The sequence below is a fragment of the Cohnella cholangitidis genome (assembly GCF_014107495.1).
Taxonomy (GTDB): Bacteria; Bacillota; Bacilli; order Paenibacillales; family Paenibacillaceae; genus Cohnella; species Cohnella cholangitidis.
On the sequence record NZ_CP041969.1, the window covers coordinates 5,275,219 to 5,332,889 of the forward strand.

Below are 57,671 nucleotides of genomic sequence, written 5' to 3' on the forward strand. Positions count from 1 at the left end.
GGCGATTATCCGACAACGGTAATCGATGCAACGGGTAACCCGCAGTCCATGATGAATGCCTTCAGTTATGCGGCTCATGGAGGAAAGGTCGTTTACGTGAGTTTGGTGCAAGCGGATATTTCGTTCAACGATCCCGAGTTCCACAAGAAGGAGCTGACGTTGATGGGAAGCCGTGCGGCAAGCTTGGACGAATTCGAGTATGTGATCGCCAACATGAAAGCCGGACATATCGATGCGGATGCATTCATCTCGCATCGCGCTCCGTTCGAGGATACGATAGCGGCATTCCAGACTTGGTTGAAGCGGGATAGCGGCGTCATTAAAGCGATTATTGAATTTTAGGCGGGTCACGGCGAATCAAATATATGGCTCTAATAGGGGGATAATAAATTGAAAATTCAAAGTATTCAGGCAAATGCTTATCGTATGCCGCCATCATCTCCTTGGGAAGATGCCACGAACAAGGTTGACGGTTTGGAATTCATTATCGTAGAAGTGACTACCGATAACGGGTTGGTTGGAACCGGCATTAGCTATACGGTCGATATCGGCGGAACGGTGATTAAAACTCTCATCGAAGATTATTTGGCCCCTCTGGTTCTCGGCATGAATCCGCTCCACTACGAGCAGGTTTGGTATCATATGCAACGCCAATCCAGACGGCTTGGCCTAGGCGTCAATTCGATGGCGATCGCGGCGATCGATATCGCCATCTGGGATCTGATGGGCAAGCATTATCATCAACCGCTGTACAAGTTGCTTGGCGGAGCGCGAGATTCGATTCCTTCCTATATTAGCGAGATCAATCTTAGCAGCAATGACACCGTCGAGAATCTGCTGGATCGCGTGGATGGATATATCGCGCAAGGCTACAGAACGGTCAAGATGAAGATCGGCAAACCGGATTTCGAAGAGGATATCGAAAGAATCGCGAAGGTTCAGGAGCGACTAGGCAAGGGAGGCACGCTGCTCGTCGATTTGAATCAGAAGTGGAGCGCGGCCGAAGCGATTCAGAAGGGCGCTCGTCTCGATGCGTTGAATCTGGGCTGGATCGAGGAGCCGATGCTGTATCAGGATATCCATGGACACTCCCAGCTTAAGAAGGCTATCCGGACTCCTATCGCATTAGGAGAAAGCATGTACAGCAAGCAGCAATTCTTGGAGTACTTAAAAGCCGACGCCGTTGATATCGTGCAAGCGGATGTCGCTTTTGTCGGAGGAATCACGGAATGGCTGAAGATCGCCCATCTCGCTAACGCTTTCGGTAAACCCGTTGCCCCGCATTATATGATGGAGCTTTCGCTTCAGATGCTGTGCGGCGTAACGAACAGTTATATGCTCGAAAATGTAGTCGGCGGATCGTTCACCGAGCTCGGCTTGCTGGAACATCCGATTACGGTGGAGAACGGAATGGGAGCCCCGTCTTCTCTGCCGGGTCATGGAATCGTGTTTAATCAATCCGCGTTAAAACCGCATCTGCTCGATTCTTCCAAGCTTCGCGGCAACTTCGTCGGAGGCAGCAAATAGGACGAGCAAACAGGAGGTTATTATGAAGATCGTTAAATTCGAAACCTGGTGGGTACGGCGAGACAATTGCTTATTCGACGAGAAAAGGCAAGGAAAGAGCAACATGCCTTGGGATGTCGTCGTCATCAAGATCACGACGGATAACGGCATTGAAGGTTTGTCCGTTGCCATGGCGGCGAGATCGGGGGCGGTTACGGAAGCTTATTTAAATGACAACATTGCGCCTATTCTGATGGGACGAGATCCCTATGATCGAGAAGCGATCTGGCATGAGCTATGGAACATCGATCGGCATCTCGGGTTTTTCCCGGTATACTTGCCGGGACCCGTCGATGTCGCCTTATGGGATATCGCGGCCAAAGCTGCGGGTTTGCCGTTATACAAATACATCGGAGCCTACCGGAACAAGCTTCCGGTGTATGCTAGCGGACTTTTCCATGAAACGGTCGATCAATATGTCGAAGAAGCGCTGTACTACAAGTCATTGGGCATCAATGCTTATAAGGCGCATCCTCCGGGCCCGGTAGAGATGGACATGAAGATTCACCAAGCGTTAAGAGACGCGGTAGGCGATGATCACGTTCTTCTGACCGATCCCGTCGCGGAGTACAGCCTGGATGAAGCGATTAAAGTAGGCAGACACTTGGAGCAATTGAACTATAGATGGTTTGAAGAGCCTTTCAGGGATTTCGAAGTCAATAAGTACAAGCAGCTTTGCGCGGCGCTCGATATTCCTATCGCGGCAACGGAGACGACGAGAGGCTGCCATTGGGGCGTTGCCCAATCTATCATTAACAATGCGGCGGATATCGTTAGAGCCGACGTATCTTGGAAGAACGGGATAACGGGCACTTTGAAAATCGCCCACATGGCGGAAGCGTTCGGTTTGCGCTGCGAGATTCATACGACAACGATTAATTACATGGATATCGTAAACTTGCATGTTTCTTGCGCGATTCGAAACTGCGAGTACTATGAATATTTCGTGCCGGAAGATCAATTTCAATTTCCGACGAAAGGGAAGCTGCCGATCGATTCGCAAGGCATGATTACGGTTCCGGAAAGCCCCGGAGTCGGAGCGGAGCTGGACTGGGAGCTAATCGAGAAGCAATGCGTCTCCTATAAAATAATCGAAGCTTGAACAAAGGCGGGAAAATAAACATGACGAATCCGTTTAGTCTTTCAGGGAAGCTTGCGTTAATAACGGGTGGAGGCACCGGGCTTGGCTTGGGAATGGCTCGTGCGATTATCCAAGCGGGCGGGAAAGTCGTGATTACGGGGAGAAGGGCGGATAAGCTGAAGGCAGCTTGCGAAGAGTTAGGCTCTAGTTCTTCTTACATTCAACACGATATTAACGAGCTGGATTCGTTGCCCGGTTTGGTCGATGAAGTGGAGAGCCGCTTCGGCCCGATTGAAATTCTGATCAACAACGCGGGAAACCACCTCAAGAACAACGCTTTGGAAACAAGCGACGACGGCTTTGCCGAAGTGCTTCAAACCCATGTGCAAGGAGGCTTCGGCTTAGCGCGCGAATGCGCTAAGCGCATGATACCGCGCAAGTCCGGTTCGATCTTGTTCATCTCTTCGATGTCGGCGATCATGGGGATTCCCAACGTCGTTGCTTATTCCGCGGCCAAAACCGCCGTTGCCGGAATGGTGCGGGCGTTGGCGAGCGAGTGGTCCCCGCACGGGGTGAGAGTGAATTCCATCACTCCCGGTTGGATCAAGAGCGACATGACCGAGAAGGCGCTCGACAGCGATCCGCCGCGAAAGCAGAAAATCATGTCCAGAATTTTCATGGGCCATATGGGAAGTTCCGAAGATATCGGTTGGGCTGCCGTATATTTAAGTTCGCCGGCCTCTCGTTACGTAACGGGATTGGATTTGCGAATCGACGGCGGAGCGGGCTACGCTTTCTAGCGACCCCGATTTTTCGGCCGATAGCAGAAACGCATAACTTACAATCCCGAGAAGCCTTGCTGAGCAAGGCTTCTTGTAGCGCGCCAATCTCTAGGGGGAAGTCCCGGAATGGGGAAGGCAGCAGGACTAAGCGCTTGCGGACTTCTGCCGGATTTTCCCTACGATCAGCAGCAGCAGCGGCAAAGCGAACATATTTACGGGCAAGGCGAAGGGAATCCAGTAATTGAGCAAATAGTTGGTGGCCGCTTGTTCGACGTTTCTCGGAATAAAAGCAAGCCCGAGGATAACCGGTGCATTGATCCACACCATGGTCTTCCATTTTTTAATTCCCAGAAATTCGGCCGTACCGTATGAGATTAAGAACAAGTAAATCGCAAGCTTGATGAATACGCTCGCCACCCAAATGACGATCGTGACCGGGTCGATGTTCTCGATGAAACCGAACAACGAGATTTTTCGCGCCAACTCGAAATACGGATACCACATTTTCGTGGACAGCTCGACTCCGAGCGTCGCCATCGTTACCGTGAAGGAAATCAGAACGAGGAAAGAAGCAACCGCGACAGCCCCGTATATGTACGGTGCGCCTTTCTTCGGCTGCCGCAGAAACGACGAGAGCATTAGAAATTCGACCGCGTGACCGAGGTAGGAAGCCGGGGGCAGCGCCCCTTTAACGATATTGATCGCCCCGTTGTCGGCGTAAACGGGCAGCAGGTGAAAGAAGTTAGCTTGTAAGAGGCTGGCGGCGATGACAAGGACGACCATCAGCACGATAACGGGACCAAGCACCTCGCTGCACCTCGCAATATTGACGATCCCTCCAGTAACTGTCGCGTATGCTATGAGCAGCACCATAATCAGCATCACCGCCAGCTTGGGCGTCGTGGGTAAGATCATGACATGCAGCACATCGTTGAATTGGCGCAACACGATCGGGGTGATCGTGTACCATTGAACGAAATAGACGAAGATGACGACCGTTCCGATCCATCTGCCCATTACCGTCCGGCATAATTGAATGAGATTTTGGCCTGGATGCAGGAGAGTCACGTTGTGTACGACTACGGATATGAGCAGAATAGCCAACCCGGCTAACAGAATAGATATCCATACGTCTTGTCGAGCGAATTGCGCGCTTGGCGAGAGCGTCATGATCAACGTCATGCCGAGATCCATCGATAGGATCATCCAGAAGATCTGCCGTCCCGTAACGTTCATTATGGACATTTTCCCTCCGCTTATTAATGAGTTTCCGCGCTTTCGATCGGACCGGGAGCTTCCGTTCTGCCCATCCGTTCGATTGTGATCCGAGCTTTCACGTCGACCTGGACTCCAGGATAGATTTCGTTCCATTGGCGCTTCAAATGTTTCCATTGCTGCGGGTACTGTCTGTGAAAGGTTGTGCCGAAACCGAGCGCGTCCGATTTGAACTCGCGTTGAAGCTTACGCAGCATGCGTTCGATCGCGCTTCGGATCATGTCCGACAGCTCCGATTCCAGTTGAAGCAATTTTCGGGGTCTGCTGAAATCCAGCGTGGAATCGTTATTCGTCATTCGGGCCGTCGCGTAATAGAACACTTCGTAGTGCGGCGTTCCGTTCCGCATGCTCGCTCGCAACCGCGCTTTTCCCTTCAGAATTTCCACTGTGGCGGTTCCTTTCGTCTTCAAGCGCTTCGCTTCGACTTTTTGCGTGATCGTGATGTTTTTGGACCCGTCCTTAATCATTTTAAAGGCCTTCAAATCCGTTCCGGACAAGTACCCGACCAGCATCGTGTTCCGGTATACGGCTACCTTATCGATCTGGAAAGCGGTCTCGTTCCCCGAAGGAACGAGGCTGATCGCTCCCGTGACGGGCATCTTTCCTTCAATTGCCAGATCGGCTATGAATTCGTCGATTTTGACGTCCAAGGAAAAGTCGCCGGATTGGATGTTTTTCATCCCGATAGCGGGTATCGATTCCATACTGTAAGGGGTATTTAATATCTCTTTCGCCGTTGTGCCCTGAGTGGTCAGAATGTAGCAGTTGTGACGGCTGTCGGGCAAGCGGATGAGTGCGTCCAAGGTTTGATCGACGCTCTGCCTCGCAAAGGCTTCCCCAATGACGAATACGGCCCGGTGACCGAAAAAGAGCCTCCGAGACAACCGCTGCTGCAGGATACTAATAATTTCGAACGCGTTGGCGCCCTTCGCCGAAATGACGTCGACGGGTTTCTTTTTTCCTCCCGATTGCAGGGTCCCCGGAATGCCGGTCGGAACGGCAATCTGGAGCGTCACTTCAATTTGTCCGTCCTCCGCGAGATCCACGCCGCTGGCCATCACAAGCGCTAGCTCATCCATTTCCTGACGGTCCCAGCAGCCGGACAAGCCTAGACAGGCTGCAAATAGGGCGGCGATGAGCGCTTTCCTGCTTGGTTTCATGGATTTGGCACCTCCGAATCCCGCTGCGCAAGCTGGCGCCGCTTGTACATCAAGCGCCATGGCGCTCGAAACAGGACATCCATGACTCCGGCCCGGTTATACGGAGTGACCGGCCAGAGGTAGGGAAATCCGAAGGATTGCAGATTCGACAAGTGGATCAATATGGCGATCATGCCGGCGCTTACTCCGTAAAGCCCGAATGTACCCGCGCAAATGACCATCGGAAAGCGAAAAATACTGATGGCTTGACTCATGCCCGGTTGAGGGATGAGGAACGAAGCGATTCCCGTCAGCGAAACGACGATAATAATGGGAGCGGAAATAATTCCTGCCTGAACCGCGGCTTGTCCGATGACGAGCGCGCCGACTATGCTGATCGTTTGCCCGACGGCCCGGGGCAGACGTACACCCGCTTCGCGAAGCGCTTCGAACGTAACTTCCATGATCAGCGTCTCGACCATCGTCGGAAACGGAACGATCTCTCGCGCGGTAACCAAGCTGAGTGCCAGGCTGGTCGGTATCATTTCCTGGTGAAAGGTCGTAACCGCGACATATAGGGAGGGGGCCGCTACGGCCAGAAAAGCAAACAGAAATCGCAGCCATCGAAGCATGGTCGCAAAAATAAAATTCATGTAATAATCTTCTGCCGACTGAAAGCCGAACCAGAAGGTGACGGGCATAATCATGACCAACGGCGTCCCGTTAACGAGCACCGCCACTTTTCCCTCCAAGAGAGAGCCCGCCGCGGAATCCGGCCTCTCGGTCGTATTGATGATCGGAAACGGCGAGTAGGGATGATCGCTGATCATTTCTTCGATATAGCCCGTCCCCAGCACGCTGTCCATCTGAATTCGGGACAGTCGGCTCTTGACTTCCCGTATGACGTCGGATGGAGCAAGCTTGTCCAAATAGACGACCGCTACTTCGGTACCGGTGACCGTTCCAACCGTCATTCGCTCGATTTTGAGCTGCGGAGATTGGATATGCTGGCGAAGCAGCGTAAGATTGATTTCGATTTTCTCGATGAACCCGATGCGGGGACCGCGGATGACCGCCTCCGTTTTCGGTTCTTCTAAAGCGCGATGAAGCTGGTTCCGTATCTTAACGGTCAAGGCAAACGAATAGGATTCGAAAAATAAAGCAACGCCGCCGCTGACGATGCTTCTCACGACCTCGTTGAGCGTTTCGGCAGCATGCGGCTGTATGGTCGAATCGATGCGCGTTCTCAGCCATTCCAGCAGCTTGGAACGATCCTCGAGCTGGTCTGTCTTCAGGGTCATCAACGGCTTCAGCAGACCATCGCTCCATTGGGCGTCGTCGACTAGCGCGTTCAAATAAACGGCCATGCAAGTTACGGAACCGGGGAGCAGAAGCCTGCGGACGACCAAATCAGAGCATCTGTCGAAAATGCTTCGAACGATGGCCTCGTTATCGTCGAGCTTGTCGCGCAGCTTCTGTTCCCGCGGTATCGAGCTGGATCCCGAATGTGAATCGCCGAGCGGCGGAAATCTCGTTTTTTTTCGCAAGGAATCACCGCCGATAGAATAGTTGTACGAAATAGGATTCCCTGCTTTTACCAACCATATGCGCGACAATAGCCAGCCTAGAGGACGGGTATAAGAAGAGCGTTTAACGTGCCGTTCGGTCGAGAATACTGGGCGATATCAGGGAAAGCGCGAAAGGGGATCGAACTTGATTGAAGCTGATTTGGAAATCGCTCGCTTTGCTGCTTATCGTCGCGTTGTCGGGTGCGGTGCTCTATTGGTCCGTATCTATGCCCTCAGGCTAAGAAAAATATAGACTAGCGAGCTTCTCGGAAGTGCGGGTGGCTAGCGCCTGCGTCGTCAACGTCGGATTCGGGCCGCCGATCCCGTTGAAGTGAACGCTGTTGTCCGCGATAAACAGCCGCTTTACTTGATAAGCCTCGCAGTTCGTGTCGACGACATACCCCATTCTCATGGTGCTTTCCATGTGCAGCATGAAGCTGAAGGGCGTATCCGAACGAATGATCGTTTTGGCGCCGGCCGCCTTCAACGATTCGCTGGAATATCGGGCCAAGAGATCCCGCCGCTGCAACGTCTTTGGGCTGGGGGTGTAATAGACGACGGGAATCGGACCGTTCTCGTCTCTCAGAATCGGGTCGACTTCCACCCGGTTGCGAAACAGCGTTTCGTCATCCGTCAAGAGAAGGTAGGTCATCGTCCGAGCGTAGTTCATCATCAGTTCCTTTAGCGCCGGACCGACTACCCGGCCCCGAATGTTCCACGGCTCGCCCGGCGCGGGGGGGTTCAATGCGTCGTATCCCGCTTCGCTGAAGCCGTAAGTCAAGAAAGACATCAAGCCCGGACTGAGACACGACACCTGGAAAACTCCGGTCCCCGGGATGTCGACCCTTGCTCCTGAAGTATGGCCGACGTATGGATAGACGGAGGGCTGGCCCATAATCCGCATGAGCTCCCGCTCGTCGAACACCCCGCCGATCCAGTCGAAGCAGTGATTCGTAAGCCCTCTCCCGACCCAGGAATTCGAAGGCAGGCCGGAATTGAGCCATAGCCGCGGAGACTCGATGCAGCCGCCGGACAGGACGACGGCTTTGGCCGTCAGCTCGTGAATTTCTCCGGTCCACGTATCGCGAAATTGGACTCCGGAAGCGCACAGCCCTTCTCCCGCCTTTTGCTCGGTCAGAATCTTGATGGCGAAGGAATTGGGCCGGATCGCCACATTGCCTGTTTTGAGCGCAAGCGGGACATAACTGACCAACGTGCTTCGCTTAGCGATTTTGTCTACGGACGGTCCGGCCGAACATCCGTTGACGCAATGCCCCTGCAAGGTGCAGCCTTCCATATTCCACAATTGGTCGATGGAGTAGCGGGAATCCATCAAGCGAGGGTTAACCGGCAGGATAGCATTCGGGTTCGGCCGATAGCCGGGCGTGGTCACGTTCAACGTAGGGATTAGCTTCCAGCCTGCTTTTTTGACGCCGTAGTAGAACAGTTCCTCCTTGGGCGTCGTTGGGGAGAATTGCACGGGCAAAGTAGCTTCCACTTTCTCGTAATACGGGATCAGTTCGTCGTAACTGATCGGCCAAATGCCGTCGATCGCGGAGGGGAAAGCCCGCGGCGATTGCGACCAGTAATGCTGCGTCGTTCCCCCGACTCCCGCAGCCTGCCAAATATCGCCCTTCTGCCGCATTACCCGATGCCATGGCGTTCGTCGCCTATCCGCAGGTCCGAATCGAAATGTGCCCGATACGACGTCGTTCATATTGTTCTCGTACATGTTGAAAATTCGTTTATATATGCCAACGTCCAGATCGGCATAGTCGGAACTCCACTCTCCGCCCCGCTCGCCGTTCGGATTTTGCCATTGCTTGTTCCCGTAGAAAGGACCGGCTTCCAGCACCAGAACTTTCAGCCCAGCCTCTCCAAGCTCCTTGGCCGCGGCGGCGCCTCCGCCGCCGGAGCCGATAACGATCACGTCTGCGTCATACAATGCGGGACTCGCCTCCTTCTCTGACTATCGTCAGCAAATTGCCGCGAAACGCGCGATATCCTTTGGATACTCCCGGATAACCGGTTTGGCGCCAACCGATCGGAAAATATTCCAGCCTTCGTTCGGTCGGCGTTGCGAGCCGGGTCGTCCCGTACGCGGACCATTCCGAGTAATTTCCGAACATCGTCTGCCGATTGAGGAAGTCAACGACGAATTTGACCAGTCCGCCGTCGTTGCGGTAGGGAGGCGGCAAAGCTCCGAGATCGACTTGGAGATTCTCGAGAAGCGCCAAAGTTCGGATACGGTTTTCCGGCGAGAGGGAGGCGAACGGCACAGAGCCCGGTACGGCGTAATTCGCTTTGCCGGAGGCCGCGAGCTGTATCGCTCCCGCGTTCAGCAATCCGGCTGTAGGGGCAGCCAAAGGCATCACTTCAGGATAACGGCCGAGATCGAGCGTCAGGCTATGATCCATCTCCCAGATCATGTATTCGTGAATGGCAAGCTGAACGCCCCCGATCGCCAAATCCGCTCCGAAGACGGATAGTTCGGGCGTACACGGTACGATTGCATCGACAAGAGCGCGAAAAGTAACATAAGTGTAGGAATTCGATTCTGCCGGTTGCATCGGGCAATCTCCTCCTTATTCAAGAGCTTTAGATCATAGGAACGTATTCGAGAGAAGCTGTCCATTATGCGGATCTCCGTTGCAATTAAATAAAATCGACTCCTTCCCAAAACTCGGAAAGACTTGTTTTTATGCGGTTTTAGGAGTTTTTACGTTGTTTTTTTTCATTATTCTTTTATTCTCGTTCCTTATACTGTTTCACAAGAAGCGTCAGACAAGGAGAGGATTTTCGTGCCGAAAGCGATCAAAGTTCGCAAAGAAGAAGAAGGAGCGACTCGCGGACGTTCCCCTTCGCGGGAAGACGTTGAACAGGAGGAGCAATCGGAGGAGTCCGAGCAGAGTCCCGACAAAGCCTCTATCATCCAGAAGCTGAAAGCTCAAGGAGCGGTACGCGTGTTTCCGGGCATGGACGCGGGTTCGGAGGCGGAAGCTCCGGGGAAAGTGCCGGAAGCGGCCGTCGAAGCGCCGAAGGAGCCGGAAGCTCCGGCGTCGGCGCCGATTGCGAGCGGACCGTCGAGCGAGTCGGAATCGTCGGCAAGCGAATCCGAGGAATCCGGAGGGATAAGCAAAGAGTTTCACGAACGGGTGCAAAAGGAGACGGATGCGGCCAACAATCCCAATTGGTACGATCTTCCCCAGCATATCGAGAATGCGCGCTACGGTAAATGGGATTTGTCGCAAAGCCGCGAACGCAGCGGCAACCGGAGGCAGGACGTGAATCTGGAAGAGGACGTGCGGACGAATAAGATCGAGAACCGAATGATGCCGGGGAAATTCGATGTCAAGCAAAAGGTGAAAAACGCGGTAAACGACGCCGTGCAAAACCCGGGCCAGACGGCCGCGGGCATGATTCCGATTGTCGGGAAAGGCATTCAGCAGAAGATGGCCGAGAAGTTCGACGTGAAGGAACGGGATTTGCTCAAAGGAATCTCGGCAACGACGACTAACGAAGCGATCAAGACAAGCACGGCATCCCAAGCCCAAGCGGTCGGCACCAAAATTACCGCCGGCCGGATCAAGGCGGGAATCGGAACCGTGACGGGAATCGCGGGCAACATCGTTCCGGGGGCGGGTCAGGTCGCCGGCGCGGTAGGTTCGGCCGCCGGAATGATCGGCGATATCGCGACATCGAGCCAACAGACTCAGGTGAAGAAGGCGCGGGCGCGCGAAGAAGCCCGCAAAGCGATGGGCAAAAAGGAGTTTGCGGGTTACGAGAATATCGACGAGTTTATCGGTCTGGAAAAACAAAGGCATGCTTTAGTCGCGGCAGGCAAAGGAAAAGAAGGCGCGGGAGCGCCGATCGTGGACAGCGATGATCAGGTCAAGCGTCTGACGGCGCATGCGCGGGGAGAAACGGAGCATCACAAATACTACAAACAGCGCGCGAAAGAAGTAGAAAAAGAGAGAGCCGAAGCCGCCAAGCCGAAAAGCGAAGGCGAAGGCGTCATGTCCAGAATCAAGAAATTTTTCGGCCGATAGCCTTTTCGCGATTGAAGTCGCGGTTAAACTGACATAGGGAGGGGTAACGGATGGAACAAGTCGTTCCGCTGCGGAGATCGAAGACGGAAACCTCGGAAAGTCCTTATGCCGACGGACTTGAATACGTGAGAGAGTGGCTTCGGTGGCTGGATGCGGGCATCGAACTGCGCATGTGTTCGGAGGAAGGCAATCGGTCAAAGCTGGAGGATCGTTGGGAAAGCGCGCGTCAGAGGGCGGAGCTGCGCATGAGCTTAAGCGAAGAGGCGAACGTTTTCCTGCCACTTTCTTATTTGAGGCGCATATTCGGAATGACGGAGATGGAAGAGAAGATCGTCTTCGTCTGTCTCGCCGTCGAGGTCGATCGCAAATACGAAGCCGCGTTCGAGTTGCTGCAGGACGAACGCGGCGCGACTTACCCCCGGCGGGATTTAATCGCTTCCTTGGTCGGAAGAGACGAAGAGCAACGGTTTCAAGCGGTGCGGGCGCTAAGGGCCGACGGCTTGCTTCGCCGATTTTTCCTCCGCGAGCCGGCGGTCAATCGCAAATACGAAACGACGATTAACCGGTATTGCCGCTTGGACGAGAGAATCGTCCGATTCGTGCTGGATTCGGCCGAATTGCCGGCTTCCATGGTACGATATATGAGCCTGTTGCCGCCGTCGGCGGAGCCGGCGCCGCTTCTCGGGCATGCCGATATTCAAGACAACCTTCGACAGTGGATCGCAAGCCGCGCTTCCGAATCGGAGATTTCGAATAAATCGGCCTTGATCGTTTCTTTATGGGGCGACGAAGGGGCAGGCAAGAAAACGCAAATGTCTCATTTGGGCCGTTACTTCAACGAGCCCGTGCTGTTCATAGATATGGCTAAGCTCCCTGAAGAAGAGTCGGACGGACGGGATGCGTTGGACAATGTTTTTCGCGAGGCGGCTATTCAACAAGCGTTGCCGGTTCTGTGCGGCTTTCTTCTGAAGGAAGACTCGGAGACGGATCGGAAGATCAAGAGGGACAGGCTCGATCGGCTGAACGAGATGTCCGGCGTCGTATTCCTGCTCTCGGAAGAGGCTTGCCGGCCGATCGACCATCGCAACCGGATCGATCTGGAGATCGAAATCCCTTTGCTCGATGATGAGCAGAGAGCGGGGGCGTGGCGAACGCTTGCGGCAGCCTACAATGTAGAAAATTCGCTGGACTGGGATGCGATCGCTTCCCGTTTTCTATTCAATCCGGGCCAAATAGCGAACGCCTTGCGGACGGCTCGGGCGTTATCCGAATGGAAGCGGGACAGCGGCGATCACGGCTATATTCGTTGGAATGAAATCATAGAAGCGTGTTACAAACAGCTGAATCACCGTCTCGGAACGAAGTCCAAGCGCCTGTCGCCGAAAAAACGGTGGGAAGACCTCGTGCTTCCCGAAACCCAAATCCGCAAGCTGCGTCACGCCTGCAATCATATCAAATATAAGCATACCGTTTACGGAAGTTGGGGATTCGACCGGAAGCTCTCTTACGGCACGGGCGTCAGCCTGCTGTTCTCCGGTCCGCCCGGCACGGGGAAAACGATGGCCGCCGAAGTCGTAGCCAAAGAGCTGGATATGGAAATCTACAAAATCGACCTCTCGCAGATCATAAGCAAATACATAGGCGAAACGGAGAAAAACTTGCGCGAAATATTCGACGAGGCGGAATCGAGCTATGCCATTCTGTTCTTCGACGAAGCCGATGCGTTGTTCGGCAAACGTTCGGAGGTTAAAGATTCGCACGATAAGAACGCGAATACGGAAGTCGCATTTCTGCTGCAGAAAATAGAGGAATACCGCGGAATAAGCATTATGGCGACTAACTATTTACAGAATATGGACGAAGCTTTTTGCGGAGAATCAATTACGTGATCCGGTTTTCATTTCCCGACGAAGACCAGCGCGAAGCGATTTGGCGGGGGATTTTTCCTCAGCAAACACCGCTTGACCACGAGCTCGACTACGGTTTTCTTGCGCGAAAACTGCCCATGGCCGGAGGCAGCATCAAAAATATCGCGCTGACCTCCGCCTTTCTCGCCAGCGGCAACGGGGAAGCCGTAGGGATGAAACATATTCTCAAGGCCTATCAATACGAGCTCGACAAAACGAACCGTACGATAACCAGAGACGAACTCGCGGAATATGCTTATTGTTTTGAAGAAATCCACCGTCTATAGCTAATCCTTTCATTCAGGAAGCCTTCTCTAGCGAGGCTTCTTTTTATTGAATTGCCATAATTCGAGTGATTTCGTCAATTCGACAATTTTTCGGGACTTAGGACCCTATTTAAAAGACGAGTATTGACAACGGATTTCAGCTCATGCTAATTTTTACTTAGGAAACCGGTTTCCTCAAAAGTGCTCTGATCAGGCGCTTCTCAAGATTAGCTTATTTCGCATTCAGTATTCCGGGCATGCATAATTAGCTAACGACTTTACTCAAGATTATGTAAGCGCTTTACTAAAACGGTACAGGAGGGAAATAATAGTGTCCATGATTAGAAGATGGTTTTCTCCGTTACTCATCGCCGCTCTTTTGTTGTCCGTTTGCGCAAACGTTTTCATCGCATCTCCTAAGACGGTTCATGCGGCAAGTATCGGAACAGTGGACGAGAACGATACGATCTACCAGATCATGGTCGACCGGTTTCACGATGGCGATCCTAGCAACAACGCGACGGGATCGGCCATTCGTTACGGCGAGACCTCGGAGGAAGATTTCCGCCATATGAAAGGCGGAGACTGGCAAGGCGTCATCGATAAGCTGGGCTATATTAAAAATATGGGCTACACGGCTATCTGGATTTCGCCCGTTGCCGAGCCTCAAATGACGAATCGCGAAAATAACGGGTCGGGCAGAAACACCGCTTATCACGGTTACAACGTCAAGGATCCGAACAAGGCGAATCCCTTTTTCGGAACGAAGGAAAAGCTGAAAGAACTCGTAGACTCGGCGCATGCGCTCGGAATCAAAGTCGTGATCGACGTCGTTCCGAATCACGTCGGAGACTATATGCTGGGTACGCAGGCATTTTACGATATTCCGAGCTTGCAGCCTGCCGCGCCGTTTAACAACCCGGCTTGGTATCATCACAATGGGGATATCAATTTCGGTTCTGTCGATGGCGTCTACACTCAAGCGGCGCAAGATTACCTTGAGAATCATGACCTAGGCGGACTGGACGACATCGACTTCGACGTTCCGGCCGCAAGGCAAGCGATGTTCGATTCGATCAAAGGCTGGTTCGATTACACGGGAGCGGACGGAGCTCGCGTAGATGCGGCTAAGCTAATGAAGCCGACGGATATCGGAGCGCTGCAAAATTATCTAGGCGTCAATACGTTCGGGGAGAACTTCGACGGCAACGCCGAATTCGTCTCGCGCTGGGTAGGCGCGAACAAAGAATGGGGAATGCTGGACTTCCCGTTATTCTTCCAAGTGCTTAATAGCTTCGCATACGGCCAGTCGTTCGATGCGAACGTCAAAGCTGCCTTAGACCAGGATTATCGCTATAACGGCAACGAGAATCATATGGTTACGTTCATCGATAACCATGACCGTAACCGGTTCCTCCAAGTAGCCGGCGGCGACGTGCAGAAGCTGCAAAACGCGTTGTCGTTCATCTTTACCGTCCGCGGTTTGCCGGTCGTATTCCAAGGGACCGAGCAAAACAAAGGGAACGGCAACAACCAAGTTCTGAGCGACGGAATCGCGGATACGTGGAACCGTTGGTCGATGGTCAAACGCGACGCGAACGGCAACGTCATTCAGGACTATTTTAACGAGAACACGAACACTTACCAGCACGTCGCCAAGCTGAACCAAATTCGCAAGAAGTACGAAGCGCTCCGCAAAGGGAAACAACGCGAAATGTGGTCCGCTCAAAATCTGTACGCCTTCTCCCGCCGCGTAGATAGCGGCACGAACGTCGGACAAGAGGTCGTATCGGTATTCAGCAACGCTTCGGGCGGCACGCAAACCGTGACGATTCCGCTTCGGGCGGAAAGCACGATGACGGTCGGAACGATATTGGTCAACCAGTTGAACACGTCCGATACCGTTACCGTGCAATCCGGCGGAGTAACGGGCAAGCAGATTACGGTTAGCATCGGAGGAAACTCCGCGAAAATCTATGCCAAGGAGATAACCGATACGCAAGCGCCGACGGTTCCAACGAACGTAAGCGCCAACGCGGTTAGCTCGACTAGCGTTCAAGTGACGTGGACGGCTTCCGCGGATAACATCGGCGTGACGGGATATGAAGTATACCGCAACGGTTCGCTCGTCGGAACGACGGCGGGAACTTCTTACACGGACAACGGTTTAACGGCTTCAACGACTTATTCGTACACCGTTAAAGCATACGACGCGGCCAATAATAAATCCGCGTTAAGTTCGCCGCCGGCTTCGGCGACGACGAATCCGATCGATACGCAAGCCCCTACCGTACCGCAGAACGTAACGGCAACCGCCGTGTCGTCCTCGTCGATCAACGTCGCATGGACGGCTTCTACGGATAACATTGGCGTTACGGGATACGAAGTGTTCCGGAACGGCACGCTTGTCGGCCAAACCGCGACCGCATCGTTCACGGATGTAGGATTGGCGGCAACGACCGCATACGCTTATACGGTCAAAGCTCTCGATGCGGCGTCCAACCGTTCGGCAGCCAGCTCGCCTCCGGCGGAAGCTACGACGCTTGCCGGCAATAACGTGACGATCTACTACAAGCAAGGATTCACGACGCCTTATATCCATTACCGACCTGCAGGCGGTACTTGGACGACTTCTCCGGGCGTCGCCATTCCGGCATCCGAAGTGCCCGGATATAACAAGATTACGATCAACATCGGCACCGCAAGCCAGCTTGAAGCTTGCTTCAATAACGGAAGCGGAACATGGGATAGCAACAACCAGCAGAACTACCTCTTCGGAGTAGGAACTTGGACGTATACCCCGACGGGCAATATCGTGTCGGGAGCTCCGGCTCTTCCGGAGAACGAGCCGCCTTCTGTTCCTCAGAACGTAGCGGCGACCGCTCTTTCGGCTACTTCGGCAAGCGTCACCTGGAACGCTTCTACCGACAATGTCGGAGTTACCGGTTACGAGGTGTTCCGGAACGGTACGCTAGTCGGAACGTCAACGACGACGTCCTTTACGAGCACGGGATTGGCAGCAGCTACTACCTATACCTTTACGGTGAAAGCTTACGATGCGGCCGGCAATCGCTCCGCGGAGAGCTCGCCTCCGGCATCGGTCACGACTCCGGCCGGCAACCAAGCGACGATCTATTACAAAAATACGGCTTTTACGAACTCTTACATTCATTATAAGCTCGACAATTCGTCGACTTGGACGACGTTGCCGGGAAGCCAGATGCAAAGCTCTACGTATCCGGGATATGCAAGCATCACGATCGAGCTTGGCAGCGCTACGGGTTTAACCGCAGCCTTCAATAACGGCAGCGGAACCTGGGACAATAACGGAGGCAATAATTATACGTTCGCTTCGGGAACTTGGAGCTTAGTGAACGGCAACAAAACTTCCGGAACGCCTCAAGCGGACAGCGTAACGTTCAGGGTTACAGTGCCGGCTTCAACGCCTGCGAACGGCCCAGTCTATTTAGCGGGCTCGTTCAACAGCTGGAATACCGCGGATTCCGCTTATCAGTTGACGAAAGGAACGGACGGCGTCTATTCTATTACGCTTAGCTTGCCGGCCGGGACCGCAGTCCAATATAAACTGACGCGGGGAACGTGGGCTTCGGTAGAGGCGAACTCGAACGGCAGCGATATTTCCAACCGCACGTTGACTCCGTCAGGGGGCGCGCAAACGGTTAATGTAACGGTACAGCGCTGGAAAGATCAATAAGGGAAGACAGAGGGTTGTTGAACTATCAACAACCCTCTCTTTTTCGAAAAGGGAGATGAAAGGGGATAAATGAAAACTATGTTTAAGATGAAATGGCTTTCTAAAACGATGGCCGTTCTATTAGGGGCAACCTGGTTATTGCAAGCGAACGCGTCCGGCGTATCCGCCGAAATCGCCGCCGCTCACGTCTATCATAACCACATGCCGAATTTCTGGGCGTATTACGACGTCAATCAATACGGCTCCACTCCCGTCGGGAGTCCGATCCGGTACGCGTACGACGGCGACGTCATTGCGCTCAAGCAAAATCCTCCGCAGGGCTATCCTTATTATTTGCCTAACGGAGCGATCATGCCGCACGACGATCTGGTATCCTACTATTCACATCATGCGAAGAAAGGAGCTTATCTGTCTTGGCCATGGAACGTAGCGACAGATTTGCGCAACAATCATTCTCAAGCGCAGATGCACGTGACGATGTCGGGCGCGGTCGTCAATAACGTGAACAGCATCATTCAACGCGGCAACGTGTCCGACTATAACAACCCGAATTGGGGGCAGCCATGGCGGAATGCCTACAACAACCTCCTAACGACGAACGGGAAAAAAACGCTGGACCTGATCCATTTTACGGGTCATCACACGATGGGTCCTCTGGCAGGCAACGATTATATGTTGAAGGATTTGATCTACCAAGGCGCTACGCTCGCTCAGCCTTATTTTATGGGCAACAGCTATAAGTCGTCGAAAGGATTTTTCCCCACGGAGCTCGGTTTCTCGGAACGCATCATTCCGGTGCTGCAGAAGCTTGGCATTCAATGGTCGGTTATCGGGAACAACCATTTCTCCCGTACGCTGCGGGACTATCCGCTATTGAACAGTCCGGGTACCGATACGATGGTATCGCCTCCTAACCGCGCGGATTTGCAGAACACAAGCAACGTCGGTTCTTGGGTAAGCCAAAATATGTTTAACGAGCAGCAGGTCGTTCATAACAAATATCCGTTCGCGTCCACGCCGCATTGGGTTCGTTACGTAGACCCGGCTACGGGACAGGAATCGAAGGTCGTCGGCATCCCCGTCGCTCAAGCCGAGTCTTGGGAGGAGGGCTACAACGGAAGCACGAAAGCCACCGCGCTCAAGCCCTTCGAAGGAATATCGTCCCAGAAGCAGTTCTTCGTTGTCGCTCATGACGGGGACAACAACATGGGACGCGCCGGCTCGGAAGAAACTTGGCGCAACGCGGGCAACGTTACGTATACCGATACCGGGGTAAAAGGAATGGGAATAGACGAGTATCTTCGCACGAATCTTCCGGCGGCGAACGACGTCGTTCACGTGCAAGACGGATCTTGGATCGATACGAGAGATTCTTCTTCCGATCCGACTTGGTACCACTGGCATTTGCCTTTCGGCATATGGAAATCGCAATTCTCAAGCTTCAACCAGGTAAATCAGACGTCTTTCGCGCCAAAGAAAAACCTATCCGGAATCGACGACGGTATGACGGTATCGTTCGAATACGGATATCACTACCTGGAGCGTAATTTCGCCTTGCTGCAAGCCGCATTGAACTATGCGAAGACGGCGGAGCAAATTTGGCTGGAGGAGCATCCGAACTATTGGCAGCCGACTACCGCGTTGGATAATGAAGTTACGTATCCCGGGAACCAGTTAAATCCTTGGATGCTATCGTTCCCGGTCAAAGGGAACGCCGCCAACGATTACGCGGGAGGCGCCAATCCGGCGGAGCTGGCGTGGTATTTCCTGTTGCCGGCGATGGATTCGGGCTTCGGTTATTATGACGAGAACGTGGACGATAACGTTAAACCGACTCTGTCGTTTAATCAGTCTTTGTTTTTCTCCAAACCTTACGTTCAGGCTAAGCTAGCCAAAGATAAGGTCGGTCCTTCCGTCTGGTGGCCGCAAAGATATCCGTATAACCCGGGCAGCGCGAACATAAGCAAAGCGGAAGGATGGACGCTTCATCACTTCAACAATTCATTCGCCATCTATACGTATGCTTATGACACGAGCGGAATTCAGGATATCAAAGTCAAAGTGAGAGCGCATACAAGCAAGGTTGCCGACGCTTCGGACAACACGTTCAAGGTGTACGATCCGGCGGCGCTTCAGGCGGCGGGCGTGCCAGGGATCGATACGTCCAAGGTTGGCGCTTGGACGGAATATCCGATGAACGCGCGCGACCTGACGCCGGACATCAACGGAGTGGATTGGCAGCCGAGCGGCAAGGCCGTCATGGCGAAGGTGCCGGCACAGGAAATCGGCAATCTGTACTACTCGTATATCAATGATTACCGCGATCAATTGTTGGATTATTATATCGAAGCAACCGACTCTAAAGGAAACGTTACCCGAAGCGAGATCCAGCAAGTATACGTCGGGGCTGGCAAGTACAATCTCGTAGGCGGCAAATACGTCGAAGACGTGCAAGGGTCGATCACGGGCACGCATCCGTTCATCACCGATCAACCCGTTATTCCGGACGACGAAGCGCCAAGCGTACCGACCCAGGTAAGCGCGCAAACGATTAACGCTTCGTCCATTCAAGTGTCTTGGAGTCCGTCTACGGATAACGTGGGGGTTACGGGTTACGAAGTGTACCGTAACGGAACGAAGGTAGGTACGACGGCGAATGCCTCGTATACGGATAACGGCCTAGCGGGAAGCACGACTTATTCCTATACCGTTAAAGCTTATGACGCGAAAGGCAACCGTTCGGATTTCAGCACCCCGCCCGCAACGGCCACGACGCCTCAAGGAAATAACGTCACCATTTATTACAAACAAGGCTTCACAACGCCATATATTCACTATCGGCCGGTCGGAGGGACTTGGACGACTTCTCCGGGAGCCGCCATCCCGGCTTCGGAGCTGCCAGGGTACCATAAGATCACGATTAACATCGGTGCCGCTACGCAACTTGAAGCATGTTTCAACAACGGCAGCGGTACATGGGATAGCAATAATTCGCAGAACTATCTGTTCGGCACGGGAACTTGGACGTACACGCCAACGGGGAATATCGTAGCGGGTGCGCCGATCGTGGATACGGAAGCTCCTTCCGTTCCGCAGAACGTGACGGCTCAAGCTTCGTCGGCAAGCAGCGCAAGCGTCTCTTGGAGCGCTTCTACCGATAATGTCGGGGTCACGGGTTATGAAGTGTTCAGGAACGGCGCCAAAGTCGGCTCGACGACAGGCGCGACCGCTTATTCCGACAGCGGACTTACGGGGGGAACAACGTACTCTTATACCGTGAAGGCGTTCGATGCCGCGGGTAACCGCTCCGCGATCAGCGATCCGCCTGCGACAGTAACGACGCCTGCCGGAAATAGCGTCACGATCTATTACAAGAAAGGGTTCACGACTCCGTACATTCATTATCGTCCGGCAGGAGGCGTCTGGACGACCTCTCCGGGAGTCGCCATTCCGGCATCGGAAGTACCGGGATATAACAAGATCACGATCAATATCGGTTCGGCGAGCCAGCTGGAAGCCTGCTTCAACAATGGAAGCGGGACATGGGATAGCAATAATTCGCAGAACTATCTGTTCGGTACGGGTACATGGACGTATACGCCGACGGGTAACATCGTTTCGGGCCCTCCTTCTCTTCCGGAGAACGAACCGCCGACCGTTCCGCAGAACGTGGCGGCGACAGCGTTGTCGGCTACCTCGGCTAACGTCACTTGGAGCGCTTCGACCGATAACGTCGGGGTAACGGGTTATGAAGTGTTCCGTGACGGAACGCTAGTAGGGACGACAGCCGCAACGACTTACACGAATACGGGACTTGCGCCTTCTACGACCTATAACTATACCGTGAAAGCTTATGATGCGGTTGGCAATAAGTCGGCGGCAAGCACGCCGGCGGCATCCGTAACGACGCTCGCCGGCGGAGGGAATAACGTCACGATTTACTACAAGAACTCTTCGTTCGCGAACTCTTATATTCATTACAAGCTGGACAACGCGACGACATGGACGGCGTTGCCGGGAAGCCAGATGCAAACCTCCGCTTATCCGGGATACGCAAGCATCACGATCGATCTCGGCAGCGCAACGGGATTAACCGCGGCGTTCAATAACGGAAGCGGTGCCTGGGATAGCAATGGAGGCAACAATTACTCTTTTGCTTCGGGAACTTGGAGCTTAGTCAATGGCAACAAAACATCCGGCACGCCGCAAGCGGACGGAGTTACCTTCCGTGTAACCGTGCCTTCCTCGACCCCCGCGAACGGTCCGGTTTATTTGACGGGCTCGTTCAACAGCTGGAATGCGGCGGATTCCGCTTATCAATTAACGAAAGGAACGGACGGCGTCTATTCGATCACGTTAAGCTTACCGGCAGGGACGGCCGTTCAATACAAGCTGACCAGGGGAACGTGGGCGTCGGTGGAAGCGAACTCGAACGGCAGCGATATCGCCAACCGTACGTTAACACCGGCCGGCGGTGCTCAAACCGTTAACTTAACCGTTCAGCGCTGGAAGGATCAATAGACTTATAGAAGGAGTCTCGGGCTGGAAATCCCGAGACTCCTTTACAAACCTAGTCATTCGTGATATATTATTATTCTGACTTGGTTGCCAATGTGGTCAGAAACGTGCGGTCGTGGCGGAATTGGCAGACGCGCTAGATTCAGGTTCTAGTGGTGTAACAGCCGTGGAGGTTCGAGTCCTCTCGACCGCACCAACCTATACGATGAACGAGCTCTGGATGTATCCAGAGCTTTTTTGCGTTTAAGAACATGGGTAATAATGCCTCCGGGTTACTTTCTATCCGTACGTTTGAATGGATTAACGGAAAATTAGACGTGGAAATGGTTAAATGGACAAACCTTATTTCCTCCTCCTCCATAGATTGAATTATCAAACATAAAGGAGGAAATCAAATTTGATCAGAAGAACGACAAGGAAATATGCAGCCAAGCCTAGACTCGTCAAAAGAACAAGAAAACTCGCGGCAAAACCTAAACCCTATCTTAAACCAAGACGCGTAGGCGCAAGGCTGCTCGATCCGCAGCTTCAAGTGTTTACGGGTCCGAACTTAACCGGACTCAGCAGAACCTACAGGGGTAATCTCGGAATTCGGAATTTGTCTAGGGTCGGTTTGAACGACAATATCGAGAGCTTGCGACTAACGAATGCGCCCGGATCCGCCGTTTTGTTCAGGGAATCCAATTACCAAGGGGATTTCGAAATCTTCACGGCCAATACGACGGTGAACGATCTTACCGATCTCAACTTCGACAACGAAGCATCGTCGCTAGTCGTCACTTCTACGCCTCTAACAATCGCCGATGTCCAAACGATTCAAGCTCAAGGCCTGACTGGCAATAACTTTGGTGAAATTCTTAGAGCCGTAAGGATCGCAAGAATTCGCCGCGCGGCAAAACGCAGACGCAAATAAAAAAGCAGGCATAAGACAAATGGGACGAGCCTTCCCGGGCAGTCCCGTTTGTCTTGGCGCGGTTGTGGCATAATGGATTCATACGGTAGATGGAAGGGGTTAGCCACATTGCTGCAATTCTCAAGAACTCCGTTAGCCGATCAAATAGCGGACTTGATAGCTACGGCGCGCGGAGATAAGAAAGCGACGCTGGTCATTACGAACGGGACGTTAGTAAACGTTTGTTCAGGCGAAATCCTCAAAGGCATGAGCGCTAAGAATTTCCGATAAAGGCCTCGTGCGAATCTCCTCCGAGGGCATTCAACTCGTGCCTTTGTTTAGCGAATAGAATAAAAATAACCGAGTGTACGATATAGAGACGGAATGGAGAAGGCATGGCGCCAAACTCCACTCCGTTTTTTTTTAGTCGCGCAATCACGGTTTCAATTCGTATCCTATCCCACCGAAATGATCCTTCCATACAATAAAGTGCGTACTTTTCAAAAGAAAAGGGGGTTGATAATCTAGTTGAAAAAGGAGTTGAGGCGCAATCATGTCGCAATATCGTTTATCACTGGGAGATCTCGGCATTAACTGGGGAACGGCTATCGATATCGAAGAACGGGTAGGCTACCCTTCCAACGTTTCCGTAAAACGCTCTGATTCGGACGGGGTGTGGGATTGGGATTTGCCCGATGGAATCTATCGCGCCAAAGACATCGTTCGGGAGTTAGGGACGCTTCTTGAGGCCATACATGTTCAGCTTGGAGCGGCTGCGGATGCCGAGGCCTTGTTAAGCAATATTCAAGCGACTTTGGCCGTTGCCGGCAGAGAAACTTCCTTACCCGTCGGATCGCTCATTATTGAGGATAAAGCTAGAAACGAGCTCTCCCGGCAAGCGGACCGCATCGGGACTATCCTTACGGGCTGGGCACGGGAATTCAATTCGCGGCAATTGGCGTTAAAGAAGTACGGAGAAACGGTTCTAGGCAGCTTGGTATTTAGGAGTCGGTGCGATCATCACCTATGGACGCATAAAGTCACGGACCTGTTGACCGGACCTTCGGGAGGACCGGCGGTCATGCAGTTATTTAACGAGTATTTGCATCAAATCGTACTCCTGAGGGATGCGCTTATCCCGTTCGATAATTGGGGAGAAGTGCCGATCGAGCTCCGCGATAGAAGGGTGAAAGGATTGCGCGAAATGGAGCAAGCCCATTCGGGATTTATCGCCGAAATCATGGTCAGGCCGATATCTCATCAAACCCTCGTGCGTTATGCCCAAAGCGTGCTAGGTACAAGTTTGACTACGGCAGGTTACGGATTTCAATACCGTCTTGGCACGATCATTCCGGCTAGCTTGGCTGTACCCCTAGCGGAAGCTCCGGCTTATCTGCTCCGTTGGTATCCGGTACGGACGGTTGAGGCCGATTCGAATGACGGTCAAGCCGAATTCGCATTCGATTATGCTTACCCGGATTACTATTCAGCGCCTCGAAGCCATGCGGGTTCAGGAACGCCTGTCGTTCGTCTCGGGGGAAGAACGAGGCGGGAGTCCGGATCCATTGGCGAAGCGTATCTCAGGATTGCCGGCAGGGAAGCAGACCGAGTTGTGCTGGATTACGGGTTTCGTATCGATTCAACCGACTATTCCGTAGACCTAGGGCAGGCATTGCGGGGACATCGGTTCAAATATCGCCCGCAGAAAGGCGAAAGCGACTTAACGCGTATCAACAACTCGGACATTTTCAGCCATGATGCAACGGATATACTGAGGTTGACGGATCTTGTCACCTGCGACTCGGGCATTCATCTGATTGACACGGGCGGCAATGAACTCGTAAGATGGGCGCTTCTAGGCAAGCTCTATCCCGAGAACGTCATCGTGCTTGATCGCGGAGATTCAGAGGAGATCGCGTTATCCGAGCGGGCAGGCAAAGGATTCGGCGCGAAGTTTCTCATTCATTAAGGAAGAGGAATCGGCCTGGCAGAGGCATAGCGCAGAATTAGGCATGTTTATTTTCCGAATCCAACGGCGAACCGTTGATGCTATCGATATACTCAGCGCCGTAAGTACAGAGCATTTGCAGCATAGGAACTAGCCGAAGTCCTTGTTCGGACAGATAATATTCGACTTTAGGAGGAATGACCGCATACGCTTTACGGACGATCAAGCCGTCGTTTTCCAAATCCCTAAGCTGCATCGTTAACATTTTTTGGGTTGCCCCGGGCATTAGCTTCTGCAATTCGTTAAAACGGAACGTATTATCGGACAAATAACTTAAAATGAGGATTTTCCACTTGCCGCTAATTAAGTCCAGCATCACTTCGGATGTGCATCGGTACTCATTATTTCTGAATTGAATCAACGGGTCCACCTCATTCCATAAAGTTAAGTAATTAACTGTGATTAATAGGGATTATAACAAAGGCAAGAGGCTGCTTCAAGTCGGCACTGCTGTTTCGTTTTTGATTTTTCGCCTCGATTCCGCTATGATTAACGGATACGGACTTATGTCGTTTGAAAGCGGAGGTGTCCAGCAAGATGAATATCGTGGAACAAATCGACAAGATTAACCGCCAACTGACGGTCAAAGGCTTTAAATTAACTCCTCAACGCGAAATTACGGTTAAGGTGTTGCTCGAGAACGAGAAGGATCATTTGAGCGCCGAAGACGTGTTCATTCTGGTGAGGAAAAAATTTCCCGATATCGGTCTAGCTACGGTATACCGTACGCTGGAACTGCTTGCGGAATTGCATATCGTACAGAAGATGAACTTCGGGGACGGCGTGGCCCGATTCGATCTTCGCATGGAAGGGCACGAGCACATGCACCATCATCTTATCTGCAAAGTGTGCGGCGCACTTGAGGAAATCGAAGAGGACTGGCTAACGGACTTGGAGCAAAAAATCGCGCTCGAATACGGTTTCCAAGTAACTGATCATCGTCTGGATTTCAGGGGCGTATACCAAGCGTGCAAAAACAACAGCAAACCTTGCAAAAGGGTTGGGCGAGCGGTGTCCTGATCCGAATGTATGCATACAACAACCCCCGGAGGCAGAGCCTTCGGGGGTTGTCTTATCCAATGGGATCCATTTTAATTTCGGGATAGCTTGTCTTCAAAAGTCGAAAAACGGCGATATGCGGAATTTAATTAACGACAAACCCGCCATTCCGTGGGGACTGGCGGGTAAGAAAAGCCTTTACTCATTAATATCCGGCGCGCAAGATGATCACCAAGAGGACGAAAAGTACAAGTGCGAAAGCAGCAGCACCCATTCCGCCACCACCGTAGCCGCAACCTTCACCTGCAACAGGGTATCCCAAATCTTTCACCACCGAGCTTTTATTATGACGTTGAGTCATATATGTAGCTTATGTCTATATCGATAGTTGGTTTGTACATCAACCTAATAGTTGGCAGAAAAAATAATAATGCTTATTTTAATGCGGAGACAGATGGAATAGAGGAGTTCAGGGCGATTGCGGAAAAATCTCATTGATCGAAGATTGCGGTTGAATAACGTTGCGAGCCATCGCAAGTCCGCAAAGAACTAAGCAAGCCGACGCTGGACGAGGAAACGGGCTCGCGTCCATCTCCTTGGGATTAGCTGATCTGGATATATTCCACGGAATAAAACGAATCCGCGGGGACACCTTATGAGGGTAATCCATTATACTGAAGGAGGTTTTATCTTGAGAAAGTTTCTGTCCGGTTTGATGATGTTCGCTTGTTTGTCGCTCGTTCTGATGGTCCCTGCATTCGCCGAAACGACAACGCCTGGGAAGTTGAATGTGGACAACAATCCGCTGACGGGCCAGCCGGGAATCAATAAAACTTATTACCCGAGCGGAACGACCAACGGAACGACGAACGGTTTGACCACGAACGGAACCGACGGGACAACCAACGGCTATTATTATAATCGGTTGAACGGTAGCCGGACAGGCACTGGGTTAGGTACAAGCACAGGGTTTGGAACAGGCACCGGGGCAGGAACAGGCGTGTATCACAACGATGGGACTTACAGACCATATGGCGTCAATGGTACCTACGGCAACTACGACTCGACGAGAATGAATGCGTACCGTCCTTACAATACGACGAATTTGACGACCCGAACGAACAATACGGTCAGAGCAATGGAAACAACGCCTAGACGCGGTTTTAGCTGGGGTTGGTTAGGATTGTTGGGCTTGTTCGGTTTAGCGGGCATGCGCAGCCGCAGCAGAGACGAAGTTCGCTAACGCTTAAGTTCCCCATTCCCCGTTCGCCTCATTCGAGGAGGGCGGGGATTTGGGCTTCCTAAGACCGTTGATTTTAATCGATGAACTCCACGAACCCACTCTTTAATGAAGCGATACGAGCTAAGGATTCGACTTGGTAACCCTTCTCCTTGAGCTTGGAATTACCATTCTGGAATGCCTTTTCAATGACGATTCCGATCCCGGCTACGTTGGCCGAAGCTTGTTCGACGATTCTTGCCATCGCTAGCGCCGCTTCTCCGTTCGCCAAGAAGTCGTCGATTAGCAGGACGCGATCGATCGGCGATAATAGCCTCCGGGAGACGGAGACCTCGCTTTCCTCCTTCTTCGTGAACGAATATACCTTCTCCGTGTACAAGTCGTCCTGAAGCGTCAATGATTTTCTTTTCCGCGCAAAAATAACCGGAACTCCAAGCTCCAACCCGGCCATAACCGCCGGTGCGATTCCGGACGATTCTATGGTCACGATCTTCGTCACTCCGCTCTCGCGGAATCGGTTGGCAAATGCTCTACCTATTTCCTGCATTAGCGAAGGGTCGATCTGATGATTGAGAAAGGAATCTACTTTCAACACCTGATCGCTGAGCACGACCCCTTCCTCCACGATTTTCTTCTTCAGTAACTCCATCGTTCGACCCCCTTTTCAATCATTTTAACATTTGCAAGCGAGTTAGGGAAAAGCCGTATTTGTTAGCATAAAATTATGTTAAACTGGGTGAAGCCTAAAGGTAACAAACTAACTTGATACTGATGGATTGCGAGTTCGTTAAGGGAGACCAGCAGCTATGAAAAGATGGATCGCCGAATTGCAGAAAATCGTGAAATTGCCGGTCAAAAGAATGGAAAGCAAATTGTTTACCGTTTTTTTGTTTCTCATTATATTGCCGATGGGCATATTAAGTTATCTCTCCTCCGAGCGCTACCAAGGGTCTATCGAGAAAAACACGGTCACTTACGTTTCCCAAGTTTCGGACATCGTGATCAGCAAGCTTGACGACTATATGGAGGACATGAAAAAGATATCGATCATTCCTTCTTATGTCGACAACATCATGGATAACTTGGTGTTGTCCAACGAATATTACGAGCGCCTGTCCAAAGAAGAGCCCGACTCCGGAGCAAGGTTACCGGAAGGGGAAGAAGTGATGGAAATGGAGCAAGCACCGATCATGCAACCCGAGGACGGTTACGAGCGGTTCGGCATAGGAGGAAAAATCAGGGACAGCATCTACTTTCTCAACACGATCAAGCAAGGAACGAATACGGTCTATTTGTTCGATCAATACGATCATCCTTATTACGTTGTTCGCGGAGGCGGGGTCCGCAACGATTTGGAAGCGGTTTATCCGAAATGGAAAACGCTGGCGACCGAAGCGCACGGCAGGCCCGTGCTTGTCAGCACGCAGGAAGTATTGGGAGCGAATCAGAGCGGCCAATTCGTGTTCACGGTCGTCAGAGCGATCATCGGCCCCACGTACGAGCAGATCGGCATGATCGCGATCGACGCGAACATTAGCGTGATCGAGAAGTTCGTTAAAGATTTGGACGAGGACACGCACGGAACGACGTTGATCATAGACGAAGAAGGGCGAGTCGTATTCGATAGCGAGAAGAAATATTTAGGTCAGAATTTTAAGGAAAACGAACTGTTTATCCAAGCGCACGGACAAGAAGGAAGCTTTCACGGTAATCTTAACGGCCAGGGCATCCTGACGATCTATAAGCAATCGCCTAAGACGGGTTGGAAAATATTGATTACGATTCCGGAAAGCCAACTGACGAAAGAAGCCGTCAAGACGAGAAACATAACGGAATGGACCGCGGTCGCGATTATCGGCTTTGCATTGGTCATCTCGCTGGTATTGATTCTTGCTTTGACCCAGCCGCTCCGTTCGCTCGTAAGATTAATGAAGGAAGTGCAGAATGGAAATCTGGATGTCGTGTTTCCCGTGCGGCAGCGTGACGAGATCGGTCTTGTAGGCAACGCCTTCAACCGAATGATCGTCCGGATCAAGTCGCTCGTCGACGATGTATATATCGTCGGACAACGAAAGAAAGAAGCCGAGATCGAAGCTTTGCAGAACCAGATTAACCCGCACTTCATTTATAACACCTTGGAAGCGATACGAATGACGGCCGTAATCAACGACGACTCGGAAGTGAGCGATATGGCTATGCTGCTGGGCAAATTGCTCCGCTATAGCATCGGCTCGGGAATGGAAACGGCTACGCTAACCCAGGAATTGAACCATCTAGAGATGTATATTCAGCTATTGAACTACCGATATAGTAATAAATTCACGTTCGATTTTCCTAACAAGCCGATGAACTCGAATATGCCTCTTATGAAATTGCTGTTTCAACCAATAGTCGAGAACAGCGTCTACCATGGGATGGACGAGTCGAAGCGAGGGATGGAAATCCGCATGGACTATTCCCTAGAAGAAGGAAATCACGTCTTCACGATCGAGGACAACGGAATCGGAATGAGCCAAGAGGCATTATTCCGGTTAAGGTCTCGACTGGACGGGAGCGTGACGGAGGAGAGGGGTAGAGGGATCGGATTAAGGAACGTCCATGAACGGCTAAAGCTTAGATACGGGGAAATGTACGGCATCACGGTGGAAAGCGAAAAAGGGAAGGGAACGAAGGTCATCATTCGTTTTCCCGAAAATCCGAAAGAGGGGGTATTGCTGCATGGTTAACATAATCGTAGTCGACGACGAGGAACGCATTCGTCTTGGATTGGTCAAGCTCATCTCCCAAATCGGCGAGGAATACCAAGTGAAGGGGATATACGCGAGCGGAATCGAACTGCTGGCCGATATCGACAACGTGGAAGCGGATTTGCTCATAACGGACATTAAAATGCCGAAGCTAAACGGTTTGGAACTGGTTGAGAAAGTCAAGTCGATGCGTCCGGAAATGAAGTTCGCGATCTTAAGCGGTTTCGACGATTTCTCGTACGCCCGTCAAGCGCTTCGTTACGGAGCGATGGAATATTTGCTGAAGCCGGTCGACAAGACGGATTTAGAGCGTTTGCTGGTTAAGGTAAAGACAGATCTGGAGCAGATAGGGAACGAAAACAAGTTTAACGCCGAAGACCATTTGAAACTGCTGCTGTTGAACGATTCGGAAGATTTGCCTATGCATATGACGGAAGCGGCTTCTAGATATCTGAAAGCGATTCCCGCTTTGCAGAGCCATTTCGCCGTGTTCGTGCTCAGGGGGAATCCGGTCGTCACGCGGCAGAATTGGCAATTCGCCGTAGCCGGTACGCAGCGAGAGTGGTTTTTCGTCGAACGAGACGAACAGACGACGGCGGCGATCGTATGTATCGGCGACAGGGATCACGCGGATACGACCAAGGAGCTTGCCCAAACGTTGCTCTATCGTTTGCCGGCGTCGTTTTGCGGGCAATTAGGCTGCAGCGACGTATTCAACGGCTCTAACTGGTTGAGGCAATCCTACCTTCAGGCGGAGAGAGCGGTTCAGCACGGTTGGTATTCGGATGCGAAAAAAGGCTATTCCGTCTATTCGGATTTGCCCAAGAAGCAAGAGTCGGTTGCCAACCCTTACATTATTATCGACAGAACGTTCCGCGAGGCGCTTGCGTTGGCCGACTACGAGCGCGCCCGCGAGTCTCTGCATCTATGGGTCGAAGAAATGATCGAACGCCGGCCGCTATGGAACGATTTGTTCGATGCTTGCGTGGCGTTACATGCCCTTCTTCCTAGGGGGAGCGAGGATCACGGACAGCCGCCGCAACAGACGCAATCTATGATTATCGAGCGGCCGGAAAGCTTTGCGAATGCGAGAGCGTTCACATCGTATTTTCTCGGCCTAATCATGGAGCTTCTATCCGAGAAGGAGCTTGCCCGTCAGGAAAATCGCGTCATAGAGACGGTTAAAGCCTATATTCGGAATCATTATACCGAGGAGATGGAGCTCAATCGACTCGCGGAGAAGGTTTTTTTGACGCCAAGCTATTTAAGCAAATTGTTTAAGACGGAAACCGGGGAAACGCTGACCGAATATTTCATTTCCGTGAGAATCGAACGCGCAAAGGAGTTGCTGAGAGATCAGCGGGCTCTAAAAACTTATGAAGTGGGAGAGAAAGTCGGTTATTTCGATCCGGCTTATTTCAACAAAATTTTCAAAAAAACGGTCGGATGCACGCCTAAAGAGTACCGTGATCGGGTCAGATAGCGATATTTAGGTTCGTGTTATCTAAATTGAAGACAAGGAAAACAAACATAGCACCTTATATTACATAACAAAAGGTCGTATAATTAGTTTCGTGAAAACGGTCTCATTTCAACAACAGACGATTGCATTAGAAAGAAGGGAATGAAATGTTTAACTTCAGCTACAAGACACAGCGGTATTTGATCTTGTTCGGGTTTCTGACGATACCGCTGGCGCTGCTGTTCACTTTTACGTTTTATCCGGCAGCGGCCTTGCTCTATTTCAGCTTCACGGAATGGGACGGCCTCGGTTTCGACATGAAATGGATCGGCCTAGAGAATTATAAGGAAGTGTTCGCCCGTCCGGAATTATTCGGCGTATTCAAGAACAATCTGTATTACTTTATCGGCGGGCTTATCCAGCTAGCCATCGCTTTGTATTTCGCCGTTATCTTGACCGGCAAAGTCCGGGGGCGGAATTTCTTCCGCGTCATTATTTTCTTGCCCTATATTTTGCATAGCGTAGCGACTGCTATCATGTTCAAGAATATGTACCATGCGGAGTATGGCGTCATTAACACGATTCTTGGCTCGATCGGATTGGAGTCTTGGCAGCAATTATGGCTGGCCGATACCCGTTTCAACAATTTTGCGTTGGCTTTCGTGTCGATGTGGAAATTTCTCGGTTTGAACATGGTTATCTTTATCGGGGCGCTTCAATCGATACCTGACGACATGTACGAAGCGGCGAAAATCGACGGCGCTTCCAAATGGCAAAGCTTCCGGTTTATCACGATTCCGAGCATACGAAGAGTTATCGAATTGATGATGATCTTGACGCTTACCGGCGCGCTTGAAGTATTCGATATTCCGAAGGTCATGACGAACGGGGTAAACGGTACGAATACGTTCGTCTTGCAAGCGATCGATACGGCCTATTCTTATCAGAAATTCGGACTTGCTTCTGCCATGTCGGTCGTCTTGTTATTAATGGTTGTCGCTGTCATTCTCATCCAGCGCAAATTACTGTTCAGAGGGGAGGAATGACGATGGACCGCTACGAAAATCGATTTTTCACCGTGTTCAAGTACGCAAGCTTGATTCTCGCCACGATCGTCGTATTGTTTCCGATCTATTCCGTCTTCGTAGGAGCATTCAAGACGCGCGAGGAATATTACGACAGCGGCTTGGGACTGCCCGACAGCTTCTTGAATTTCGATAATTTCGCGCGGGTATTCGAGGTAGGCAGGCTGGACGTAGGTTTCATGAATATCATAACGATCCTTCTTGTCGCCGTCTGCGGAAACATTTTGTTAGGATCCATGGTAGCTTACGCTGTCGGCCGATTCGAGTTCAAACTGAAAAATTCGATCGTGGGTTTGTTTCTTATCGGGCAACTGATCCCGACGATTACGACGCAAGTCGCGCTTTTCAGCGTCGTGAAAGGATTAATGCTGTATAACAAGCTGGCCGTTGCCATGGTGCTTTATATGGGGGCCGACGTCCTGCAGATCATCATCTATTTGCAATTCGTCAAAAGCATTCCGAAGGATCTGGACGAGAGCGCGATGATAGAAGGCGCTTCCTTGTTTAAGATTTACCGCTCGATTATATTCCCGATGCTCGCGCCCGCTACGGCAACGCTGGTCATTCTGAAGACGATATCGATATACAATGATTTCACCGTTCCGTTTCTGTTTATGCAAGCGGAGAAGCTCCAAGTCGTATCGACGGCAATATCCGCATTCGTTGGACCTAATGCGGCTCAATTGAATTTGATATCCGCCGCGATCATGGTTATTTTTATCCCGACCGTCGTTATTTTCTTAGTCCTCCAGCGATTTATCTTCGCGGGCGTGACGAACGGTGCCGTAAAATAAACCAAACAAATGAGAATTCCGCTAACAAATGAAATATGTTATTATAACGAATAACCTATTTCGTCCATTTTAGAGCGGAGTGAACAAGTAATGTCGATGAGGAAAGTAACGATGCAACAAATCGCCGATTATGTCGGCGTTTCTAAATTCGCCGTATCCAAGGCTCTATCCGGAAAGTCGGGCGTCAGCACGGAAACCAGGGAAAAAATCATCCAGTCGGCAACGCAGCTCGGGTATTTCGCCCAGAAAAAAACAAGGCCTTCGGCTAAACGGAATACGGAAAAAAAGCTGGATCAAAAGGATACGATCGTCGTTCTAATTCCCAATATCCGGTATCAGAACAGGCAGTCATACTATTGGGGCAGAATCCTTGACGGGATTACGGCCGTGCTGGACTCGAACCGGCTCGGAATGGTTATCGTTACCGAACACGTTCAGGAAAACTTGGCCAAGCTGATCAATCCGGAGGGGGTCGTCGGATTGATCGGCGTCGGGCTGATCTCGAATCAATTGCTTCTCGACATCCGCAATTGGGGCGTTCCTTTCGTTCTGATCGACCATGAAGATCCGCTCATTCCTTCGGATGTTTTGTTTATGAACAACTATGAATGCTCCCGGAGAATCGCGAATTATTTGGCCGGAATCGGGCATGCTCGTTTTCAGTTCGTTGGGAATATTCGTTATTCTCATAGCTTCTACGACCGCTGGCTCGGGTTTCGCTCGATTTTGGAGGAGTCGAACATTCCATTGAACCAGAACGCGGAATTGTTGGCGCTCGAAGGCGATAATCGTTCGGAAATAACGGACAATCTCCATAAGATCCTTAAGAAAATGCAAGAGAACGGCGAGCTTCCCACTTCCTTCGTATGCGCGAACGACTCGTTGGCGATATGCGTCATGACCGTTCTGACAAGGCTTGGCGTAGACGTGCCTTCCATGTGTTCCGTTACCGGCTTCGACGATATCGAAGATGCCGTATTAGCGCAACCATCGCTTAGCACCGTGCACGTCAACAAAGAAGCGTTAGGCTATAGGGCGGTCGAGATGCTGCTGAGGCGCGTAGGTCATCCCGATAGCCCGAAGGAGAAAATATTGCTAACAGGCGATTTTATTTTGCGAGATTCGACTGGAAAGGCTCCGTCAACCGGGTCTATCTAGCGTTGTTTTTCCCGATGTCTGTTTCCGATAAAGAGGAGCTGAATCTCTTTATCGGGAGCAGCTTTTTTTATGGGGAAAACCCGGTTGAGAGTGATTGACATTCCAGCGGTCGGTGATAAAATCGTAATTATATTGTTATTAATAATTATGTTTGTTATTGATAACAAAATAAAAAAAGAGATAAATTTCAACAGCTTAGGAGTGAGCGGGCAATGAAAACTTGGGATGAAACGGTTTGCGGCATGACATGGGGATGGACCGGAGTGCGCGGAACCTGGAATACGCCGCGTGCGGAGCATTCGATGGAAATGATGAAAGACGTCGGCGTCAATTGGGTCGGAATCGCCCTGGCGGCCGTTCAAGAGAACGCGCAATCGACGGATATCCCGTTTCAGGGGCCGTCTTCCCCGACGGTAACGGACGAGGAAGTCAGATGGGCTATAAGGAAGTCCAAAGCAATGGGGTTAAAAGTATGTTTAAAGCCTGTCGTGAATTGCAACAATGGCACATGGCGCGCTCATATAAGCTTTTTCGACGATGAAATTCCGGGCGAGCCGAGTTGGGGACAATGGTTCGCCTCGTACGGACGGTTTATTTTGCATTATGCCGCGATTGCGGAAGAAGAGGGCTGCGAAATGCTATGCATCGGTTGCGAGATGGTTCAGGCGGATAAAAGGGAAGCCGAGTGGCGCGCTCTCATCCGTGAAGTTAGGAACGTATATAAAGGGTTGATCACGTACAACTGCGATAAATATCAAGAGGAAAGAGTGAAGTGGTGGGACGCGGTCGACATCATTTCCTCCAGCGGATATTATCCGGCAGACGAGTGGGAAGCGCAATTAGACAGAATCGAAGCGGTAGTGAAAACGTGGCAAAAGCCCTTTTTCTTTATGGAAGCCGGCTGCCCAAGCCGGGTCGGTTCCGGCATGAAGCCGAATGATTGGAACTGGGAGGGAGCTCCGTCGGAAGAGGAACAAAGCGAGTATTACAAAGCGATGTTCGAGAGCTGCGGCCGTAGGGATTGGGTTCAAGGTTACATGCTGTGGGATTGGCCGGCCGAATTGTACGAACCGCAAGAAGCGTCTAAGAACGACGATTATTGCATGTACGGCAAAAAAGCCGAAGCCGTCGTTCGCCAATACTACACGTCGCTGTCGGGTCAGCCTACGGGGGTGCGCTAAGTTGGAACGCGTTCAATTGCAGAACTGGAAAGACGAGATCGGACGGGAACTGGACGACAACATATTAGCCTTCTGGATCCGCCATGCGCAGGACGACCGGCATGGAGGCTTCATTGGCGAAATTGCCAGCGATATGACGTTGAAGCCGGAAGCGGACAAAGGACTGGTTCTGAACGCCAGAATATTATGGACGTTCGCTTGCGCCTATCGGCTTAACCCCGATGAGCGGTATTTGGAAATGGCTCGAAGAGCCTACGATGCGTTATGGAATCAATTTCGCGATCGGACGCACGGCGGGTTGTATTGGATGGTCGGAGTCGATGGAACGCCGACCCAAACGAAAAAGCAAGTGTATGGGCAAGCTTTCGCCATCTACGCCTTAGCGGAATATTACCGGGCTATCCCCGATCCCGACGTCTTGCGCTGGGCGACGGAACTTTACGAGCTGTTAGAGAAGCATGCGTACGATCCCGTGCATCTCGGGTATTTCGAGGCTTTGGCTTGCGATTGGTCCCCAACCCGCGAAATGAGCTTAAGCGGCAAAGACATGAATGAGCCCAAGTCGATGAACACTCATCTTCATGTGCTGGAAGCGTACACGAATCTCTATCGGATTTGGAAGCCGGAAGGTCTTCGCGATAAGCTTGCCGTGCTTATCGATATTCATCTGGATAAGATCGTGGACGGCGGCAATCATCATTTCAAACTATTTTTCAGCGAAGATTGGGTGTCGCAGACGTCTCATATCTCTTACGGGCACGATATCGAGGGAAGCTGGCTGTTGATGGAAGCGGCGGAAGTGCTAGGAGACGGCGAACGTACGAAGAGGGTCAAGGCCGAAGCGATCGAAATGGCGAGAGTAACCTTGGCGGAAGGCACGGATACCGACGGGGCCATCCTCAACGAAGCGGACGGACAGGGGCATCTGGACGATACGAAAGATTGGTGGCCGCAAGCGGAAGCCGTCGTCGGTTATCTGAACGCTTTTCAGCTTACGGGCGAACATGCGTATTTGGCAGCCGCTAGACGCAGTTGGGAATTCATTCTAAACTTCATTCGGGACGACGTGAACGGGGAGTGGCATTGGGGAGTTACCCGCGACGGCCGACCGATCGCCGAAGAACCGAAGGTCAGCGCGTGGAAATGTCCGTATCATAACAGTCGAGCTTGTTTCGAGGCCATGGAACGTATCTCGCAAATCATTAAATCGGAGGGAAAACAATGAGTGAATTTATGAATCGTTTGAAGCAGTTGTCGGAAAACTATGAAACCTTAGTAGCTAGGAAAAACGCTCCCGCGCAGAACGGGAACGGAGTGTTCGCCCGATACGAGCATCCCGTCATCACCAATGAGCATACGCCGCTTTACTGGCGCTATGATTTAAATCCCGAGACGAACCCGCATTTAATGGAGCGAATCGGCGTGAACGCGGCATTTAATCCGGGAGCCATCCGATTAAACGGGAAGTACTTGCTGATGGTTCGGGTAGAAGGCGTGGACCGCAAATCGTTCTTCGCCGTGGCCGAGAGCGACAAACCGGCCGAAGGGTTCCGATTCTGGGATTATCCGGTGCTGCTTCCGGAGACGGAAGATCCGGATATCAACGTGTACGACATGCGGTTGGTGCAGCATGAAGACGGATGGATTTACGGATTGTTCTGCAGCGAACGCAAGGATCCGAACGCCCGGCCGGGAGATACGTCCAGCGCCGTCGCTCAAGGCGGAATCGTTCGCACCAAAGATCTGAAGACGTGGGAACGATTGCCCGATCTGAAGACGCCGTCTCCGCAACAGAGGAACGTAGTGCTGCACCCTGAATTCGTCGACGGCAAATACGCGTTCTACACGCGGCCGCAAGACGGATTCATCGATACCGGAGCGGGCGGCGGCATCGGCTGGGGATTGTCGGACAGCATGAATCCTGCCGTACTGGAGCAAGAGACGCTCGTTGACGAGAAGAAATATCATACGATCAAAGAAGTCAAGAACGGACAAGGTGCTGCTCCGATCAAGACCGACCGCGGTTGGCTGCATATCGCGCACGGCGTCCGGAATACGGCTGCGGGCTTGCGTTATGTTATCTATGCATTCATGACGGATCTTAATCAACCGGACAAGGTCATTCATTCCCCGGCGGGACATTTAATTGCTCCGGAAGGCATCGAACGAGTCGGCGACGTGTCTAACGTCGTATTCTGCAACGGCGTCATTCAGGATGGCAACGACGTGCACATTTACTACGCTTCCTCGGATACTCGCGTTCACGCGGCATCGACTACGGTAGAGAAGCTTGTCGATTACTGCATGAATACGCCGGAAGATCCGCTGCGCTCCAGAGCTTGCGTCGAGCAGCGTCATGAGCTTATCCGACGGAATTTGGAGCTTATGGAATCTCCCGAATATCGTTTTTTGAAGAATTCGAAATAAGTTCGAACGCTAACAAATCAACTTTCGATCACCTAATTAAATAAAAATGTTAGCATAATTCGAGACAACAAAAACAAAATGAGAGCATTTTCAACAATAGATTTAACTCTATAATTAGGTAATGTAAGCGATGCCATATGACTTGAATTGCGGCTCGCAAAACTTATTTCCATGGGGGTAATTATCGAGATGAAGAAAAATTTGTTACTCGCATCGGCTTTAGTGATGTCGATGGGTTTGTTCGCCGCATGCGGAAAGAACAACAATGAAGCTTCTCCTTCGGCGTCCTCGTCGGCACCCGCTAGCCAGGCGGCATCCGAAACGGTCGATAGCGAAAGCGGATCCGTGTCGGATCTGGGCGGCAAGATTACGTTCGTTAGCACTCGCACGGACATGAAAAACAACGGCGCGCTTGACAAGTACGCGGCTAAATTCAAAGAGAAGTATCCTAAAGCGGAGTTCGAGTGGGTTGCGATCACGGACTACGCCCAGGAAATCAAAGTCCGCTTGACGACGGGCGAAGCGGGAGACGTAAGCTTCCTGGATGCCAGCCTTCCTCTGAGCGAATTGCCTAACTATTACGAGCCATTGCCTGACAGCTTGTTCGACGACGCCTATTTCGCCGACTTTAAAGCTTGGGAAGGCAAACGTTACGGTCTTGCAACGGGCGTTAACACGCAAGGGATCGTATACAACAAAGCGGCATTCAAAACTGCCGGCATCGACAAAGTGCCGACGACATTGGACGAGTTGTACGCGGCAGCCGAAAAATTAAAAGCCGCTAACATCGTTCCGCTGTACATGAACGTAGGCGCGATGTGGCCGATTACGAACTGGGGCGAGAATGGCGTATGGTACGTCGCCGGACAAGGCAACTTCTTCGACCAATTCGTCAATGACGAAGCGCCATACAAAATGGATAACGCTTGGGGAACTTTGCTTTCGATCGGTCGCGAGTTCGTAGAAAGAGGATACACGGAAAAAGACTTGGCTACGAACAACTGGGAATTATCCAAAGGCGAAGTTGCAACAGGCAAAGCGGGAATGTACTTCCTCGGCAACTGGGTCATTCCGCAATTGATCGAAGCCGGCGCGAAACCGGAAGACATCGGATTCTTCCCTCTGCCTTACGATAACAAAGGCGGCAGCTACAACGTACCGCGCGGTCCGGACTACTTCATCGGCGTAAGCAAAGACAGCAAAAACAAAGAGCTAGCGTTCAAGTGGGTAGAATTCTTCGTTAAAGAATCCGGTTATACGGATGCCGGCGGCTACTTGCCGGTGTACAAATCCCAATCGTCGAACAATGCGCAATTGTCCGAGTTCGACTCCTTCAAACCAACATATATCGAGAGCGTTGCTTCCGATCCGAAGTTCAACGAAATCGGGAACAAAGCGGAAATCGATTTGTACGGCGGCAAGTATATCCAGAAGATCTTGATTTCCAAAGACATTCAAGCAGAGTTCGACGCGCTTAACGCGAAATGGAAAAAAGCGAAGGAAGCTCTTGGATACTAATTCTAATTGATAAGTCGTCATGGCCTCCCGGCATCTCGCCGGGGGGTCATTCCTTAACCGCTTCCGGAGGGATGAGATGCTGTTTATCAATAAACAACGATACGTCCGCAGCGATCTGGCATCGGAATTCAACAAAATGGACGCAACGGACAAATTAAGCAACCCCGAAGGAAAAGGATATGCCGTATGCGTGAACGATCCGTTCCTTTTGATCACCTTGTTAATGTATTTGCGCGAACGATCGGCATCCATCATCTTGATCCACGAGGATACGCCGAAGACAACGGCGGCGGAGCTGGCAACCCGCGCGCGCTGCCACTATCTGGTTTACGGACAACTAGACGAAATCCTCACATTACAACCCCCCGCGACTGTACATGAACCATCCTTGCTTCAATTCAGCTCAGGAACGACAGGAGAACCGAAGCTGATCGCGCGTCGTTGGAGTCAAATCGACTCCGAAATCGATAGCTACAACCGAAAATTATCCCCATCATCAATGGACAGGCCTTTGATTCTTGTGCCGGTGTCCCATTCGTACGGTTTAATAACCGGGCTTCTTGCCGGAATGGCGCGAGAAGCGGAACCGATCGTCGTACACAGCAAAAATCCGAAATTTTCGCTTCACATGATTCAAACTACGGAAAATTCATTCGTTTACGCCGTACCGTTTCTCTATCATTTGCTCAACGCATTAGGAAAAGACGAACTGAAATACCATAAGCTGATCAGCTCCGGCGCTCCGTTGAACGAAACGCTGCTAGCCCGCCTGAAGCGGGTATCCGACGAAGTCTGGCAGCAATACGGCTGCACGGAGACGGGGTGCGTTTCGCTAGGTACTCAACTAACCGACTATACCGACGTCGGAACGCCGCTCGATGATTTGCAAGTTTCGATTGCTTCGGACGGGACGGAGGTTTCTTCCGCGGACTTGCCAAGCGAAATCATCGTAACCGGCGGGGCAGGAAGGGTAAATACGAAAGATGTCGGCTATTGGTCCGAAGGCGGCAGGCTTCATCTATCCGGGAGAATGGACGATCTGATTAACCTATCCGGACTTAAGGTTATCCCGGCGGAAGTCGAGCGGGTGATGGAACGAATGCCAGGCGTCGAGGAAGCGGTCGTCTATCGAATGAATCACTCCATATGGGGCGAAGCCGTCCAAGCATTGGCCGTCGTGTCCGGAGCGGTGTCGCAAAACGACTTAAGGCAGTGGTGCATCGAGCATCTTCCCGCCTACAAGGTGCCTAGCGCCATCAAGATCGTGAAGGAAATCCCGAAATCGGCCGCCGGCAAAATCAGCCGTAAATACCTTTGCGAAATGGAGAGGGACGCGTAATGGAGCAACGCGAGATTCTAGAGCTTTTGAGGAACGCGATCACGGAACGGCTGCGCATTGAAGTGCCGGATAAGTTAAACGAATCCGACCGCATTTACGAGGATCTGAACATCGATTCCATTGTCGTGCTGCAGTTATTGGTGTATATAGAGGAAATTTTCGAAGTGTCCATCCCCGAGGAAGACGTCGATCCGAAGGTGTTCAAAACGATCGGATCGCTTGGCTTGTTCATTCAATCGCTGATTAGGATGAAGGTGTGAAGCATGGGCGACTACGAGAATAGCGAGAAACGCGACCGAGATGCGATTTTGAGTTACATAAGTGAGCAAGTGGCTAATCTTACCGGAATTCCGGAGCAGGATGCTCCTTCGGACGTCCATGTTCCGATCAAGGATCGGGGAATGGATTCCATCAAATTCATTCATCTGATCGTCTTGATCGAACAGCGTTTCGACGTGGTCTACGAGGACGGTCAGCTGTCGTTCGATGCTTCGTTAACCGCGGAATCTTTGGCTAAGAGCGTTGTCGGGAAAATCGCCGGGAAGGAACGGGAACGAGAGGAGGGGTTTCGATAGAAAAGAAGATCAAGCTTGTCCGGATCGGTTACGTCGGCGGACAATCCAATCGGATTAACGAACGGGCTATCGATGGACAGTGGATTCATTATTTGGGGGAATCCGCGGAATTGGTGAAAATTCCTCCGTTCAGCCTCGTCAAATTGTTCGGAGGAACGATCGAACAATGGATTCGGGGGTTTCCGCAATCGCTTGAACAGTTGTCCGAAGGTCTGGGGGAGCTTTGCGAACGATTCAACATCCGAATCATCTATCTTAACTTGCCGGCTCTGATTCCTTACGTTCTAATGGCGCGCAGTTATGCCGGACTGGACTTGGGGGTTCTGTTTCTCGCTCATTCCGTCGGATCGGAGCCGTGGGTAAAGCATTGGATCGGCATCGCTCCTTGGTTGACTGAGCGCGACGTCCTGCTCGCAAGCACGGAGTCGAGCAAAAAGGCGTTATTGCAAATATCCGACCGGTTCGAGCTTGCGCGCCATATCCCTCTTTGTACGGCGATGAGGAGCCATGAACCCTTGGCAGTCGGAGCTTCGGAAACGCGTAACAAACGTTTGCTGTCGATAGGAAGACTCGAAGACGTTAAGAACATTCATCTTCTATTGTCGTGTTTCAATGAGATTCGGTCGAGGGTGCCCAACGCTTCGTTGACGATCGCCGGCGAATATACGGGCGGATCGGCTAGTCAGATGAATAGTTATCGGGAAACGTTGGAGCGTTTGACGAATGACCTTCGGTTACGCGAAGCCGTCGTCTTTGCCGGCCCCGTCGAAGGCGAACGGAAAGACGAACTGTTCCGCAATTCCGATCTGCTGATCAATTTATCGACGGACCCCGGGGAAAGCTTCGGGTTTAACTTGATCGAAGCGAAAAGCTGGGGATTGCCCGTCGTGTGCTCCCGTTGGGATGGTTTCATGGAGGTTGTCGAGCACGGGACAGAAGGTTATCTAGCCGATTGCGATTGGGACGAAGAGCAGCCTTCGCTGCGTCTTGACCAGGTCGTCGAATATTGCGTTCGCCTTCTTCTGGACGAATCGCTTCATACGAGCTTCTCGCGCAATGCTTCCCTCGCTGCCGAGAAATACGACTACAAGCGGATAATGCCTTCGATCGTTGAAATGGTCGATGTCGCTTCCCGCAAACCGAGCATGGCCCGGCCGAATGCGGCGCAAATCTTGCAAACTCGATTATCCGGGTTACCGCATTTGTATCGCTTGGACAATTTGCGGAGGCTTCCTTATGTCGGGATGACGATCTTGTCCGCATTAACAAGCGAGTGCGCGGAGCCCCTGGGTTCATGGATGAGTTCGGTAAAGCCGCTTATTCATCATTTCGCTGGAACCTTATCCAGCCCGGAACGGGAGCCTAGTCTATGATCGCGGGTACGATGGCGGAATTTTTCGCGGCAACGGCTAGAGAAGACAGAGGCATCCTATTCATAGACCCGGTCAGTCAACGGGAACGGTTATGGAGTTATGCGGAAATGCATGGAGATGCCGAACGTATGGCGTCCCGATTACAAGGCATCGGTTTTAGAAAGCGCTTCCTCGCCGTCATCTGGATGGAGCAGACGCCGGCCTGCTTCCGAGCCTTCATGTCCGTCCTGTTGGCGGGAGGCATTCCGATACCGCTCCATCCTGCCAATAAACCGGAGGAAACCGTAGCCGTCATTCGACAACTGGAGGCGGAGGCGGTGTTGCTTTCCTCCGAGAACGCGGCGAAAATGCGAAGCTTATTATCGGATACGCCTAACGAGCGGCCTCCGTTGCCGCACGTTTGCTATTTGGACGGGGATACGGGAGAAGCGATCGAGGGGATCGGTGAGAGGGGCCAGGCCAGCCAGCCGCGCAGGGATTGCGTTCCACCCGAAGAAACGGCGGTGATCTTCATGTCTTCCGGTTCGACGGGGACGCCGAAAGGCATCATGCTAAGCGAGCGAAACTTATTGTCGAACGTGAGCTCTATCCAGAGCTACCTTAAGCTGACGGAAGAGGATCGGGTGCTCGTAACGAAATCATTCGGCTATTGTTCCACGATTACGGGCGAATGGTTACTGGCGCTTCATGCGGGGGCTCATATCGTCATGTCCCAAGGCTATTTTCATCCGCTATACTCCGTATCCTTCATTCGCGAACATAAGGCTACATTCATGTGCGCGGTGCCTTCCATGCTGCTTCCCCTGCTTAAATCAAGCAAATGGGAGCATACGGACCTGCGAAGCTTGCGCCAAATGATCGTCGTCGGCGGACAAATGCCCCCGGAGATGCTTTTGAAGCTTCAGCGGCGGCTGCCTTGGACGGCAATCAGTCCCTGTTACGGCTTAACGGAAGCGTCTCCCCGGGTCACCTATTTGCCGGCCGGCTCGCTGACCGCAGCCAAAGCGGGATCCGTCGGCATTCCCGTCGCCAATGTCCAAGTCGATATTTACCGCGAGGGAAAGCCGGCAGCCATCCGCGAAATCGGGGAAGTCGTCGTGAGGGGACCGAACGTGATGCTGGGATATTACAACGACCTTCAGAGAACGGAAGACGCCTTATCGCCGTACGGATTGCGAACGAAGGACGGAGGGTACATCGATGAAGACGGTTATCTTTATTTGACGGGGAGGTTGGACAATGCGATTAATGTCGGGGGACATACGTTATACCCGGAAACGGTCGAAAAGTGCCTTACGGCTCACCCCGCCGTGGAGGAAGCGGCCGTAGTCGGGCGAGCAGACGAAATATGGGGACAACTTCCGATAACTTTCGTCGTATTGAGGGAATCGGACATCGGCGCAAGCGACATGGTAAACGAATTGTACCGGTATTGCCAGAATCATCTTAGCGCCGTTCAGCGGCCCCATAAGATCGAAATCGTCCGCGACTTGCCCAAGACGAGGAGCGGCAAATTAGATCGGGGCCGACTAACCGCCATTGCGAAGGAGATGCAGGATGTTAACTTTATCCGATCAGGAAATCGAGCTTAAAGTGAAAGAAATCATTGCCGCGATCAGCAGCAGGGACGCTGCGAGCCTGCAAATGGGAGACGTGCTGGCCGACGGGCTCGGAGTGGATTCGGTCCGGTTTTTGGAGCTGCTGGCCGTGATCGAAGAGGAGTTCCGCTTCGACTTGGGCGTGGACGATATTCGTCCCGAGTTATTCCGTACCGTACGATCGGTCGTCTATTTCGTGAAGGAAAGGATTAACCGCGAATGATTCCGCCCGGTTCGAAAAGAAGATTGGATGAGCTAGCCCGCGAGCTGGCAGATAAATACCCTTACTATCGTCAAAAGTCTAACGGCATCATTCGCTTCGAGAATTTGCCGATCGTTGATAAATCCATCATTAACGAGAACCGGCGCTCGTTCGAACTTCCGGTTTCCGATACCTTGCTCGAATCTTTCACGTCCGGCAGCACGGGTGTTCCGTTCCGCTGCTCGAAGTCGAAGGAGGAGCAATTAAAGCTGTCGATGGCGATTCATCGCCATCGGCGCAAGCGGGGATTGCCTTTGCGATATCGTTCGGTGCTTTTGGGCAATTCCTTGGTCGCAAGCGAAAGGATGGTCGCCCATTATGCGCATCAGATCGCTAGAGAATCCCCCCACATGATTCAAGGGCGCTGTTCGGCATTGTACAAGGTAGCGGAATATATGGCGGGCAACGGGATTCCCGTCCCCGGAAGCTTGCTCTTCGCGCAAAATTGGGGGGAAATCTTGCATCCGGCGCAGCAGAAGAGGATCGAGGAAGTGTTTAAGGTTCCCGTTCTGAATTATTACGGCATGGAAGAGATGTGGCTGATCGCGTTCTCGAACGACCGGGGCCAGCTGGAGATCGACGAACAGGTCGTACATGTCGAAGCGGTCGATCCCACGACCGGTACGCCGTTGCCGGAAGGAGAAATCGGAGATCTTCTCATTACTTCTCTCGTGATGAAAAGTATGGTTTTCATTCGATACCGCACGGGGGACATTGGGCGCGTATTTCGAGATCCCGCGTCCGGTACGCGATTGCTGGAGCTGCTTCCCTTCCGTTCGTCCCAGATCAAATTGAAGGATAGAACGGTAGACGCCTCGATCTTTCGATATTTCGACGATTTCTACCGGCAGATGGCAATGGAAATGGACGTGAAGCAATTCCAGATGGTTCAGCGATCGTATACGTCGTTCCGGTTATACATCGTCTCCGGCGACGTGTCCGAAGACATGTTAACGGCAGCGGCAACGCGGCTGGAAACCCTCTTGAGGCAATGCCTTTTTACGGAAGACTTGACCATCGGGATCGAGCGGGTTCCGTCTATCGATCCCCATCCCGTCAGCGGCAAGTTTCAACCGTTTATCAGTCTTGTTTCTTAGAAAGGGGGAGATAGGCGAATGAATTTGCAATCGCAAGCAACTTCGGGCGACATCAAGAAGTTGGCGGCGGTGGAATGCGTAGCATCGTGTCTGATGACGGGACTGCATATTAGCGGATTGGACTATCGTTATTTCCTGCTAGGTCACTGGAATCTGGTTTATTACGAGAATACGCTGATGCCGGACAATAACATGACCGACCTCAATCTTGAATACGCGTACGGCATCGAGATGAGGCAATGCACGGGAAGGGCGCCGGACATCGTCTCATTGCTGCAGAGCGGGGGGTGGGTTCTCCTAGCGTGCCGCGCGTCCCGTCTTTCCTTTTTCCCGGGCAACCTGCTTGGGCTCGAGTCGCATCAGTTTCTTCACTTTATTCTCGTATACGGTTACCGAAGCGCTACGGATACTTTCTCGGTTATCGATCCGATCGCGGATTTCATAGGCGAAATGAACGAGCGCGAGCTGTTGGCGGCTGCCGTAGAAGAAGGGCAATTGAACTATTATGCGTGCATTCCTTCAAGCAAAGGAGACCTCCCTTCCGCTAAGGCCATCTTCTATCGGGAAGCCGCGGATAATCTGATGAAATATGAGCGGGGCGCCGGGCAAACCGGACGCGAAGCGTTCCGTCTGTTCGCCCAAGACGTTGCCGATAGCGCAAGCATGACGCAGCAATACCGCGCGGCTTGGATCGAGCGCAACAACATTACCCTATCGTCGATCGTGAAAGCCCGCGAGAGGGTGTGGCAATGCTTCCGCGAGCTCGATCTGATGACCGAGGACGAAATGGCGCAGGGCGATGCGTATTTGGACGAGATCGCGAAGGGGTGGACGGCCGTTAATTTCGCGCTCGTAAAGTTGAAGAGAAGTCCGCAAAATCCCGAGTTAACGGCCGCCATACAACGGTTGTTGGAAAAGAACGCGACGTTAGAGCTGGAATGCCTCAGGTTCATTAACGGAAAGGGTCGTGAACGGGTTGCGCTATAACGTTTGCTCCATTTCCTTTCGCCATGAGCTGGTTTCCTTTCGGGACCTTGTCGGTTTCGCGCAACGGACGGGCTTCTCCGGAATCGAGCTATGGGGCATCCATGCAGAATCTCTCTACCGCAGCAACCCGTTGGACTTGGCGCGCATGGTCAAGGAGATGCGGCATCGGGGATAGCCGTATCGATGATCAGCGATTACGTGGACCTCGCCGCGGGAGAAGAGTCGTTCATCGGGGCGAAATTGAAATGGGCTCGCTTGATCTCGTTGGCCCGATTGTTCGAAACGAACAAAATTCGCATATTCGCCGGCAATCGGCCAAGCGGTTCGGCCACCGAGCAAGATTGGGAGACGTGTACGGGTTATGTAAGGGAATTGGCCCGAACGGCGGCCGAGTACGGGATTTATACGATTATCGAGACGCACCCCAACACGTTCGCCGACGGATTGGCGTCCACGCTCCGGTTGATCCGTCAAACGGAACACGACTTTCTCGGCATCAACTTAGATATCCTGCATTTATGGGAAGCGGGCTGCGAACCGCTCGCGGCGATGAGGGAGCTCGAACCGTGGACGATGAATTATCATCTGAAGAACGTGCGGTCGCGAGACAAGCTGCAAGTGTTCGATCCGAGCAACGTCTATTCGCCAAGCGGAAGCCGGGAGGGAATGGTTTCCCTTGCGGAAGGCGCCGTCGATTTCGTTCCGGTCATTCGCGCATTGCGGCAAGCCCGATACGCCCATTCCGCGTCGCTGGAATGGTTTGGCCAAGAGCCTTATCGATTTTTGAGGAATGAACTTCAGTGGCTGTTAAAGCTAACCGACGATTAGGCGGTAACAAAGGAGCCCGGTGTGATGGAAGTCGTACGATTGAGGACCGACATATACAAATTCGTCATGAAGCTGATCGTCAAATCGCTTTATAAACCTAAGCTGCTCAGAACGAAAGAAATCATCGGATTCGTCATGGAACCGATGGATTATTGGCGGATTCAGGAGATTCCTCAAGCGCTGAGCTATATTAGGCTCAAAGGGGGAGAGAAGGTTCTGGATATCGGCAGCCCGAAGCTATCCTCCCTGTACTTGGCTTCGACAAGCCGATCGGACATTCATTCGACGGATCTGCTGGACTATTTTATTCCGGATTACGAGAATATCAAAAAGCACCTGAACCTGGAAAACCTCATTAACGATACGGCAGACGCAACGAAATTGAAATACGAGAACGGGGAGTTCGACTATGTCTTCTCCATTTCCGTGATCGAGCATATTTTCAGCGACGATATCGCCATGAAGGAAATCGCGCGGGTACTAAAGCCCGGCGGGCTTGCGATCTTCACGCTTCCGTTCCATTCCGATGCCGTCGACGAATATCATGACGCGCCATATTGGTCGGAAGAGAAGGGGAAGGTGTTCTACCAGCACCGATATAACAAGGAAACGCTGGAGCAACGGATCATCGTTCCGTCCGGACTGCGAACGAAAGAAATCAAGTATTTCGCGGAAAGGCCGATCGGAGAATTAAAACTCGTCGACGGGGTGCTGACGGAGAATATTCATCACGTCAAGAAATACACGGAGTTTTTCAAAAAGATCAAGATCCCGTTCGTGTCCAGCCTCATTTCCTTGCATTACTGGCGAAAATATCAATACGATATCCAGAATCCGGATCAGAATACGAGATGTATTTTGCTGGTGTTGGAGAAAGCGGGGAACGAACCGTGCTGAAACTGGACATTACTCCCATTCATCTGTTCGGGGCTACCTGTTACGAGGATACGATCATAACGGTCGCCAACTGGTGGGATTTGGAATACCTATTAGGCTTTATGGAGAGTTGGAGGTTCGAATACAGAAGACGGGAAGACGAAGCCGATGAGAAGCTCGGCGACCGGATCCGGTATTCGACGACCTATGAAGTGAACCGTTTCCGGGATTCCGTCGGCATCGAGGTCAAAGCGCTCAGGTACGCGCATTTCGATGAGGCGATCGCGAAGATCAAGGAGGAGATCGCCGACAGGAAACCGGTCGCTATTTATATCGACGGTTTCTGGGCGCCATGGGATCACATCTATCAAAAAGAACATTTCCTTTATCACGCCTGTATCGCGATCGGATTCGACGAATCGAACGACAACCTGATTTGCATCGATCCGTTCCATGGCATTTTTCACGAATTGGAGCTTCCGCTTGATCATTATCGGAAGGGCTTCGGTTCTACTCTTCTCGTCTTTTCCCGATCTCTTTCGTCCGATGCGGCCTCGCAATCGAATTGGCGCGATTCCTTAAGCCGGACGATCGCGACGCTGCGCGGAGAGGGGCAAAGCCCAAGCCAAAGCAGTTTTAAGGCGTTAGAGTCGTTCGCCGACGATATCGAGAACGACATGGATCTTACGAAGGAGTTCGACGACATCAACAGCATATGGAAGTCTTCCTTGTATTTAAGCATCGAGACGGCCATTATGGGCAGAGTGAAGTTTCTGAACGTCATCCATCATCTCGCCGTCAAGCATAATGACGAGGAACTGCATGCCTTTCACGACCGTTTCGAGGTCGGAATCAACAAGTGGCAAGTATTCAAGAACAAGCTGTTGAAAAGCTACATGACGAAAAATACGGGAGCGAACGCCTCGTTAGCGAAATTGGTGAGAGAGCAAGCGAAGCTGGAACGGCAATTAGCCGAAGAGCTTGAGGACATCGTCTCCGGGTCAACCGCATCCGTACGCGATCCGTCGCTAGGTTGCGAAGATTTGGCGTTAAGCGCGGTCGTAACCGCTTCATCGTCGGAAGTCAGATACCCCGCCTCGAATATTAACGATGGACTGTTCTACACGGAATGGCGGGCGGAAGGCGAAACGAATTCGGCATGGGTGAAGTTGGAATGGGAAAGCGCGCGAACGGTAAATCGAATCGTGATCAGGGATTCGCCGAACCAATACATGAACCTTAACGGCGGCCGGTTAATCTTCAGCAGCGGCTATTCCGTCGAAGCAGAGGGTATTCCGACCGACGGGACTCCCAAAGACGTCCGGTTCCCCGCGCAGAAAGCGACCTGGGTCATGTTCCATACGACGGGCTGCGCGGGAAGTTCCGATCGCGAAGCGGGAATCGAAGGATTGGGCGTGAGCGCCTGCATCAACCAGATCAAAGCGTTTTACGATGTTCCGCAGACGGGAGGGAATTCGGTTTGAAACGGAACAAGCTGTTCCTTAACCCTTCGCCTTCCATATGCGGTTACGCGTCGCATGCCAAGGCGCTTGCGATCCTTTCCGTGGACGACGATTATTTGCCTTGGTATTACAGCAACTATATTCAAACCTGCTGCAAGAAAGACTTTTCCACGGAAGCCGGCGTGCCGTTCGACTTCTTCATCGCCGTGAAGAAGGATTACAATTATTATCTGAACAATCCTTGGTTGTTCTCGCAAGTGATACGGCGGGAGCTGCTATCCTGGTTATCCGGCGACGACTTGATCCGGTTCATCGTTCAATGCATCGACAACGGTTTTTACGTCGATCTGTTCATGAACGAATTTTATGTCCCTAATCGGGCTCCTTACCGGGAGAGGGACTATTATCACGACAATTTGATCTTCGGCTACGATGCCGACAATGAAAGCTTTGATCTGTTCGGATTTAACGGCCGTTTTTTCGCGACATCCGTTCTCTCCTACGAGGAGTTTCTGGCCGCATACCGCTCTTGTCCGATAGAGAAGTTCTACAAATCCTTTTATTTGTACCACGTGGAGAAAATTCGAGGCGGTTCTCCCGACGAGACTTATCAATTCGATGCGGGGTTCGTGGTCCAGTCGCTGCGGGACTATGTGAGATCAACGAATTCATCCGTTCACTTCGCGTATTTCAATAATCCGACCGCTTCCTTTGCTTACGGCCTGGATTGTTATGCCTCTTTGCACGCGAATTTGAGAGAAGAACCTCACCGGTACGACCTGAGACCGCTGCAAATTTTATACGAGCATAAAAGCGCCATGGTTGAACGCTGCAAATATTTGTTCGACATCGGGCTGATCGGAGAAAAGGATTACGCCCAATTCGACAGGCGTTTCCGCGAACTGAGGAAGCAATCGGTCACGTTAAGGAACTTGCAGATTAAAAACAAGCTGAGCTCCAGAAACGATTTTTCGTTTTTATCAAGCCTGCTGGATATGCCGGAAATAGAAGAAAGGCTGTTGATCGATCTCATTCACGCGATTAAATAAGGAGGCTGCGTTATGAGCGACGCACAGGACAAAATTTTGGATATTATCAGCCGGGTCTGCAAGAAGGAACGGATGACGTTGTCTAAGGATACCGATATGGGCGATTTGGATTTCGATTCCATGACTTTCGTCGAAATCGTGCTTCTAATGGAAGAAGAGCTCGGATTAACGATTCCGGATAACGATCTCGCCCTGGAAAGCTTCAGAACCGTGGCCGACTTCGAGGCGGCGGCGGTCATATGGAAACAACGCTAGAGGTTCAAGCCATAAAGTTAACGGACGAAATTGACGATGCCTTGTTCAACCGGCTTCTCGATTACTTAGACGGAACGAAAAGGGAAAGAATCGCGAAGCGCGGCAACCGGGAAGATGCCAAACGTACGTTGATCGGGGATTTGATGATGCGAAGGCAAATATCTAGCCGGCTAGGAATCGCGAATCGGGACATCGCCATGGCGTATAACGCATTCGGAAAACCGGTGCTTCCTCATTCGGAGGGGATCCACTTTAATGTCTCCCACTCCGGGGAATGGATCGTATGCGCATGCGACAATCGCGAAGTAGGCGTCGATGTGGAACAAGTTCGGCCGATGGAATTGAATATCGCCAGGAGATTTTTCCACCCGTCCGAATTCGCTCAGCTCATGGCGGTTGAAGATTCTCGCAGGTTGGAGCTGTTTTTCAAGTTATGGACTTTGAAGGAAAGCTATATCAAGGCAATCGGTAAAGGGCTGTCGCGTCCGCTGAATACGTTCTCGTTCGATTTGACAAGCGGGGTTCCGACGCTAGATTCCGGCATTGGCGAAGACGAAGGGGATTATTACTGCAAACTGTACGATTGGGACCAACATTATCTAGTCGCCGTATGCTCGCGGTCCGCTCTCCTGCCCGACGCGATCGACAGGATGGAATTGGTTTCCTTTTGCCGCGAAGTTCTGGAGCATCCGGCGAATTGAGCGGCATAAATTTTACCATTTAACTCCATACTGTGTGGAAGAGTCGAATGAATGACCGACCGTACATGATGGAGGTTTTGCAAAAATGAACAGGAAGAAGACAACGATCCGATTTACAATGGCGGTTATCCTGTGCGCGGGATTGCTGCGCGGGGCTAATCCGGCCCAAGCGGACGAATTGAACCCCTTAGAGGTGAACAGGTCGGCCAATTCCATATCCCGGCAAATAGCCGTCGTTATCGACGATTTCGGTAACGGAATGAAAGGGACGGAGCAAATGCTCGATCTGCCGATCAAGCTGACGGTCGCCGTCATGCCTTTCCTCCCCACGACGAAGCGGGATGCGGAAGCAGCTCATCTTAAGGGCCATGACGTCATCGTCCATCTGCCGATGGAACCGGTCAGAGGCTTGCGAAGCTGGCTCGGCCCAGGCGCGATAACGACGGATCTGACGGACGAGGAAATCCGCAAACGGGTCGAAGCGGCGATTGCGGAAGTTCCTCACGCGATCGGGATGAACAACCATATGGGTTCCAAAGCGACGGCGGATAAGCGGGTCATGCGGGTCGTGCTGCAGGTATGCAAGGAAAAAGGGTTGTTTTTCCTCGATAGCCGCACTTCCTATAAAACCGTCGTTCCGAAGATCGCCGAAGAGGTAGGGGTTGCCACGCTGCATAACGATGTTTTCCTGGATGACGTCTACACCCAGAACCACGTGCTGCATCAGATTTCCGTCGTAAAGAAATTTCTGACGAAGAACGAACGCTGCATCGTCATCGGACATGTCGGAGCGCCTGGTCTTCACACCTCCAAGGTGCTGAAGAATGTCATTCCGGAATTGCAAAGCAAAGCCGTATTCGTCAGATTGACGCAGCTGCTTCCGATGCCCGAGCCGTTCAATCAAGGGCAAATGGAAAAGTAACCGACGATGCCGCTTGCGATGGCGGCGGCAATCCGGTTCTGTCCGGGGGCAGAAGTCAGCATCGTCCGATCGTCCGGATCGTTCAGGAAAGCCGTCTCCACGATTACGCTAGGCACTTGTACTTGATTAAGCAAATAATACTTGTTAGCCACTTGCGGCAGGCGAAACTTGTTCTGCTGCTGATTTAAGCTGTTCTGGATCAAGCTTGCCAGAACGGCGCTGCGGCCTTCGTCCTGATGAATGACGAGCGGTCCTCTTTTCTTTCCTTTGGACCAGTTCACGTGGATGCTAACGAATACGGAAGCACCGATCTCGTCGGATAAGCCTCGGCGTTGGGACAGATCGCGCCGATGCCTCGACCGGGTAAGATGCCAGCGGTTGTCGTCGCTAAGAGCGTAATCGCCGGTCCGGTTAAGTATGACTTTGAGGCCTTGGCTGCGAAGCAGCAAATAAAGCTTGCGGGAGATCGCCAAGTTAATATCCTTCTCATAAACGTCGTTCCATAAAGTTCCGCTATCGATTCCCCCATGGCCGGCATCGATGATCACGTCCGCGGTAGGCAACGCTCTCTTCACGTGCGGAGGTTCGGATCCGCGTTGCCAGCCGGTAAGCATGAGGACAGCGATCGCGATCAACATAACGCGATACAATTCGGCTTCGCCTCCGTTCATTCATTACGTCTCGATGGAATACATCCCTTCAAACGTTAGCGTGGCACAAATCCGTCAGCCTCATACAAGAAGCAAGGAACGTTTTGCTTTCGGTAGCGGGACGGGATTGCGAAGCGGCAGTTTCGGGCATGCTATAGCCAAGGAGGCGATTATTGATGGATAGCTCTGAATACTTGAAGTACGTGACGGAGAAGGTCGTTAAATACATGGACCCGTCCGAAGAAGAGGAAACGAAGCCGAGCAGAAAAGCGAGCCGCGAGCCGTGGTTAACGAGATGGTTCGGACTTGCTCCGCTGGGGCTTATGATGTGGTGGGGCGCAAGAACGCACGGAAAGAACGAAACGCACCCGGAGGCGCGTTCCATGGATTCGACTTCTTATCGATAAAAGAGACCGTTCTTAAGCAAAGTATTTACGGGGATGAACCGGATTCCTTCCATATCCATCGCCATATCCAAGCGGCCGTTCGACCAACGCTGATAACCGATGACCGGAACAGCGTAAAGCATGGTATCGCCGAACGGCTCCGTTACATAGCGCAATTGCTGGTTGTCGTTTAATCTTTGCTGCAATTTGGAGGCGTCTTTCGCGGGGAAAGGCGCCTCTTTGGTGAGCCAAGGGAGCCTCTCGTAGACATCGAACGGTTCGTTAAGCCGGAGTTTAGCTGGTTTCAATTCCTCTTTAACGATTAAGCCCAAGGAGGAATCGGATTCGGGAAACATGATCTTCCATTGCATGCCGTCTACCGGTAACTGCTCCGCGGTTTTGGCGTCCAGCCATACTTTTTCCTTGCCGACCGACACTTCCCATGCGGCGGCGAACGGGTGAACGTAATGCTTGACCGCTGAGAACGGTTGGTCGTCTTCGGATAGCAAGCCGTTCTCGACAAGCGATTGCTTCAATCGTTGCTGGGAGAATAGCGCGTAAGGACCTACGCCGTACTCCCCGAGTTGGAAAGACCCGTCCGTAACGGCATGAACGACCATATATCCGATATCCTTGCCTTCTTTCGTAAATAAAACGAGCCAGCTGTGCGTGCCCGGTCCGAGCGCTTCGATCTGCGGATCGGCCGTTTGCCACGCTTTGAAAGGCTTTTGCTCCGAGAGACGGGCAACCCATTCCCGAACTTGCCGTTCCAGCTTCGAGGGATTGGGGTCCCGATCGGCTTGTTCGTTGGATGCCGCGGCGATCGGTTGCATTGGGAACGAGCCTATAAACAATGAAAAGAGCATCGCGGCAAGCAAAAATGTTCGCGCTCGCGGCCTGAAGGATTGCGGACGGACGGACAAGGCTCATCACCTGCATTTTGTTGGAGTAAGGTAAGGATTGACGCATTTTCGCTCTAATTGTAAAGGACTGGCTCTGCCGAGGCTGTTATAACGTGTCAGCGCCTAGAACGATTCCCGGTTCTAATTTTGCCGATTATGGGCGTTTTTCCGCTCCCGGCATCTAATGTATGCCGGGAAGGTGAAAAATTCCGCAGTTCATGACGGTTACGGATACTCTCGGACGATATTGCCAATCGATCTCGGCTTCTCTTTGCCGGAATCGGGCGGATAGCGCCTCCTTCTGTTCCGTCTGGTCGGGATGCGTCATGTTATCGAGCATCGGACGATAGTATTGCCGGATCCGTTCAAGCTCGTCTTGACGTCGTTGCTCCGCTTCCGCGGCCCAGCTGAAATCGGTATTTTTGAGCTTGCGTTCCATCGACAGCTCTAACTGATTCATTCCTCTGCGCAGAGACAATCCATTCTTCAACAGATGAACATTGGAAGGAAGACGAGGGGTCAACCGCCTGTCTTTCAGCGTTTCCATAAACTTCTCGTTAATAACCCCGGTCGCCAGGGAGATTCCCCAACCGTACAGTTCCTCGCGTTTCATGTCGCATTCGAACCCGACTTTGAAGTTGACGCCAAGCCATGCCGTATAGGGATGGGAGCTCAGCGGATCGATTCTGTTGCGCGGCGGCTCTTCGAACAGAGTGACGCATCGTCCGCCAAGCAAGGCCGAGCCGAATAGCTGATACAGTCTTCTCGAACCGAAATACACGTCTTCTTGAATGACTCTGCCCGATTCCGTCATCACGTAAGAGACGGGGGACGCGTTTGCCCGATCCGCCATGGAAGGGCTCTCGAACGACCAACGGTAGGTCATCGTTTCCGGAACGGCTCCCGTCCGGTCGATGAAGCTCCAATAATAAGGGCGGTTCGATAGCGCCCGATCCGCGTCCGGCGACAGCTTGACCGTAACTTGGCTAAGGCTCTTCTCGATAAAGTGGCATCCGGTAGAGTCCAAATAGGAGACGACGAATTTCTGGACTTGTTTGGGATTCATGGTTGATTCCCCCGATGCAGTTGATTTTTCGTTGCGAGCAACGTGTCTCCGAGTCCGTCGATCTTCTTCTGCAATTCTTCGCCGTCCGCGGATTCCAGCACCATCTGGGCTAATCGGTGCTCCAACGAATCCTCTTTTTCGAAGTGCTGGATAATCTCGTCGAGCTCCCCGATAACCAATTCAAACATATTGATTTTCTCGTGGAGCAGGTGTACGATATGTTCTTCGATCGTTCCCAGGGTGCACAGATTATAGATTTGAACGTCTTCCGTCTGTCCTAGACGGTGGACCCGGCCGATCCTCTGTTCGACCCGCATCGGATTCCATGGAAGGTCGAAGTTAATGACATGGTGGCAAAATTGCAGATTGATTCCTTCGCCCCCGGCTTCGGTAGCGATCATGACCTGAGCGCGTCTGCGGAATAGATCCATCATCCAGTCTTTCTTGCCCCGGTTCATGCCGCCGCGGTATGGAACGGCGGTCAGCCCGTGTTCCTTGAAAAACTTAAGCAAATATTCTTGGGTCGCGCGGTATTCCGTGAAAATAATCACCTTGTCGTTCATGTTCCGGATAAGCTCGATTGTCTTCTCCGCTTTCGTATTCGCCTTAATGCTGCGAATGAGCTCTACGAGCTCCCAGATTCGGGCGCGCAAAGGGGAGTCTTCGGATGTTTTCTTGAACAGGTTAATAAGGGTGAGGAACACGGCGTCGCGGCTCGAGCATACTTCGCGTTGCAGGGTTACTAACGAGAGCATGCTCGTCAAGTCGCCATTCTCCGTCGTGGCATGCTTGCGGACATAGTCGGTGACGCCATGGTAAAGCGCCATCTCCTCGGGAGACAGGCGGAGAGGAACGTTGGTCACGATACGTTTCGTGAACTCGACCCCGCCGTCGCTGCGCCGATTGCGGATCATCACTTGCCCGAGCGCCTCATGCAGCTTGGCCTCGTTCTTCGGAACTCTGCGGTCCGCTACGAAGTTCGCCGCGAAGTCGCCTTCGCCTCCGAGTTGGCCGGGCTTGAGCAGGGTAATCAAATTATAGAGCTCGGAAAGATCGTTCTGGACCGGCGTGGCGGTTAGCAGCAGACAATACTTTTTGCGCAGCTCGTTGATGAACTGATAGTTGCCGGTACGTTTGTTTTTCAGCTTGTGGGCTTCGTCGACGATAATGAGGTCGAACTCGTTGTCGAGCAGCAGTTGGCGATGCGGATCCCGCTTGGCCGTATCCATCGAAGCGACGACGATATCGTTGTCCCACGTATACGCCTTACGCTGCGCTACTGCCGGGATGTCGAATTTGCCGTTAAGCTCGCGAACCCATTGCAGCACAAGAGAAGCCGGGACGAGGATAAGAACCTTCTTCACCAAGCCGCGGATTAAATATTCTTTCAGAATGAGGCCGGCTTCGATCGTTTTTCCCAATCCGACCTCGTCCGCCAAGATCGCGCGACCCCTCATCTCGTGGAGTACTTTGCGCGCGGTATCGATTTGGTGGGGCAACGGTTCGAAATGTGGCAAAAGAGTCAGGCATTGCAAAGCGTGGAAGTCGGTTACGAGCGACGCTTCCTCCGCTTCGAGCGCGAGCTGATACAACGACCAATCGTCCCAAGGACCGTTGCGTTCGACTCGGCGCTCCAACTCTTCGAAAGCCGTTCGGTCCACGTGCATCTCTACGAGAGGGTGAAGCTTGCGCGGCGCGAGATCCGGGGAGTTGCCGGCAGGAGATTTGAAGAGATGAGGAACCGATGGCGTAGCTCCTTCCTCGATATCGGTTACCGTAAGCGGCTCGGGCGACATAGGAGCATCTGGTGAAGCCGCGCCGGACGGAGGGCCGGCAGGAGAAGAGAAAGGGATTTGCAACTGAGTTCCTCCTGAGAGAAAATTTGTCGTTTCGAGCGTAAGCTAAGCATGTATATGAAAGGCTGTAAATCACGATGGAATGCCATGTCTATTCCCTAGTATGAGC

Annotated in this window: 50 protein-coding genes, 1 tRNA gene and 1 pseudogene (1 of these 52 running past the window's edge); 40 read left to right on the forward strand and 12 right to left on the reverse strand. The window is 52.0% G+C overall.

The features are described 5' to 3' along the window. The 4 genes in view from FPL14_RS24280 to FPL14_RS24295 are tightly spaced (at most 48 nt apart) and all read left to right on the forward strand, a layout consistent with a single transcriptional unit that may run on beyond the window. A protein-coding gene (locus tag FPL14_RS24280) for a zinc-binding alcohol dehydrogenase family protein (protein WP_182300156.1) crosses the window boundary here: on the forward strand, positions 1-342 show its 3' end. It extends 675 nt beyond the left edge of the window; only the last 342 of its 1,017 coding nucleotides appear in the window; its start codon lies beyond the left edge, outside the window; its stop codon occupies positions 340-342. A gap of 48 nt (positions 343-390) precedes the next feature. After that, on the forward strand, positions 391-1,527 hold the full coding sequence (locus FPL14_RS24285) for a mandelate racemase/muconate lactonizing enzyme family protein (protein WP_182300157.1): 1,137 nt from the start codon (positions 391-393) through the stop codon (positions 1,525-1,527). 22 nt (positions 1,528-1,549) lie between these two features. Next, entirely contained in the window at positions 1,550-2,668 is a 1,119-nt protein-coding gene (locus tag FPL14_RS24290; protein WP_182300158.1) for an enolase C-terminal domain-like protein, read from the forward strand. A gap of 20 nt (positions 2,669-2,688) precedes the next feature. Further along, positions 2,689-3,447, forward strand: a complete 759-nt coding sequence (locus FPL14_RS24295; protein WP_182300159.1) for an SDR family NAD(P)-dependent oxidoreductase — start codon at positions 2,689-2,691, stop codon at positions 3,445-3,447. 126 nt (positions 3,448-3,573) lie between these two features. Here FPL14_RS24295 and FPL14_RS24300 read toward each other — a convergent pair whose 3' ends face one another. The 5 genes from FPL14_RS24300 to FPL14_RS24320 form a co-directional block, all read right to left on the reverse strand. Continuing rightward, positions 3,574-4,674: a GerAB/ArcD/ProY family transporter gene (locus FPL14_RS24300; RefSeq protein WP_229263648.1), complete on the reverse strand. Its 1,101-nt coding sequence runs from the start codon at positions 4,672-4,674 to the stop codon at positions 3,574-3,576. 14 nt (positions 4,675-4,688) lie between these two features. Continuing rightward, positions 4,689-5,864 (reverse strand): Ger(x)C family spore germination protein, encoded by a 1,176-nt coding sequence (locus tag FPL14_RS24305; RefSeq protein ID WP_182300160.1) that lies wholly within the window; start codon positions 5,862-5,864, stop codon positions 4,689-4,691. Further along, entirely contained in the window at positions 5,861-7,390 is a 1,530-nt protein-coding gene (locus FPL14_RS24310; protein ID WP_182300161.1) for a spore germination protein, read from the reverse strand. Before FPL14_RS24310 ends, FPL14_RS24305 begins: the two co-directional genes overlap by 4 nt. A 259-nt stretch (positions 7,391-7,649) precedes the next feature. After that, positions 7,650-9,356: a GMC family oxidoreductase N-terminal domain-containing protein gene (locus tag FPL14_RS24315; RefSeq protein ID WP_182300162.1), complete on the reverse strand. Its 1,707-nt coding sequence runs from the start codon at positions 9,354-9,356 to the stop codon at positions 7,650-7,652. Continuing rightward, the gene (locus tag FPL14_RS24320) at positions 9,349-9,981 is read right to left on the reverse strand and encodes a hypothetical protein (protein ID WP_182300163.1); all 633 of its coding nucleotides are present in this window, start codon (positions 9,979-9,981) and stop codon (positions 9,349-9,351) included. Before FPL14_RS24320 ends, FPL14_RS24315 begins: the two co-directional genes overlap by 8 nt. Before the next feature lie 231 nt (positions 9,982-10,212). Between FPL14_RS24320 and FPL14_RS24325 the strand changes: the two genes are divergently transcribed. The 9 genes and pseudogenes from FPL14_RS24325 (at position 10,213) to FPL14_RS24365 (ending at position 24,727) form a co-directional block, all read left to right on the forward strand. Continuing rightward, complete coding sequence (locus FPL14_RS24325) at positions 10,213-11,460, forward strand: hypothetical protein (protein ID WP_182300164.1); 1,248 nt, start codon at positions 10,213-10,215, stop codon at positions 11,458-11,460. A 50-nt stretch (positions 11,461-11,510) separates the two neighbouring features. Then, complete coding sequence (locus tag FPL14_RS24330) at positions 11,511-13,349, forward strand: ATP-binding protein (RefSeq protein ID WP_182300165.1); 1,839 nt, start codon at positions 11,511-11,513, stop codon at positions 13,347-13,349. Next, positions 13,346-13,654: a hypothetical protein gene (locus FPL14_RS24335; protein WP_182300166.1), complete on the forward strand. Its 309-nt coding sequence runs from the start codon at positions 13,346-13,348 to the stop codon at positions 13,652-13,654. Before FPL14_RS24330 ends, FPL14_RS24335 begins: the two co-directional genes overlap by 4 nt. A 316-nt stretch (positions 13,655-13,970) precedes the next feature. Continuing rightward, positions 13,971-17,348, forward strand: a complete 3,378-nt coding sequence (locus FPL14_RS24340) for an alpha-amylase family glycosyl hydrolase (RefSeq protein ID WP_182304139.1) — start codon at positions 13,971-13,973, stop codon at positions 17,346-17,348. Between the two features lie 69 nt (positions 17,349-17,417). Next, on the forward strand, positions 17,418-21,869 hold the full coding sequence (locus FPL14_RS24345) for a carbohydrate binding domain-containing protein (RefSeq protein WP_182300167.1): 4,452 nt from the start codon (positions 17,418-17,420) through the stop codon (positions 21,867-21,869). A 106-nt stretch (positions 21,870-21,975) separates the two neighbouring features. Further along, positions 21,976-22,062, forward strand: a tRNA-Leu gene (locus FPL14_RS24350). Between the two features lie 201 nt (positions 22,063-22,263). Continuing rightward, positions 22,264-22,779: a hypothetical protein gene (locus tag FPL14_RS24355; protein WP_182300168.1), complete on the forward strand. Its 516-nt coding sequence runs from the start codon at positions 22,264-22,266 to the stop codon at positions 22,777-22,779. Between the two features lie 72 nt (positions 22,780-22,851). Further along, positions 22,852-23,031 (forward strand): annotated as a pseudogene (locus FPL14_RS24360) (hypothetical protein); the annotation flags it as partial. 280 nt (positions 23,032-23,311) lie between these two features. Beyond that, positions 23,312-24,727: a hypothetical protein gene (locus tag FPL14_RS24365; RefSeq protein ID WP_182300169.1), complete on the forward strand. Its 1,416-nt coding sequence runs from the start codon at positions 23,312-23,314 to the stop codon at positions 24,725-24,727. A gap of 37 nt (positions 24,728-24,764) precedes the next feature. Here FPL14_RS24365 and FPL14_RS24370 read toward each other — a convergent pair whose 3' ends face one another. Then, complete coding sequence (locus FPL14_RS24370; protein ID WP_182300170.1) at positions 24,765-25,127, reverse strand: winged helix-turn-helix transcriptional regulator; 363 nt, start codon at positions 25,125-25,127, stop codon at positions 24,765-24,767. A gap of 176 nt (positions 25,128-25,303) precedes the next feature. Here FPL14_RS24370 and fur point away from each other — a divergent pair, with 176 nt between their 5' ends. Then, positions 25,304-25,786, forward strand: coding sequence for a ferric iron uptake transcriptional regulator (gene fur / locus FPL14_RS24375; RefSeq protein ID WP_182300171.1), 483 nt, complete (start codon positions 25,304-25,306; stop codon positions 25,784-25,786). 184 nt (positions 25,787-25,970) lie between these two features. On the opposite strand, the gene FPL14_RS30130 is transcribed toward fur, so the two are convergent. Beyond that, positions 25,971-26,087, reverse strand: coding sequence for a sporulation protein YjcZ (locus tag FPL14_RS30130; RefSeq protein ID WP_229264011.1), 117 nt, complete (start codon positions 26,085-26,087; stop codon positions 25,971-25,973). 369 nt (positions 26,088-26,456) lie between these two features. On the opposite strand from FPL14_RS30130, the gene FPL14_RS24380 reads away from it, so the two are divergent. Beyond that, on the forward strand, positions 26,457-27,008 hold the full coding sequence (locus tag FPL14_RS24380) for a WGxxGxxG family protein (RefSeq protein ID WP_182300172.1): 552 nt from the start codon (positions 26,457-26,459) through the stop codon (positions 27,006-27,008). 73 nt (positions 27,009-27,081) lie between these two features. Here the strand turns inward: FPL14_RS24380 and FPL14_RS24385 are convergent, their stop codons facing one another. Next, positions 27,082-27,654 carry a xanthine phosphoribosyltransferase gene (locus FPL14_RS24385; RefSeq protein ID WP_182300173.1) on the reverse strand — a complete coding sequence of 191 codons (573 nt, stop codon included), beginning with the start codon at positions 27,652-27,654 and terminating at the stop codon, positions 27,082-27,084. A 157-nt stretch (positions 27,655-27,811) separates the two neighbouring features. On the opposite strand from FPL14_RS24385, the gene FPL14_RS24390 reads away from it, so the two are divergent. The 24 genes from FPL14_RS24390 (at position 27,812) to FPL14_RS24505 (ending at position 52,702) form a co-directional block, all read left to right on the forward strand. After that, on the forward strand, positions 27,812-29,731 hold the full coding sequence (locus FPL14_RS24390; protein ID WP_182300174.1) for a sensor histidine kinase: 1,920 nt from the start codon (positions 27,812-27,814) through the stop codon (positions 29,729-29,731). Continuing rightward, positions 29,724-31,235 carry a response regulator gene (locus FPL14_RS24395; protein ID WP_182300175.1) on the forward strand — a complete coding sequence of 504 codons (1,512 nt, stop codon included), beginning with the start codon at positions 29,724-29,726 and terminating at the stop codon, positions 31,233-31,235. Before FPL14_RS24390 ends, FPL14_RS24395 begins: the two co-directional genes overlap by 8 nt. 146 nt (positions 31,236-31,381) lie before the next feature. Next, on the forward strand, positions 31,382-32,260 hold the full coding sequence (locus tag FPL14_RS24400; RefSeq protein ID WP_182300176.1) for a carbohydrate ABC transporter permease: 879 nt from the start codon (positions 31,382-31,384) through the stop codon (positions 32,258-32,260). Positions 32,261-32,262: 2 nt separating this feature from the next. Further along, on the forward strand, positions 32,263-33,093 hold the full coding sequence (locus FPL14_RS24405) for a carbohydrate ABC transporter permease (RefSeq protein ID WP_182300177.1): 831 nt from the start codon (positions 32,263-32,265) through the stop codon (positions 33,091-33,093). Positions 33,094-33,183: 90 nt separating this feature from the next. Beyond that, positions 33,184-34,251 carry a LacI family DNA-binding transcriptional regulator gene (locus tag FPL14_RS24410; protein WP_182300178.1) on the forward strand — a complete coding sequence of 356 codons (1,068 nt, stop codon included), beginning with the start codon at positions 33,184-33,186 and terminating at the stop codon, positions 34,249-34,251. A 212-nt stretch (positions 34,252-34,463) separates the two neighbouring features. Continuing rightward, positions 34,464-35,432, forward strand: a complete 969-nt coding sequence (locus FPL14_RS24415) for a glycoside hydrolase family 113 (RefSeq protein WP_182300179.1) — start codon at positions 34,464-34,466, stop codon at positions 35,430-35,432. Between the two features lies 1 nt (position 35,433). Further along, positions 35,434-36,657 carry an AGE family epimerase/isomerase gene (locus FPL14_RS24420; protein ID WP_182300180.1) on the forward strand — a complete coding sequence of 408 codons (1,224 nt, stop codon included), beginning with the start codon at positions 35,434-35,436 and terminating at the stop codon, positions 36,655-36,657. After that, entirely contained in the window at positions 36,654-37,859 is a 1,206-nt protein-coding gene (locus FPL14_RS24425) for a glycoside hydrolase family 130 protein (RefSeq protein WP_182300181.1), read from the forward strand. Before FPL14_RS24420 ends, FPL14_RS24425 begins: the two co-directional genes overlap by 4 nt. 189 nt (positions 37,860-38,048) lie before the next feature. Then, entirely contained in the window at positions 38,049-39,377 is a 1,329-nt protein-coding gene (locus FPL14_RS24430; protein ID WP_182300182.1) for an ABC transporter substrate-binding protein, read from the forward strand. Positions 39,378-39,453: 76 nt separating this feature from the next. Next, positions 39,454-40,716 carry an AMP-binding protein gene (locus FPL14_RS24435; RefSeq protein ID WP_182300183.1) on the forward strand — a complete coding sequence of 421 codons (1,263 nt, stop codon included), beginning with the start codon at positions 39,454-39,456 and terminating at the stop codon, positions 40,714-40,716. Next, a complete protein-coding gene (locus FPL14_RS24440; protein ID WP_182300184.1) occupies positions 40,716-40,976 on the forward strand; it encodes a phosphopantetheine-binding protein in 261 nt (86 codons plus the stop codon). Before FPL14_RS24435 ends, FPL14_RS24440 begins: the two co-directional genes overlap by 1 nt. Before the next feature lie 3 nt (positions 40,977-40,979). After that, a complete protein-coding gene (locus FPL14_RS24445) occupies positions 40,980-41,291 on the forward strand; it encodes an acyl carrier protein (protein ID WP_182300185.1) in 312 nt (103 codons plus the stop codon). Between the two features lie 113 nt (positions 41,292-41,404). Next, positions 41,405-42,664 carry a glycosyltransferase family 4 protein gene (locus FPL14_RS24450; protein WP_229264012.1) on the forward strand — a complete coding sequence of 420 codons (1,260 nt, stop codon included), beginning with the start codon at positions 41,405-41,407 and terminating at the stop codon, positions 42,662-42,664. Continuing rightward, a complete protein-coding gene (locus FPL14_RS24455) occupies positions 42,661-44,256 on the forward strand; it encodes a class I adenylate-forming enzyme family protein (RefSeq protein WP_182300187.1) in 1,596 nt (531 codons plus the stop codon). The genes FPL14_RS24450 and FPL14_RS24455 overlap by 4 nt, the downstream gene beginning before the upstream one ends. Then, a complete protein-coding gene (locus tag FPL14_RS24460; RefSeq protein WP_182300188.1) occupies positions 44,222-44,485 on the forward strand; it encodes an acyl carrier protein in 264 nt (87 codons plus the stop codon). Before FPL14_RS24455 ends, FPL14_RS24460 begins: the two co-directional genes overlap by 35 nt. After that, the gene (locus FPL14_RS24465) at positions 44,482-45,621 is read left to right on the forward strand and encodes a phenylacetate--CoA ligase family protein (protein WP_182300189.1); all 1,140 of its coding nucleotides are present in this window, start codon (positions 44,482-44,484) and stop codon (positions 45,619-45,621) included. Before FPL14_RS24460 ends, FPL14_RS24465 begins: the two co-directional genes overlap by 4 nt. 18 nt (positions 45,622-45,639) lie before the next feature. After that, positions 45,640-46,608 carry a cysteine peptidase family C39 domain-containing protein gene (locus tag FPL14_RS24470; RefSeq protein WP_182300190.1) on the forward strand — a complete coding sequence of 323 codons (969 nt, stop codon included), beginning with the start codon at positions 45,640-45,642 and terminating at the stop codon, positions 46,606-46,608. A gap of 90 nt (positions 46,609-46,698) precedes the next feature. Beyond that, complete coding sequence (locus FPL14_RS24475; RefSeq protein WP_182300191.1) at positions 46,699-47,436, forward strand: sugar phosphate isomerase/epimerase family protein; 738 nt, start codon at positions 46,699-46,701, stop codon at positions 47,434-47,436. Positions 47,437-47,460: 24 nt separating this feature from the next. After that, positions 47,461-48,333 carry a class I SAM-dependent methyltransferase gene (locus FPL14_RS24480; protein WP_182300192.1) on the forward strand — a complete coding sequence of 291 codons (873 nt, stop codon included), beginning with the start codon at positions 47,461-47,463 and terminating at the stop codon, positions 48,331-48,333. Next, positions 48,327-49,796 carry a DUF7402 domain-containing protein gene (locus tag FPL14_RS24485; protein WP_182300193.1) on the forward strand — a complete coding sequence of 490 codons (1,470 nt, stop codon included), beginning with the start codon at positions 48,327-48,329 and terminating at the stop codon, positions 49,794-49,796. The genes FPL14_RS24480 and FPL14_RS24485 overlap by 7 nt, the downstream gene beginning before the upstream one ends. Further along, positions 49,793-50,824 (forward strand): hypothetical protein, encoded by a 1,032-nt coding sequence (locus tag FPL14_RS24490; RefSeq protein ID WP_182300194.1) that lies wholly within the window; start codon positions 49,793-49,795, stop codon positions 50,822-50,824. Before FPL14_RS24485 ends, FPL14_RS24490 begins: the two co-directional genes overlap by 4 nt. Before the next feature lie 12 nt (positions 50,825-50,836). Continuing rightward, complete coding sequence (locus FPL14_RS24495; protein WP_182300195.1) at positions 50,837-51,079, forward strand: acyl carrier protein; 243 nt, start codon at positions 50,837-50,839, stop codon at positions 51,077-51,079. Then, positions 51,064-51,780 (forward strand): 4'-phosphopantetheinyl transferase family protein, encoded by a 717-nt coding sequence (locus FPL14_RS24500; RefSeq protein ID WP_182300196.1) that lies wholly within the window; start codon positions 51,064-51,066, stop codon positions 51,778-51,780. The genes FPL14_RS24495 and FPL14_RS24500 overlap by 16 nt, the downstream gene beginning before the upstream one ends. 85 nt (positions 51,781-51,865) lie before the next feature. Next, a complete protein-coding gene (locus tag FPL14_RS24505) occupies positions 51,866-52,702 on the forward strand; it encodes a divergent polysaccharide deacetylase family protein (protein WP_229263649.1) in 837 nt (278 codons plus the stop codon). On the opposite strand, the gene FPL14_RS24510 is transcribed toward FPL14_RS24505, so the two are convergent. Further along, entirely contained in the window at positions 52,681-53,373 is a 693-nt protein-coding gene (locus FPL14_RS24510; protein ID WP_229263650.1) for an N-acetylmuramoyl-L-alanine amidase family protein, read from the reverse strand. The two genes, FPL14_RS24505 and FPL14_RS24510, sit on opposite strands and share 22 nt — an antisense overlap. A 155-nt stretch (positions 53,374-53,528) precedes the next feature. Here FPL14_RS24510 and FPL14_RS24515 point away from each other — a divergent pair, with 155 nt between their 5' ends. Next, positions 53,529-53,759, forward strand: coding sequence for a YqzE family protein (locus FPL14_RS24515; RefSeq protein ID WP_182300197.1), 231 nt, complete (start codon positions 53,529-53,531; stop codon positions 53,757-53,759). Here FPL14_RS24515 and FPL14_RS24520 read toward each other — a convergent pair. The 3 genes from FPL14_RS24520 to FPL14_RS24530 all read right to left on the reverse strand — a co-directional run bounded on the left by FPL14_RS24520 (position 53,750) and on the right by FPL14_RS24530 (position 57,373). Beyond that, complete coding sequence (locus FPL14_RS24520; protein WP_182300198.1) at positions 53,750-54,571, reverse strand: hypothetical protein; 822 nt, start codon at positions 54,569-54,571, stop codon at positions 53,750-53,752. The two genes, FPL14_RS24515 and FPL14_RS24520, sit on opposite strands and share 10 nt — an antisense overlap. Positions 54,572-54,821: 250 nt before the next feature. After that, positions 54,822-55,706, reverse strand: a complete 885-nt coding sequence (locus tag FPL14_RS24525) for a YqhG family protein (protein ID WP_182300199.1) — start codon at positions 55,704-55,706, stop codon at positions 54,822-54,824. Further along, complete coding sequence (locus FPL14_RS24530; protein WP_229264013.1) at positions 55,703-57,373, reverse strand: DEAD/DEAH box helicase; 1,671 nt, start codon at positions 57,371-57,373, stop codon at positions 55,703-55,705. Before FPL14_RS24530 ends, FPL14_RS24525 begins: the two co-directional genes overlap by 4 nt. Between the last annotated feature and the right edge of the window lie 298 nt (positions 57,374-57,671).

Bases quoted from the DNA above. Each gene is read 5' to 3' on its own strand.
- FPL14_RS24290 (WP_182300158.1), top strand. From the start codon at position 1,550: ATGAAGATCGTTAAATTCGAAACCTGGTGGGTACGGCGAGACAATTGC.
- FPL14_RS24295 (WP_182300159.1), top strand. From the start codon at position 2,689: ATGACGAATCCGTTTAGTCTTTCAGGGAAGCTTGCGTTAATAACGGGT.
- FPL14_RS24300 (WP_229263648.1), bottom strand. From the start codon at position 4,674: ATGTCCATAATGAACGTTACGGGACGGCAGATCTTCTGGATGATCCTA.
- FPL14_RS24305 (WP_182300160.1), bottom strand. From the start codon at position 5,864: ATGAAACCAAGCAGGAAAGCGCTCATCGCCGCCCTATTTGCAGCCTGT.
- FPL14_RS24320 (WP_182300163.1), bottom strand. From the start codon at position 9,981: ATGCAACCGGCAGAATCGAATTCCTACACTTATGTTACTTTTCGCGCT.
- FPL14_RS24330 (WP_182300165.1), top strand. From the start codon at position 11,511: ATGGAACAAGTCGTTCCGCTGCGGAGATCGAAGACGGAAACCTCGGAA.
- FPL14_RS24340 (WP_182304139.1), top strand. From the start codon at position 13,971: ATGATTAGAAGATGGTTTTCTCCGTTACTCATCGCCGCTCTTTTGTTG.
- FPL14_RS24345 (WP_182300167.1), top strand. From the start codon at position 17,418: ATGAAAACTATGTTTAAGATGAAATGGCTTTCTAAAACGATGGCCGTT.
- FPL14_RS24365 (WP_182300169.1), top strand. From the start codon at position 23,312: ATGTCGCAATATCGTTTATCACTGGGAGATCTCGGCATTAACTGGGGA.
- fur (WP_182300171.1), top strand. From the start codon at position 25,304: ATGAATATCGTGGAACAAATCGACAAGATTAACCGCCAACTGACGGTC.
- FPL14_RS24385 (WP_182300173.1), bottom strand. From the start codon at position 27,654: ATGGAGTTACTGAAGAAGAAAATCGTGGAGGAAGGGGTCGTGCTCAGC.
- FPL14_RS24390 (WP_182300174.1), top strand. From the start codon at position 27,812: ATGAAAAGATGGATCGCCGAATTGCAGAAAATCGTGAAATTGCCGGTC.
- FPL14_RS24395 (WP_182300175.1), top strand. From the start codon at position 29,724: ATGGTTAACATAATCGTAGTCGACGACGAGGAACGCATTCGTCTTGGA.
- FPL14_RS24400 (WP_182300176.1), top strand. From the start codon at position 31,382: ATGTTTAACTTCAGCTACAAGACACAGCGGTATTTGATCTTGTTCGGG.
- FPL14_RS24405 (WP_182300177.1), top strand. From the start codon at position 32,263: ATGGACCGCTACGAAAATCGATTTTTCACCGTGTTCAAGTACGCAAGC.
- FPL14_RS24410 (WP_182300178.1), top strand. From the start codon at position 33,184: ATGTCGATGAGGAAAGTAACGATGCAACAAATCGCCGATTATGTCGGC.
- FPL14_RS24415 (WP_182300179.1), top strand. From the start codon at position 34,464: ATGAAAACTTGGGATGAAACGGTTTGCGGCATGACATGGGGATGGACC.
- FPL14_RS24425 (WP_182300181.1), top strand. From the start codon at position 36,654: ATGAGTGAATTTATGAATCGTTTGAAGCAGTTGTCGGAAAACTATGAA.
- FPL14_RS24430 (WP_182300182.1), top strand. From the start codon at position 38,049: ATGAAGAAAAATTTGTTACTCGCATCGGCTTTAGTGATGTCGATGGGT.
- FPL14_RS24435 (WP_182300183.1), top strand. From the start codon at position 39,454: ATGCTGTTTATCAATAAACAACGATACGTCCGCAGCGATCTGGCATCG.
- FPL14_RS24440 (WP_182300184.1), top strand. From the start codon at position 40,716: ATGGAGCAACGCGAGATTCTAGAGCTTTTGAGGAACGCGATCACGGAA.
- FPL14_RS24445 (WP_182300185.1), top strand. From the start codon at position 40,980: ATGGGCGACTACGAGAATAGCGAGAAACGCGACCGAGATGCGATTTTG.
- FPL14_RS24455 (WP_182300187.1), top strand. From the start codon at position 42,661: ATGATCGCGGGTACGATGGCGGAATTTTTCGCGGCAACGGCTAGAGAA.
- FPL14_RS24460 (WP_182300188.1), top strand. From the start codon at position 44,222: ATGTTAACTTTATCCGATCAGGAAATCGAGCTTAAAGTGAAAGAAATC.
- FPL14_RS24465 (WP_182300189.1), top strand. From the start codon at position 44,482: ATGATTCCGCCCGGTTCGAAAAGAAGATTGGATGAGCTAGCCCGCGAG.
- FPL14_RS24470 (WP_182300190.1), top strand. From the start codon at position 45,640: ATGAATTTGCAATCGCAAGCAACTTCGGGCGACATCAAGAAGTTGGCG.
- FPL14_RS24475 (WP_182300191.1), top strand. From the start codon at position 46,699: ATGGGGCATCCATGCAGAATCTCTCTACCGCAGCAACCCGTTGGACTT.
- FPL14_RS24480 (WP_182300192.1), top strand. From the start codon at position 47,461: ATGGAAGTCGTACGATTGAGGACCGACATATACAAATTCGTCATGAAG.
- FPL14_RS24495 (WP_182300195.1), top strand. From the start codon at position 50,837: ATGAGCGACGCACAGGACAAAATTTTGGATATTATCAGCCGGGTCTGC.
- FPL14_RS24500 (WP_182300196.1), top strand. From the start codon at position 51,064: ATGGAAACAACGCTAGAGGTTCAAGCCATAAAGTTAACGGACGAAATT.
- FPL14_RS24505 (WP_229263649.1), top strand. From the start codon at position 51,866: ATGAACAGGAAGAAGACAACGATCCGATTTACAATGGCGGTTATCCTG.
- FPL14_RS24510 (WP_229263650.1), bottom strand. From the start codon at position 53,373: ATGAACGGAGGCGAAGCCGAATTGTATCGCGTTATGTTGATCGCGATC.
- FPL14_RS24515 (WP_182300197.1), top strand. From the start codon at position 53,529: ATGGATAGCTCTGAATACTTGAAGTACGTGACGGAGAAGGTCGTTAAA.
- FPL14_RS24520 (WP_182300198.1), bottom strand. From the start codon at position 54,571: ATGCAACCGATCGCCGCGGCATCCAACGAACAAGCCGATCGGGACCCC.
- FPL14_RS24525 (WP_182300199.1), bottom strand. From the start codon at position 55,706: ATGAATCCCAAACAAGTCCAGAAATTCGTCGTCTCCTATTTGGACTCT.
- FPL14_RS24530 (WP_229264013.1), bottom strand. From the start codon at position 57,373: ATGCACGTGGACCGAACGGCTTTCGAAGAGTTGGAGCGCCGAGTCGAA.